Origin of the sequence: Flavobacterium beibuense F44-8 (assembly GCF_000769915.1) — a bacterium.
In the GTDB taxonomy this organism is placed as follows: domain Bacteria; phylum Bacteroidota; class Bacteroidia; order Flavobacteriales; family Flavobacteriaceae; genus Flavobacterium; species Flavobacterium beibuense.
Window position 1 is genome coordinate 1 of record NZ_JRLV01000011.1, and the last position, 57671, is coordinate 57671.

Sequence of the window (57671 nt, forward strand, 5' to 3'; positions counted from 1 at the left end):
CATAACGGTTAAAGATGCTTATTTTGGTTACTCCAAATCCGGTAAGGTCGAAGCTGTCGTTCATTGTATCGCCGTTTGGAGAGATACCACGAGGAATAAGACATGCTGTAGCATTAACTTCAACAGTTTGTGTTAAAACACATCCCTGAGCAGTAATTACTTCAACCGTGTAAGTTCCTTCTGCTATAATTTCTACAGAAGCATCAAAGGCAACGAATCCTTCCGGACCTGTCCAGTTTATCTCTGAATCAGCTATGTCAAAAGAGCCATTAACATCACTAATACTTAATACATAAACATTATTATCACAGCCTTGTTGTACATCTGCAACTACAGCTGGCAGGATTGATACCTCTGTCTCACTGGTTCCAAGTTCGCAGGTATCAGGGTTCACATACTCATAAGTAACAGTATAAGTTCCTGACTGTGTAGCCTCAACATCTATTGAACCGTTTTCAGGATCAAGAGCCAGGCCAGCTTCTGAAGTAAATAATCCTCCCTGAGCAAATCCTTCTGAAAGTAATGGTAAAATTTCACCATTATCTGCACAATACGGACTTTCATATTCAAATCCAATTTGTGGAGCAATAAGATCTGTAATTATAATTTGAGTAGTATAACTTCCTTCTGCAATACAGTCAGTAGTGTTCGCATTTACAGTATATTCAACATTATAAATACCTGGAGCTACATTTTCAAGAGATACCTCACCTGTTTGGGCATCTACAGTAAGTTCATTAGAGCTAAAAATACCACCTGTAGTAAATCCTTCTGCTAAAACAGGAAGGATATTTTCAGAGAAAACACATGCATCAGCATAATTAAATTCTGTTACTGGTGTATCAGGTGCATAAATAACAACCGTTACTGTATAAGTTCCACCTGCTGTACAGTCAAAAGAAGCCAGCGTATAACTCACTTCGTAACTTCCTGCCTGAGAGTTTGTAACATCAATAGTACCATTTTCAGCATCAATTACCAGTCCGGCATCATTTGATATAAATGAACCTCCTGTTTGGAATCCTTCAGCTAATGCAGGAAATACTTCAGCATCGCCTATAGCACAAATAGTATCTGCATACGAGAATTCAATTACAGCAGTTACATTTGGTAATACGGTAAGTTCAAAAGGATATACCATTACACATCCCGTAACAGTATTATAAGCACGCACATAAACTGTAGTAGCTATAGATGTATAGTTTACAGCATCCTGAATAGCTGTTAAGTCGTCTCCAGTATTGGCATCTTCCTCTGTAGTATAGTAGCTAATTTCATAATCTGCGACATCAGCATTTTCAAGTACTATCTCATCATTTTGAGTTAGATCGAAAACTCCCTCATTTGTTAACGAACAAGCTTGGATATCCTGAGGTGCATTAACCTCATTATTATAATATTCTACCGTTATAGCTGCTGAAGTAGTACATCCTGAAGCTGTGTATATAGCCGTAACGCTATAATCACCGGATTCTGTTACTGTATAACTAGCTCCTGTTGCACCATCAATAACATCACCATCTTTACTCCATTCAAAATCAAAATATTCTTCATCCAAATGAGTGTCAAGTACTGTAGTTGTATCATAACAAAGGGCATTGTTAGTGCTTACCAATAAATCGTCACCCAGGCTTAATGCTCCGGTATCAAAACTACTACCATCAAGGAAAATAGCTGAATCAAAATTACCGTCATTCTTTTCGGCAATAACCATTTTAATATGATACTGATGCCCCGGCTCTACAGTTGCATTTACTGATAACGGTACTGTATTACCATAGAAATTATTATTACTACCATATCTTGAATCACCTCTAAAACCATCATAAACCCTTTCAAAATATTCAGGATTTTGAGAATCACAATCTACATTATACTGCTGATCCCTTACTGTTACTACAGATATTGGAGTAGTTGTATTAGGAACTACCGCAAGATTTGTTGTATTTCCATCCTCATCTGTAAGAAGGAATGCAAAGGCATCTGCCCATTCACACTGGAATCTACCATAATCTTCTGAAGCAAAAAGGAAGTTGAAGTTTAATTCATTACCAAATGGCATAAAATCAAATTCAATTAAAGTAGCATCATAATAGTTAACAATGTTATCATCAACCCCAGAAGCAATCATGTAATCCAGTAAATCCTGGTCTCCTAACCAAGCCTCGGTATTATTTACCTGATCATAAAAATTATACGATTGTGTAGTTACTTTTGGTCCTGTTGCAGTTTCTGCCTTACCTGTAGAAAGGATAATTCCTCCTTCAAAAGGGAAGTTTGATGAACCTTGAGTAAAGTAACCTATACCATTGTGAGGCGCACCATAGTTTGTACCTGTAGAGGTATTTACATTGGTTATTTGTGCACAGTTATCACTCGCAAAAACATTGGTAACAAGTTCTTCGGCCGTATAAGTGTCCTGATCTATTAAAATAGGATTGACCGGAGTGGCTATACAAATATCAAACCTTGTATTACTTGCTGTAGCAGCGTTTGAGAATACTCTTATTTTATAAGTCTCCCCTACTGTTAGACCTTCCAAAAGGATATCGTTATTATTAATACCAACATTAAAGTTAAATAACGGATCTGTACTTGGCTCTCCAATTATACATTCAACCTCCTGAAGATCACTACAATCACCCGAATATACTACCTTGGTAAGGTTTAGGTTATTCCCTTCCCTGTTACTGATATACATAATTTGTGATGCTGATGTAGCAGTAAACTCAAACCATACATCATCGTTTGCAAACGATGCATCACTACATGTACTTCCCTGAGATGAAGCTGTTGCCAGGTTTAATGTGGCATGATAGGGTGAATCACAATATCCTGATTCACTTACCGGTAACACTATAGCGGTATCGCAGTTGTCATTAGATATTAGTGTAGAATATACCTGTTCGGCTGCCCAGGTACTATTACCGTTCTCTCCTCCACAAACCGATCTTACATAGACAGAATATAGTGTCCCCGGATTTAAATCTTCAACAGTATATGGGTGTTCATCAACTATAATACCTTCACTGTCTTCGGTTGGAGCATCCTCCCCTTCTTCAACAACATATATTTCCCACTGAGTAGCATCTGCAAGTTCAAGCCAATCTATAGTTAAAGTTGTTTGTTGCTGATCTGTAAGCTGAACCAATTGCGGTTTCGGACAAAGTTCCAAAGTACATACAGGGAAGCCTTCAAAGAAAGGGGTATCAATAGGAGTAACATCTTTCACCCAGTTGTAAACTACTTCATCAAACGGATTTGTTATAGTAACCTCCTGAGTATAAATGTTCCAGTAAGTAGTACTCCATGTTACTGTAAAAGGAACATCCGGACACAAAGCAACAGTACCGGTATTATTCAAGCCAAATGCGTTAATCGTACCTACTAATATATTGTTTTGATGTACATATATTTTTGAGAAAGTACCTGATCCTGATGTAGCCAAAATATCAAATGTGTAATTACACATATTAACCGGATTACAAACCATTGTGTTGAAAACAAAGGGTCCTACCCAGTTACTATCATCAGTATCAGAACAATGGGCTCTTACATAATATTCGTAATAAGTAGCTGCAACAAGATCTTCTGCCAGATATGTACTATCATCAATTAAAATTCCATCTCCTGTTGGTTCTCCTCCATCCTGTTCCTGTACTACAATTTCCCATTGAGTTTCCTGATAACCCGGTGTCCAGCTTAAAGAAGCTGTGGTATCAGTTATATCCGAAGCTGATAAATCAACAGGATCAGGGCAAGCCGGTATATCCTCTATTACAATACTATCAAGAAACAGGGTCCATGAACTTGTATCTACGTTAGGAACGTGAAAAGCAATATTTACAGCTCCGGTATAATCATCAAGATATATTATTTTTTCCTGATAAACATTGTTAGCTATTGTTTGTTGTGGCAATAATTCTGTAGTAAAAGAAGGTAAAGCAGTTCCTGATGAGGAGAGGAGTATCTCCATTTCTGTAGGATAAGTTGCCGAAACTACTCTGGACTGATAGCGTAGCCTTTGATTCCCGTTAAGCTCTACACTAGGACTAATTAACCAGTCGTCATTATTAACCGAATTCCATTGTTTTTGCAGTGAAGCGGCCTGATTACCTTCGTACATGAAGTAGGTAGTATTAAGGTTCCATGTAAGATTATCACCATTGGCATTTACCACTGTCCAGCAGGACTCCGATGCTGAATCAGAATTAAACCCTTCAAAGAACGGAACATTAAAACTAACGCATGCGGTATTAAAGTTTACAGGTCCAAGCCAACTACTGTATACCCCGGAACCGGCACCACATTCAGACCTTACATAAATCTCATACGTTGTGTTAGGGGTTAATCCTCCCTGACTGCCGTTGGTAACCGATGAATCTTCTATATTACCTGAAGGAAAACCTGAACCACTCGGCTGAACTGCAAATTGCCATCCGGTCGCTGTACCTGCCTCTTGCCAGGAAAATGCAACAGAATCTGTAGTAATACTGTCAAGCTGTAAACCTTGAGGTTTAGGACAGTTTTCTTCCTGAATATTCATAGTATAGCCTACCGACTGACCATACGCCCTACCAATTAAAATAAAATAAGTATTACCACCTGTAAGGCTTAAATCTGTTATATTCAGATCAGTCATTGGTGCTGCATTATATGCTCCTGCATAACATTCAACACCAATATCATCACAGGATTCATATACGAATAATCCTGCATAACTAATATTAATATTAGTCAAATTAATTGATATTACCTGATCCTCATCCGGAGTATAGGAATATATCGTTTCATAACCGTTAAGATATACAACTGTAGTACCACAACTGGAACCGGGTGTTCCTGTAAAGTTACCATTCGCATTATTGATAGTATTTCCTGATATAGAATAAGGAAGATCTGAAGGTGTAATAGCTATAGGGTCCTCACAAGTAGAACCATATGAAACTGAATTAAAATTAAATGGACCGGCCCAATCACTTTCGTTAGCACCTGAATCACAAACAGATTTTACAAAAAACTTATATGCAGTTCCCGGATTAAGAGTAGGTGAATATTGCGATGTACCAGTTACCGTAACTCCGTTACCTGTTGCAGTCTGACTTACTTCAACAACTTCAACTTCCCATTCAGAAACACCCGCTGCGTCCCATGTTAAAAGAGCAGAAGTGGCTGTTATATCACTAACCATAAGATTTTGAGGAACTAAACACTGCTGAAAGACACTTACATTATCAATTAGCCAGCGATCTGTACCTCCTGATCTTACAAATGCTATATATACGTCCTGTCCAATTGTCGTACTAGGTAATTCTACCGATACTTCGGCATAATCACTGTTTGGATTAATTTCATTATCAGCCCAATCTTCCAGAAGTGTATAACTAGTAAGGTCAGACGGATCGGCCGCTGTAGAAATCATTACCTTCACTGTAGTTCCTGAAGGTCCTGTTTGCAGCATTTTTGAATAAAAAAGTAATAATGGGTTTAATGGTACATTGAACTGAGGGGTAATTAACCAGTCTTCAGGTGTACCATCACTTACATTTTGCGAAACCATATAGGCTGCATAATCTCCTTCATATGGAGGTTGAATGGTACTTCCATACGGACTTTGCTCCCACGAGAATTCAGTACCAATCTCATTGTCTGTTATTGTCCATCCTACGGGCGGCCATGTTCCCTCAAATCCTTCCTGAGGTAATTGACCAAACATGTAAAACGACAATAATGACATTAAAGACATTAAAGTAATTTTTTTCATAGTTTAAGTTTTTAGATAGTTAAACGTCATAACGACAATTCCAAAAATAAACTTAAACTATAAAAAAAGAGTTAACTATGCCCTAGACAAATACTGAACAATTAAATATTAAACTTTACACAAGTAATTGATAATTAATTATTTAAAAAATATATAACAAATTAATACTCATAGACAACATTTTTATAACTCAAAATTAAGAATAAAGTCATCAAGATTTATATCAGTATCTAATTTTAGTTTCTTTCTTATCCTGTAACGCGAAGTGTGTAAGCTTTGAAGTGAAATATTCATTAATCCAGCTACTTCATTTAAAGACATTCGTATACGTATGTAAGCACAAATTCTACAATCTGTAGCTGTAAGTTGAGGATATTTTTCCTTAAGTTTTTCATAAAAACCGGGATGGATATTCTCAAAAACCTCTTTAAATTGTTCCCAGTCTTTTTCCTGGTTTTGATTTTGAAAAAGTATCGATTTGAGTTCTGCCTCTATCTCTGCGGTAGATTTCTTCTTCTTATCAATCACTTTAGATATTTGTGACATAATTTTGTTTTTTGCCAGTAATTGAAGACTCATAGAAGTTATTTCCCTGTTCTTAGATTCCAGTTCAAGTAACTGTCTGTCGGCTTTAACTTTTAACAAATCATTTTCAGCTTTCTCTTTTTCTGTTTTAATACGTTCAAGCTCTATTTTTTCATGTAGGCGTTCGTTATCAATTTCAATTAGCTTAAGGCTTTTCTTCTTATTACGATATAAAAGCCACCCAAGACTAATAACCAAAACAGAAGTAAAAATAACCAGTAAAGAAAGAAAAAATAACGATGTACTACGCTCCTTCTCTATATCATATTTACTTTTTAAAAGTTCACTTTCCATTTTAGACTTTTCAAACTCGTTACTCCATTTGAGCTCCTCAATACGTTGCTTTACTTCATATCCGTAAATACTGTCTTTTAGTTTGTAGTAACGTTTTAAGTAAGCAGCTGAGTTTTTAAAGTCTGCTTTTTTATCTAAAATTAACGCTAATTGTCCATAGCCATCCATAATACCCTTGGGATAGTCCGATTCTTTTGCATAAGCTATATGCCTGTTAACATAATCAGATGCTTTTACTAAATCTCCCTTTGAAGTATAAATAATTGAATAATTCAGTAAAATCCTCTCCTTTAATCTGCTGTTATCACCTTTTTCTGCTATATCCAACGCTTTATTAAGCACTACTAAAGCTTTCTCATAGTTTTTTTGGTTTGTTTCAATATTACTGATATTGATCATACAGCTTGCCATGCTGACAGAATCTTTAATTTTTTCAAAATTCTTTAAAGCACGTTCCTGATATTCCAAAGCTTTTGAGTAATCTTCGGTTATCATATATATATTACCTACATTGGCATAATAAAGCCCTTTACCCCTTACATTTCCTATTTGATTATATACAGAATAGGTTTTATCAAAATAATTACGGGAATTTTGTAAGTCTCCTGTTTCAAAATAAAAAATCCCCATCGCATTATATAGAGCACTGAGATTTTCAATATCATTTTTTTGCTCAAAATAGTTTTGAGCTTTTAAATAAACAGTAGCTGCCTTTGAATATTCATTTTTTTGCACGTAATAGTTACCCAGTACTATATACAACTGATTAACCAGTTGTTCCTCATTAAGCTTTTTAGCAATATCAAGTGCTTGTTGGGCATAAGTACCTGTTTGTTCAATATTACCTTCAATGATTTCAATACGGGTTTTGTAGTAATATGCTTTTAATAATAAAATGTTACTTGTATCTCTTTTTATTTCATCAAAAGCCTTATCAGAAATAAAATTAGCCTTCGCTCTATCAGTAGCTGCTATTGAATCAAATGATTTTATCTGATTATATAAATCCGATTCCTTATGCAGGGAAACATTCTTTTTACAGCTAAAAAATAAAGTAAACAGAAAAAAAGTTAAAAAGAAGTGTAATTTCATAAATAATTCATTCCGAAAAGCAAAGTAAACAAATTCTCATTGTTAAAGCCCAATTAATCATAAAAACAATTACTTACTATGCTTATAGTACAATCATTCAAAAATTAGCAAATTTGCCCTTTCTCATTGAAATAATATCTTACATTTGTAATATAACGATCCTCTTTGTTCCTACACATCTCTGATATAAAACAAATGGTTTGTTTGTGATGTTTATTGATATTTGGATAGAAGTTGTACCTCTATTGTACCTCGAAAGCCAGAAATTTAATAATATAAAGGTTTGCTAATTTTTGCATCGGAAAATAGCAGGCGCAAAACATCACAAGACAATACAAACAAAACCAGTTAAATTGTTATAAAACAGTATTTAACTGGTTTTTCATTTTTAGCCACTTTATCTTTATTTGGTGATGTTTGGCTCAAATTTGTACCCCATTTGTACCTCGCTCTAAAAGTTGTCCTCCGGAATCTTTTTTTGGCGAAATAATGGCACACAGAGACACACTTAGGCACAGGGAGGCACTATAAGTAAAGAATTTATACAACCTGGGAGGTAGCATTGATGTAAATAGTGAATTAGGAGAAGGGAGTGAGTTTATAATCTCTTTGATTATCTTGTAATCATTTCCACACTTAAATCTAAACTATTAAAATAAAGATTTACTTTACATAAAGGACGCCATTTTTTTCAAACCCCATATAAAATAGTTTAAAACTTGATCAATCTAAGTCCGGCAACGTACTATATCCTATTTAATCTTTAATACAAATTAAAGCGTTTTCAATAAATCTTCCATACTCTTCGTTTTTTCGTTATTTTCTTTACCTACTCTTATGGCTAATTCTGCTATTTCTTTTGCTTTCTGCTTGTCTCCTGATTTCGCACATAGATAGGCATAGGTATCCAAATAGGTATAGTTTACATCTTTTTGGGTCAATTCTTCCATCCAACTGATACAATTACTTAAAACTTTTCTGTTATCACACTTTTCGTAAACTTCCCAACAAAACTGATTGATAACATAGTTACTTAACTTCCCCTTTTCTTTTAGATCATTATAAAAATTATACACTTCAACCCACTTGTTTTGCGCTTTTAAAAATTTCACTTCATAATTAGGAATAATATCATCTGTCCATTCTTTGGTCAAAGTTTGATAAGCGTATTTTTTTGCCTCATTAAATTCTTTTTGACTATTATGCAAAATAGCGTTATTAAATTTTCCGGCAGACAAAAAATAAAATAGAATTTCAGTATCTAACTTTCCATAAAGTTCGAGATATTTCTGCTTATGCTTCAAAGCTAAATTTGATATAGAAGGAGGGGTATCTCCGGCAAAATATAACATCGTTGAGAAAAATTCTTCAGAAAGAGGTTTTTCCACCGCTTCCCAATAATTATTGAAAGCCTGTGTATTAATCACCTTTGTGTTATCTCTATTGATGTAATCAATATAAAATTGTGGATAGCCTGACAAATCAATTTGGTTTGAATATCCTTTAATTATACTATTTTCTGAATTTAATACTGTTGTTTCATTCGTGAATTTTAAAACACTTGTACTTAAACTGAGAAAATCGTCTCCCGAAAATCCATATTTACGATTAACTATATACCCGTTACGATTGAGTACGACGGCAGTAGGATAGCTTGATACATGATGTTTTTTGGAGAGATGATATATTTTATCCTCTTCGGCATTATAGCGTAATAAAACAAACTCTTTCGACAATATAGCCTGAATGGAATCATTTTGAAAGACCAGTTTATCCAACTTTTTGCAGGGAGCACACCATGTGGTATAAAAATCAATAAAGATCATTTTATTTTTCTCCTTGGCAATTGCTATGGCTTTTAAATAATCCTGTTCAATAACATCTAAATTTTGAGCGTTAACAAAATAAAACAGTAGTAGAGATACAATTGTAAAATTTTTTCTCATAATATAATCTTTATTTTAAAAGACTGCTTTAAATTGAATCTGTTACACTCAATTAGAATTGGTATGCTAAATTTACTACCGAAGTGTGTATCTAAAAACCTTGAGTTCATACCAAAAAGTGGACTTCTAACGAGACGATGATAGGTTTGAGAAAAAATAAAAGAATAAAATGAAATTAGATAATGCTAAGATTAAAGTACAAAATGAACTAAAGTTAAATTGGAATGAGATATTTTAATAAAGTGTAGTCATTATTTATCAGCACCAAAGAAGGTCAAATTTGAATTTATAAAACATAATGTAGCTGGTTTTAAGGTAAAAGATATGTGCAGGGTTTTATGCGTTAGCGAAAGTGGGTATTACAAATGACTGGTGAGAACCCCGTCAAAAAGATAAAAACATAATCAGATTATCCTTAAAGAGATAACAAAAATACATTTTAAGAAAAACAAAAGATATTACAGTCCCAATGCTTTGTACAGTTCAAATAATGAGTTTGACTCTAAGTTGTCTGTTATTTACAAATTAATTTCCTGTTATGATGATGCAATAAATTTACATGTTTTAATTAAAAAAATTTAAACAGCTTTAAAATCCCATAGGACATCTAAACCGCTAAAACAAAAACTTATCTTACGGAAAATTGGCTAATCTCTTCAAATATTCCATGAAATGGTTTGAAATTTGTCCTGTTTGGTTCACTCTACAGAACAAATCTCTACCTTAATATAATAGTTTTTAAAACACCATAAAATCATCTTAAAATCCGAATAAGGTTACTCTGAAAGCCATGCCAGTACTAACAAATATTCAATAAAGGTATTCGAAAATTTTCCGGACAAATCCACAAAATATAAAGTTAATTTACCCCTGATTGGCAGACAACCTTGCCTGATTTTATTTATAATTAATAAGTTTGTAAAAACTTACAGTCACATGAATATCCTCCTGATAGAAGATGATAAAAGAATTAGCGATTTTGTATTAAAAGGCCTGCAGGAAAATGGTTTTAATGTACATTTAAGCGATAATGGCGTAAACGCCCGCGAACATATTTTATCTTCGGAATGGGATATTATACTAATGGATATAATGTTACCCGATATTGACGGTGTCGAATTGGTAAAACTAATACGCTATAAAAAGAAAAACACCCCTATTATAATGCTTAGCGCTTTAGGCGATCCTGAAGATAAAGTCAATGCGCTCGACTCGGGAGCTGATGACTACCTGGTTAAACCCTTCCATTTTAAGGAACTTATCTCAAGGATAAATGCACTGGTAAGGCGCACTAAACTTAACTATGATAAGGAACAGAACATACACCAATGCGGAGATATAACCATAAATACAGATGAGCATAAAGTACTGGTAAATAACAAAACCATAGATCTTTCCCCCCGAGAATACAAACTACTGCTGTTTTTGGTAGAAAACAAAAATAAGGTAATGCCACGCACACAAATACTAAATAACGTTTGGGGTATTAACTATGATAATAATACCAACGTAGTTGATGTATATATATCGTACCTTAGAAATAAAATGAATCTTACCTCTGCAACACTCCAAACTATAGTGGGTACAGGTTATATGCTTAAAGACAGTTAAATGAAAATAAGAAACAGGCTTACCTTAATCTCTTCATTAACGTTTGGGGTAGTATTTGTTACCGCCGCCTTTATTATATATATCGCTTTTTATCAAAGTTCCGAAAAAAGGATCTTTAATGATTTACAACGTATATGCCTGCTTTCTGCAATTTACTATCTGGAAAAGGATGAGCTACCTATAGACCAGCACAAACAGATAAAAGAACAATATAACGAAAATATACAGGATGTAGAGGTTGGTGTTTACAATAAAGAAAACAATGTTGCCTATGGTGATAATTTAAGTGCCAACAGCATAACTCCCCAAATACTTAACAAAGCACGGGAAAACCGAAAGGTTATGTTCAAATCAAAGGACCATTTCTATTTCGGGATTTTTTATCAGGATAATCAGGGAGACTTTGTCGTTTTTGTAAAAGCAAACGACAAGGATTTTAAAGCCCAGACGCATGAACTTATGATTATCATGATGATTGTTCTTTTGGCAGGTTTATTGGTTATCTACATATTAAGCCGATTCCTATCCAAAATTGCCTATAAACCCATTAATACAGTTATAAAACAGGTTAATGAAATTGAAGCTTCTTCATTGGATGAAACTATAGTGAATGTTAATACACATGATGAAGTACAAAAACTGATAGAAACCTATAACAACCTGTTACAACGACTATCAAACACTTTTAAAACGCAAAAAAACTTTATCAATTATATTTCTCACGAGTTTAAAACACCTCTTGCATCCATATCAGGTCATTTGGAAGTATTTGCCCAAAAGGATAGGTCTCCCGAAGAGTATCAGGAAATGACAGATAAAGTACTTAATAATGTCTATGAAATAGAACAGATATTAAATACCCTCATGATTCTTTCCGGTCTTAAAGCTGAAACAGTAGGCAAAGAAACCTTTAGGGCAGATGAAATGCTGTGGGATATTAGTGATAAAATTTCCAATGTGAAAGAATTTGCTAATGCCAAATTGCGTATAACCTTAAAAGTAGAAGACGAAAAACTGTTAAAGGTAAAAGGTAACGAATCGGAAATAGGTATGGCTGCATACAACATTATCGAAAATGCAGTGAAATACTCAGAAAATGAACCTGTAGAGATTACATTACTAAACAGTGACAACCAACTACAACTAACAATAAAAGACTCCGGAAGAGGGATTAATGCAAACGACCTTAACCATATTAGGGAAACTTTTTACAGGGGCAGTAATGTAGGCAACGTACAGGGAAGCGGTATAGGCTTATCCCTTGCTTCCATATTATTTGCAAAAAACAATGTTTCATTTAAAATTAACTCTAAAGAGCATGAGGGCACAGAGGCCGTAATTACCTTCCCTAAACTCTAATCGTTTTCTAATACCATTCTCATAGCTTTCTAACAAGACACAAATACTGTTTTAATATGGGCACAATAGTTTTGTCCCATATTAAAACATAAGCCTTGAAACGATTTTTTTTATCCTTTGTTTTGTTTAGTACTATAATAGCATCGGCACAAAATAGTGTAAACGATACTATAGTACTTACACGCGTTGATGCCGAAACGATTTTTTTACAAAGCAACCTTAGCCTACTGGCAGAGAAACTTAATATTGATATAGCCGAAGCGCAGGTTATACAGGCTAAAGTATGGCCTAACCCTACCCTGTCTGTAAGTGAAGTTAATCTTTGGAGCAACTCAACTTCAGAAGAGCTTCCTGTGCTATGGGGCAACTACGGCCGTAATCAGGAAATAGGACTTAGTCTTGAACAACTGGTATATACTGCCGGTAAAAGAAAAAAACTTATTGCTATTGAAAAGGTAGGTGCACAAATGGCTGCCCAATACTACAAAGAGATACTGCGAAGCCTAAAAACCGAATTCAGAAACAATCTTACCGCGTTACAGTTTAACCAGCAGCAAAAAAGTGTTTATGAGAAACAATTACTATCGGTAAGGAAACTGATTAATGCTTATGCATCACAGGTAAAAAAAGGTAATATCAGTCAGGCAGAATATGTAAGGTTAAAAGCATCTGAACTGGAATTTCTAAACGAATTAAACGAACTGAACACTGAGGGTAATGCACTGCAAAAGGAAATGAAAATCCTTATGAACTTACCTGCCAAAAGCTATATAAAACTGGAAAACGAAGGGTTTGTCCCTAACCTTAATCCTCTTGACGAATTAAACCTGGCAGATATTATTAACGAAGCCGAAAATAACCGTCCTGATTTACAGTTTGCCAAACTGGCTCAACAATACAGTGACAACAAATATGCCTACGAAAAAGCTTTACGAACTCCTGATATTACATTACAGGCATCTTATGACAGAGGCGGTAATATCATGAATAACTTTTTTGGTGTTGGTTTCGCTATAGACCTTCCTTTTTTTAACCGAAACCAAGGGAATATTAAAGCGGCAAAATACGCTATTGAGAAAAGCATCCTTATTAAAGAACAGACCTTTAAAAGCGCTCAGGCAGAAATAGTACAGGCTTACGGCAACTTTACTAATGCGCGTCAACTTTATGAAAGTATTGACACCGGTTATGATAAAGATCTTGATATGATACTGGAAAGCCATCTTAAAAACTTTAGTGACCGCAATATCAGCCTGCTTGTATACCTTGATTATGTAGAGGCTTACATTAAAAATAAAGAAATAATACTTACTTCAAAAAAACAGCTTAACGAACGTTTGGAAGAGCTACGCTATGCAAGCGGACAGGAATTAAACTAATCATTATGAAACATACATTTTTAATCGCTGCAACAACCTTGGTATTGGCTTGCGGTTGTTCAGAAAAACAGGAAACTGCACAACGTAATACCGAAAACTTTTGCCTTAATACACAGCTTAAAGGAAAAATAGAAATACAGACAGTAAAAAATCAAACTGTAGCCGAAAACCTTTCGCTAACGGGTAATATAACTTATAACACAGACGATGTGGTTCAGTTTTCAAGTCTTGTAAGCGGACTTATTACCAATACTTACTTTTCGCTTGGCGACTATGTAAAAAAAGGAGATGTACTGGCCGAAATTAAAAGTACCGAACTTAACAGCCTTCAGGCAGAACGCAAATCGTTAGAGGCACAACTACAGGTAGCTAACAGGCAACTACAGTCTGTACAATCTATGTTTAACGATGGTATAGCTTCACAAAGCGAATTGGTACAGGCTAACAGCGAAGTGAATGTATTAAAATCTTCATTGGAAAATGTAGAACAAAACCTTTCGTTATACAGTGCGAGTAACGAAAAATCAGTATTCCAAATAAAGGCTCCGGTAACAGGATATATCGTTTCTAAAAATGTGAGTCCGGGTATGCAGATTGCTGCAAACGATGCTCCACTTTTTACCATATCAAACCTTTCAAAAGTATGGGTTATGGTCAATATATATCCTGCAAACCTTAAAGATATACATGAAGGCATGGATGTAACTATAACTACACCCGCCTACCCTAAACAAACCTTCAACGGAAAAATAACCGTGATTTCTCAGGTTTTTGATGCCGAAGAACATGTACTGAAAGCAAGGATTGTAATGGATAATACTGATTTAAAACTTAAGCCGGGACTTACTGCCGATATACTTATAAATAAAAAAAACAACGATACCAAAATGGCTGCTGTTAGTGCCAAAGCCCTGATTTTTGACAACAACCAAAACTACATCATGGTATATAAAGACGATTGCCATATAGAAAGAAGACAAATAAATCCTACGGTAAAAAACAGAGACTTTCTATACTTTGAAAGCGGAGTTAGTGAGGGAGAAAAAGTTATTATTAAAAACCACCTTCTTATTTATGAACAGCTAAAAGCAACTAACTAATACAAGGTTAACACTAAATTACACATGCAAAAATTAGTTCAGCAAATAGTAGCGTTTTCCCTTAAAAACTCTGTTATCGTATTTTTTATGACAGCAGTGCTTTTAGGTGCAGGGATTATAAGCTATATACATACCCCTATCGAAGCATTTCCTGATGTAACCAATACAAGGGCACGTATCATTACACAATGGCCGGGGCGTAGTGCCGAAGAGGTTGAAAAATTTATTACACTGCCTATTACAAAGGCAATGAATACTGTGCCTAAAAAGGCCGAAGTACGTTCCATATCACTTTTCGGGCTTTCGGTTGTAACCGTATTGTTTAATGAGGATGTAGATGATTTTTATGCACAGCAATATGCTTCAAATAGATTGAACAACATCGATTTACCCCAGGGCAGTGAGGCAGAGATCGATCCGCCTTCCGGGGCAACGGGAGAAATTTTCAGGTATGTAATTAAAAGTGACCTCCCTATAAAAGAGGTAACTGCCTTACAGGACTGGGTTATTGAACGCGAACTGGTTTCGGTGCCCGGTGTGGCAAACGTAGTAAGTTTTGGTGGTGAGGAAAAAACCTTCGAGATCAAAATAAACCCTACTGAACTTAATAATTATGACTTATCAGCACTAGATGTGTTTGAAGCTGTTTCAAACAGTAACATTAATGTAGGCGGAGATGTTATACAGCGTGGTGACCAAGCCTATGTGGTGCGTGGTGTTGGGCTTATAGATAAGGTTGAAGATATAGGAAACATTCTTATTAAAACCGTTGGTAATACACCAGTGCTGGTAAAACATGTGGCCGATGTTTCTATTTCGGCAAAACCAAGATTAGGACAGGCGGGACTTGATGAAAATCCCGATGTGGTTGAAGGCATAGTTATTATGCTTAGAGGTGAAAACCCTGCCGATGTAATTGAAAGTTTAAGAGATCGTATAGACGAACTTAATAGCAGGGTACTACCGTCTAACGTACAAATAGTACCATTTATAGACCGTACAGAACTGGTTAGCCATACCGTACATACAGTTAGCAAGAATCTTATAGAGGGCGTATTATTAGTTTCACTTATAGTTTTTATTTTCCTGTATAACTGGCGTACAACATTAATTGTAGCTTCGGTAATACCGTTATCATTTCTCTTCGCTATTATAATGTTGCGTATACAGGGGCTACCGGCTAACCTTATTTCCATGGGCGCCTTAGACTTTGGTCTTTTGCTCGAAGGTACTTTGGTTATTGTGGAACAGGTATTTGTTACCCTCGAGAAAAAAGCACATAAAGTAGGCATGGACCGTTTTAATAAAATGTCTAAAATGGGACTTATTAAAAAGAGCGTTGGTAGCGTTGCCACATACATATTTTTTGCACTTATTATTCTTATTGTTGCCCTTATGCCTATTTTCTCTTTTCAGAAGGTGGAAGGGAAAATGTTCTCCCCACTGGCATTTACACTGGGTTATGCACTCGTAGGTTCGCTTATATTAAGTCTTACCTATGTACCGGCCATGTGTAAAGTGCTCCTCACAAAAAACATAGTGGAAAAGGAGAACAAAATATCGCGCTTTTTTAGGGAAAAACTGTTTGGTTTATTTCAGTTGAGCAGCAGGTATCGTAAAGTGACCATTTACAGTTTCATAGCACTTTCTACTGTTTGCTTTGTACGTTTTATGTTTTACGGTTCTGAGTTTATCCCTAAACTTAACGAAGGTGCGATTTACATAAGGGCAACTTTACCTAATAGCATTAACCTGGAAGAATCGGTTAGACTAACGGGAGAAATGAAAAAAAGACTGGCAAAATTTGAGGAGGTGAAATTTATACTCTCCCAAACGGGAAGACCTAATGATGGTACCGACCCTACCGGTTTCTTTAACATTGAATTCCACATGGAGCTGAAACCTGAAGGCGAATGGAACAGGAAAATAACTAAAAGTGAACTTATTGCCGAAATTAAGGAAGAACTCGAAGTGTATCCGGGAATCAATTTTGGTTTTAGCCAGCCTATTCAGGATAATGTAGAAGAGTATGTAGCGGGAGTTAAAAGTCCGCTGGTAATAAAAATATTTGGAGACGACCTTTTTGAACTGGAAAAAATGGCCGAAGAGGTAGCCTTATCAATTAAAGATGTAAGAGGTATAGAAGATATTAATGTTTATAAAAACATTGGGCTGCCGGAACTCCGCATCCAACTCCATGATGAGAAGATGGCTCGTTATGCCATCACGACCGCCGATGCACAGGCAGTAATAGCTATGGCTATTGGCGGTCAGGCAGCCTCTACTTTTTACGATGACGAGAAGATGTTTGATATCAGGATCCGTTTTCAGAAAGAATACAGGGATACCAAAGAGAAAATAGAAAACATACTTATTCCTGCTACCGATGGTAAGCGTGTACCATTAAAGGAAATTGCGACCATTGACTACAAAACCGGACCTACATTTATTTATCGCGAAGGTAACAGCAGATACATAGCAATAGGCTTTAATATTGAAGGAAGGGATTTAGGCAGTACAATTACCGAAGCACAAAAGAAAGTTGCAGAAGAGGTAAAACTGCCTAAGGAAAATACAATTAAGTGGGCAGGTGAGTTTGAGAGTAAAGAAAGAGCCTCTAAGCAATTAGCGGTAATTGTACCAATAGTGTTACTGTTTATTTTGTTTTTACTGTATTTCAACTTTGGCAATCTTAAGGATACTCTTATTGCCACAAGTACAATACCGTTTGCATTTATTGGAGGTTTCCTTTCCTTATGGATTACCGGTACTGTGTTTGGAATCTCGGCGGGTATTGGCTTTATAATACTCTTTGGGGTAAACACCATAAACAGTATTATACTTATAGCCGTAATGAAAGAAAACATGAGGAAAAAAATGCATTTAAACGATGCGGTTAGTGAAGGTGTTTATGACAGAATTAGGCCTATTGTAATGATTGCACTAATGGGGTCGCTTGGGCTACTGCCCGCAGCCATGTCTACAGGAATGGGGTCTGAAATACAAAAACCGTTAGCCATTATGATTGTGGGCGGACTACTGTTTTGTATGATACTTTCCCTTACTGTACTACCACAGGTATTTTATTTAAGTTATAAGAAAAAACCATTGTAGTTAGGTTAATTTGTTTTTGAAGAACTGCCACAATTTTATTGTGGCATTCTTTTTTATATTAACACTCTTAACACACCATAAAATTCTCACAATATATTGTTATATTTCAAAAATATTTTTCTCCTTTATTCTTTAATTGAGATTTCATTTTTCTAATACTTTTGAACATTCCGCTCTGAACTGTCTTTTTTCTTTGTTCATATTGCTGAGTACAGTGACTTAAATCATTTAAAAGTGAGTGGAATTTAAAGTACAAATTACGAAGTTCTTCTATTCCCTTTCTCGTTTTGTTATCCTCATCTTGTGGTAATTTATTTTCAACAATTTTCACTAATTCTTCAAATTTCCTGTAGGCCTCTATGACATTCTGATGTTCTTTTGCGTTTATTCCCTGCATTTTAATTATCGAGTTATTAGTATAATTTAATTGTAAACTATTTGTTGTTTGAAATATTAGGTATTATTACAAAACTGTCGGTATTATGTGTTTTTTGTAATCCTGAGGTCGTCCCCCTTTCTTTCCTTCCGGAGCTGCCTGTTATGTTATTTATAGCCTCATTAAAAAGTAATTCAATTTGATCTCCTAACGGAAATAATTCAATTTGAGAAAGTTCATCCAGTTCAATATCTACTGAAATTCCGTCATTGTAATCCCCCTGTCCTAATGCATTATAAAGCTTATATATTACGGGATAAATAGTCCAACCGGGGCTATCAGGCAGTCTGTTATCCTGAATAGGGAATCCTGCCATATCTTTCCCTCTTGTAGTCTCTCCTATTGTTATGACATTCATGTATGGGTTAAGGTTGTTTATGATAATCTCTGATGCTGATGCCGTATTCTTACCACATAAAACAAAAACTCTGTTTAAAAGTATATTGGATTGCCTTAACTGATTAAAATCAACATTAAATTCATTCATTTCCAAAGCTTGTTTAAAAGACTGATTTATCTCTCCGCCATTTTGGTTTCCCTTAAAAATAATGAACAAATCATCCTGATCTATATTTGGAGCCAAAAGGATACTCAATGCCGTAGCCGACGAAACATCTCCTCCTCCGTTATACCTTAAATCTAAAACTACCTCATTAACATTTTGAGATTTAAACTCATTGAAAATATTCCGCAATGATTGAGCTAATCCTACGTCAAAATGACTTATTTGTAAATAGCCAATATTTTTATCACCTATTGAAATAATATTATATAACGGAGCCTGTAAAAAAGTATAATAACTCGTAAGCTCTTTGGCTACAGGTTGAGAAAAACCGGTTTCTTCGGTAAATTCAACAATTGTAAAACTAACATTATCAGCATTACCCATAGCTTCATATAATGTATTGTAATTGGCTTGGGAAACTGGAATATTATTTATAGTAGTAATTAACTGACCTCTTTTTAGCCCATTATTCTGCGCCGGAGAACCGGATAGTACATACAAGACCACTCCATAAACATTTCCTTCATATAAAATAAAGCTAATATCCATTCCAAAAGAGGAACGCAATGTAGAAGGAATACTTTCGGGTATTGATGGATGATAGACATAGGAAAACCTATCCTGATGGAACAACAATGAAGAAAAATAATCTTTTGGAAACTGAGACAAATCTGTATTATTAGGAATTTCATTATTCCAATAATAATATCTTTTCATCTGTTCATATATCCACTGATTGTTATACTCATTAGTTCCTGCACTATAAACAACAGGAGCATCATCTTTTTGACAGGAAACATAAAATAAAGCTAAAATTAAAACTGCTAATACCTTATTTATATAATGATTTATCACTCTTTTTTAGTCTTAATTATTATTCTGTTTCAAATTCAAAATAATCATTTAAGTCAACTATACCATCAACTCCTGAAAAGCTTCCTGATTCATCTTGCTTTTCTTCTAAAACAATCATTCTTGACTTATTTGCCTGCATAACCATTGTCACCAAAATCTGCCTGCCCGCTATATATGATTCGGTTGTACCATGTTTAACCAGTTCCATCTTAATTATAGGTGGAGATGAAAATGAAAACTCACTAAAAGAACTAAAATTATCTGATGTAATATTTTCTACTGTTCCAAGTACAGTACCACTTGTGTTTCGTATTATACCGTCTAATGGACCGGTATAATTTGTGTTGGAATAACGGTTTAGGGAAGGGAATATAAACTTATAGCCTGTAGTCCCCTGCTCGTTTAAAACACTTTTTTTAAACCTTAGCACATTATCGATATATGTTCCGTTACTATAAAAAAAGGAAAGTGTATCAAATGGTTTGTTGTTTGTAAAACTGTAAGATTTAAGAATCTCCCAGGTTTCATTAATTACAATATCAACATTTTTTGCCTTATCGTTATAATAAACAAACTCATAGTCGCTATCCATATATTTAAGGAAAACCGATTTTTCGTTAATAATAATGGGGGCTTCATCGACAATTACCTGCAATGAATCTGAAACCGAATATCCTCTAATCACTATTTCACCCGGCTGCTGAGTATCATAATAAGGGAGCAAATTATCATCGCATGATAACAATAACAATAATAAAGAAATGATAAGGAAAAATCTCTTCAATAAATTAAACATATTAAATTTAAATTAAAAATACTACCGGTAAACAACTTACCGGCAGCATTTTAGTTAGATGCTAAAAGAAAATCAATAATTTATTTTTTAATGAATTTAAGCTTTTCGGTAGTTGATCCATCTGTAACAACCATAAAGTATACACCCGAAGGTACATCTCCTACATACATTCCTTCTGTAACAAAGCCAGATTGCTTAATTAATGATCCTGTAGTATTATATATTAAAACTGAAGTGTTTGCAATATCTAATTGATTTCCGGCAGATAAAAGAAGATAGTCTTCTGCTGGGTTTTGTTTTAAACTAAACCTGGTTATATTAACATCTTTAGTATCAAGAATATTTTGTGCTGTAACGGTTACTTTATCTATCTCTACACCTGTTCCCATATTACTTGGAGTTGCAAAAACAATATATACTTCTTCAAGTCCTATATACTCAGAGATGTCAATGGTATGGTCCTCAAAAAAATCACCTTCATTATTACCTCTTACCAAGTTAACAATTACGGGCTCTCCCTCCATAATTTCTTCAATATCTGAAGATTCAGAAATATAAACGGGTAAAGAGAAATTTGTTCCACCATAAATAGCCGATTGTGCATTAATTATAAGTTCACCGCTTCCTTCGTAAAAGGAAAGGTCTATAGCAGGGCTGATAGCCCAATTATTTTCCTCGGGAGTAAGTTCTCCTCCTGTAGACATATCAATATTATACGTACCAAAAATATCCTTCTCCCCGTCAGCAGGCAGCCCTTCATTACTGATTTGCAAATTTTTTCTTGCCATCCAGTTACTGGAATTTTCATCTACGTCAATAAGTGTCCAGTCTGAAACATCGGCATCATTAAAATCGTCTTCCCAAACTGTAATTTGTGCCGATGCACCAAAAGTGATAAAAGTAAAAATTGCCAGAAGTAAATTTTTTTTCATTGTATTTGTGTTTAAAAAGGCATGGGTAGAAAACTACCCATGCCGGGTTGGTTACTATGTATTAATTAACAAAAACTATAAACTATTAAAAGCCGCTGAACTTTGTCCATCCAGTTGTCCATCCAGACTCAGTAGCAAAAGCACCTGTATTACCAGAAAGGCTAAAGCCTGAATTATTAAAGAATGGCTGAGTAAGCCCCCAAGCCTGCGCAGGGTTTGATGTTGAAGTTGCATTACCAAAACCTAATGAAGAAGTAGCCGGAGTTACAAAAGCATGAGCATCAAAGTCAGACCAAGATGAATTAGAAGATACTGAAGGGCTTTCCCATCTTATACCAGTATTATAACCTGTTACAGTTACATTAGTTAGGTCAATTTCTCCCAATCTGCGTACGTGTATAGCATTTTCATAAAGACCTCCGTCTGAAGAAGAGCTTACACCAACAATAGAAAGATCAGAAATTACCGGTCTTGTTATGATTGTTGTAGAAGTACCTCCTGCATTGTTATCAAGCTCAATACCATTAGAATCCGGATTACCGCCACTTTGGCTGTGTGTAGAATTTTTATCGGCAATAGCGATCGCTTTTGTAAGTGATCCTGTATAACCTAAATCAAAATCAAAGTTATCATCATCAGCAGCAAAAGATACAAGGTGAGTTGGGCTTACAGTACCTCCAAAGAATTCGTAAGAATCGTCTCTACCATAAGAAACCTGTATGTGGTTGATGTTTGTACCATTACCAACACCACCAAATGTTAAACCATTAATTTCAATACCTGCATCAGCATCAAGAATACGTCCTGCAAATTCAATGCGAACATAAGCCATGTCTCCTGCATCGTGTGAATTGTTTGTGCCTCCAAAATAAAAATCTGAAACTGTAGGCTGATCTCCTAATCCTTCCACAATATTTGTTGTAGAACCGTTATTTACCTGAGCATCACCAAGAAGTACTACACCACCAAAATCACCAGGAGAAGCTACAGTAGAAGCAACACCATCAAGAAGATTGTAACTTGTAAAAATAATTGGGCTTTCAGCTGTACCCTGAGCATTTATCTTACCGTTTTTAGTAACAACAAGTACACCAGTTGCAACTCCTGCTCCAAGAGGTTTAGCTTTTATAAATGTACCAGCCTGGATAGTTAAAGTAGCACCGTTTTTTACACGAACAACTCCTTCTACTTCCCAAACTTTATCATTTGTCCAGGTAGTATTAGTTGTTATGCTACCACTTACAGTTTGAACTGTTGCCGGATAGCCGCTATAATCTGCCCCTGCAGACTGTAAGGTGAATGAAGAATCTGCAACGTCATCATTTTGACAAGAGAACAGCAGTAAGGTTGAAGCTGCCAGCATTAAAAATTTTTTCATAATAATATAATTAGTTGGTATATTTGCTGCTACACTATTTCCCAGGCCTTTGGAAAGGCAGCAAATTTACTTTCCTCAGGCCTTTTTTTATTAAGGCATTCTGCATCCATGCCTTATTGTATTACCTTCCGTCTTTCACTATAGGTTTTGTTTTGTGAAAGGTTATCCGGTCACAGGCTGTAATATCTTTTAGGCTATTGCTTCAGTTGGCAGCAATTATTTATTAGTTATTACTAATTTTAAATCCTGATTTTCTCTGCCCTTCCGGAATAGTTTTTAAACACATTACAATTAAACCTAAATCGTTATCGTATTTATTCATATTAGACCATAAGCTCTTAGATTATCACGGTCTGTTTTACAAATTAATGGTTTGTTAATCATAGATGTAAAGCAGTTACATTAAAGTAACATTCCCCTAAAAATTGTAGGTTAAAGAAAGTTTTATAGTTCTTCCCGTATACGACCTGAAAAGTACACGGTCTATATCTTCATCATAATTTTTAGTAGCTCCCATACCTAACTGATACTGATCTCGTGGGTTTTTTCCTGCCTGTTCTCCCGATAATGAAGAATAGCTGTTTTGATTGTTATAGGTTTCCAAAACCCTGTCAAAAATGTTTTGAGCACTGCATTTTACCTCAAAGTTTTTTTCTTTAAAAAACCTATAGCTTATTTGGGCATCTGTAACGGCATACGGTCTGCGTATCTCTTCATCCTTATAATCAAAACCAACCAAAAGGTATTGATCTCCGCTACCGTTATACCTTATATTAAATGATAGTCTGTCGCCTATATAGTCTAATCCTAAATTATAACTATATGGAGATTGTCCGTACAAAGGTCTGTTTGCTTCATATAAACCTCCCGTACCGTCTGTATTAACATAAGAGGTAACTGTGGTTTCATTAATTGTCCCGTTAGCATACAAATAAATATTTTCAAGAGCTTTGCCTTCCCCTAAAAAGGAAAGATTCTTTAAAATCTCTGCTTCAACCCCCCAAAGCTCTGCTTTATCAGAGTTAGTAGTATAAATAAACCTAGTTGCGCTATCGTATGGCGAACTCGAAATTTTCTCTATAGGATCATCAATTTTTTTATAGTAAACCCCGGCAGACAGTATTTGCCCAAGAGAAGGGAACCACTCCAACTTAAAATCATAATTATTTGCAACAGAAGAAAGTATACCACCCCTTGCAGTGAAATTGATGATATTAGCCTCATAAAGAGGGTCATAATATGGTATTTGTAACCTTTCGGAAAACTGGGGTCTTAATACTGATTTGTAATATCCCAGTCTAATATTAATTTTTTCTGCAGGGCTATATGTTATGTTTACTGAAGGAAGATATTGCCACAGTTTGTCTGGCGACTCTGTTAAAGCAAAATCTTCCGCTTCACTTTGGTTAGAAATCTCATTATAATCATAACTCTCCGCCCTTAAACCCCAAACTATTCTTAAAAAATCACCTATTCTGTTGTCCAGCATTATAAATGGAGAATGTGTTATTACTTCACCTTCATAACGATTTCCGTACGTACCCGTTTTTAACCAACCGAAGCCGCCATAGTAATAATAGGATCCTGACAGAGTTTCATGAAGATTATATACTCTTACCCTGTCTGAGTTCTGCCCTATCACCTGTAAGTTCGCACTTTCCTGTTTATTTGTAGCTGTTTTAAAAGTACCGAAATAGCCTATTTTAACATTGTTCTTTATATTATTAAAATTAAACGACTTATTAATATTTAATGCTATATTATAATCGATTTCATCATTATTAAAATTCCTCCTTTTAACATTATTTGCTGAATTATAAACTTCTGTATAAACCAAAACATCATCTCCTAACCTTTCTCTTTGATTCGTTAAAAAAGTAGCATCTTTAGTTTTCTTTGTTGTGGAATTTACTGCACCAAACCAGTTAAACTCATACCCATTAAAGCGATGATTGCCTTCAACCTTTGTTTGAAAGAAATCAGTATATACAGGATAATCCGTTTCTTTTGTTATAGGCTGGGTACTGCCATCCAATATTTCATTATATGAAATACCATAGCCGTCCCACCCTGTTATTTGAGTTAACTGGTTATCATAGATATGGATAAGAGTGTTTCTTATGGTAATTTTATTATTCCCAAATTGTATACCTCCATTAAGCATCCCAGCAAGTGTGGAATTATAGGTATAAATTGCTCCCGAATTCCTATAGCCATACTTTTTTAAAACAGGATATTCAAGCGGTGCCTGATAATCACCAAAATCGTAGTCTATTCCTTCAGGGAAAAATTCAGCATTAGGTTTAAATACCCCTCTTGAGGTATGATCTATAACCTGTTTGCTTTGTGTATTTCTAAACAATAATGAACCTGAAAATCCCCATTTACTGTCTTCATTAAGGTTATATACCCGTCCCAATGCAAGCTGAAAAGAGGTATTAGGCATTGCCTTATCCTTATAAGTTGTAAAATTATCCTGAGTAAATTTTTTAGATTCTTCAAAAAACGGACCTGATTCTGCTTCATTTACAGGAACAGGGTAGCTCTGAAAATCAGGATAATCTCTTGTACCGTCATCAAAACCAAAATAATCGTACTCTCCCCTTTGCTTAGTCAGGAAATCTTTAAAAGTACTTCTATTATTATAGGAGTTACTTATCGATATACTTGTGAAGTTTTCTTTAGGTATGTCTTTCGTTTTTACCTCTATATTACCTCCGGCAAAATTAGCATACATATCAGGAGTTGCCGTTTTGTTAACCACAATACTTTGTACCATAGCAGTGGGTATAATATCAAATGAAAAGCTTTGTTGAGTAACCTCAGTACTCGGCAAACTAATTCCGTCCATCATGGCCTGATTCCATCGCTCGCCCATAGAGCGCACCACTACATACCTGTCATCTATTGTTGTCACTCCCGTTATTCGCTTAAGAGTACTCCCTACATTATTATCCGGAGTTCTGGCTATTTGTTCGGCAGATATACCGTCAGACATCTGGGCAGCCCTTTTTTGCTGAAGCAACAGTCCTTCTGTAGACTCTGTCGATTTGTATTGTTGTCCTGTAATGGTAACTTCCTCCAGTGTGATGTTTTGATTAAGTTCCAATGCTAAATTCAATGGTGTTAAACTTCCTGCATCTACAGGTATGTTCTGAATAAATCTTGAGGCAAAACCCTGAGCTGTTATTTCCACATCATAAAACCCTGGTTCGAGTTCAAGGATAAAATCACCGTTAACATCTGTAAAAACTGTAACATTTCCGGGAGAGGGAGTAACTATAGCGTCAAAAACAGCGATTCCGTAATTATCTACTATCTTTCCTGATATTCCCTGTAATCTTTTTTTTTTAGCCTCAGTATCAGGTTTGTTAATGGCAATATTATTCTCATTTCTCCTGAAATTTAAGCCGGTAAGTTCCTGTAACTCCTCCAGTAAATCATCTATTGAAACATTGTCCTTTTTTAAAGTAACTTTAGGAGAATCAAGATTAATATTATCCTGATAAATAAATCGATAAGGAGTTCTTGATTCAAGATTATCTATAATATCTTTAGGTGATGCATTTTTAAACTCTACCGATACTGTACCTGTTTGTGCTGTCGCAGTAGTTATATTAAAAAATAAGCCGATAAATAAAATCCAAAAGGCAAAAAAATATTGCCCTGAATGTGGGTTGTTCATAATCTTAATAATTTGTGTTGGGTGTTGGTTATTATATTAAAGTATTACTTACTCAGCATATACCTGTGGTTTGCAGTCTCTGTAACTTTTAGATTTAAGGCAAAAGCAAGTGTGTTAAGCATCTCTGTAATGCCCTGCTTTGTTCCTAATGTTCCTTTTATCTTAAGCTTTTTTAAATCCTTTGTGCTATATTCTACAGAAAAATCATAATCTTTTTGAAGAAGAGTAACAACATCTTCAAGGGTTAAACCGTCTACATCAAGAAGTTCCTTTTTATAATCAGGCTCTAATTTTTCAGCTTTTTTCCTAACTAAAGTTTCGCTTGTAGGCATATATACTGCTGCATCACCTCTTACTAAAAATATAGAACCATTTTTGTTTTCAACCTTTACTTTACCTGTTCTAACCTCCACAAGAGGTACAGTTCCGTTATAAGCCTTAACATTAAAGGAAGTACCTAAAACAGTAGTTTTAATTAAACCTGAAGATATTATAAAGGGTTTTGAGGAATCTTTCTCCACTTCAAAAAAAGCTTCGCCGGTAAGAACAATATTTCTTGTACTTCCGTCAAAATTTTCCGGATATTCAATCTTTGTGCCTTCATTTAACCACACACGGCTTCCGTCAGGTAACCTTACAAGACGAATATCATTATCAAATGTTTGCATAACTACTATATGCTGCATATTAACAGTCCTATTAAAGAATTGATAACCTATAGCTGTCATTACCAATATTACTGACGCAGCAGTCATCCATCTGTAAACATTTTTGGTTTTAGCGATTGTTACCTTTCGAATGTTCTTCCACATTCGTAATTTAAGGTCCTGAGGCAGCATTCCTTTTAAAGGAATATCATCCCACTGTTTTTTCATTTCCGACTTCATTTCCTATAAGGAATTTTTGGGGTTTATACTATTATAAGAGCATTAGCTAATACAGAAATGAAATGTCACGGGTAAAAAGTATACTTAAAGATTTATTAATAAAACATTAGAGACTAAAAATGAAAAAAACATCATAAACAACATAAAAACAAGACACTAATCATATTTTACATGTAAATACACTAAAAAATACTGATTACAATTAATTAACATTACAACTGGTCAATAAAAAATAATATGAACCAATAAAGCTCGTTGCTGTTTATAGAATTTTTTTTTAGGTATTGTAAGGTTTTTGATATTTGATTTGCTACTGCGCTGGTAGTCATATTCATTTGAAGGGCTATTTCCTTATAGCTTAATTCTTCAAATTTATGCAGTACAAAAATTTTTTTTCTCCTTTCCGGAATCTGATTAAGCAGATACTCTATTTTCTGCATTTTCTCAGCTATCTCATCTTCATCATAGGATTCATCCAATTCGGCAATTATTTCTTTCTCGTTTAAAGTAAAAATCCTGTTTTGTTTTTTATACCATTTGGAAATTTCCTGTTTAGAACTTTTAAACAAAACAGACTCAAGAGGAATTTCCGGATTAAGTCTCTCCCTATACTTCCATAAATGAATAAAAACGTTTTGGGTTACATCTTCGGCATCAGCATTCTGTTTTGTATATTTCTTTACGAAGCAATACACTTTAAAGGAATACAGCTCATAAATTTCCTGAAAACAAGATTCGTCGCTATTGTTCAATCTTATTATCAAATCAGTATCCATAATATAGTGGGTGAGGTTTATAACAAAATTAAAAGAATAGACACTACACAATTAAGCTATAAGGACATTTAAAGATTTAATAATGTTTAGGGAAGTCAAGTATATATAAGTAAATGAATTATTAGTTGAGTAGTTTTGAGAAATATACAAAATGATATTTCAGCTTATTTGTGCAAAGCCCTTGTACAATAGTTACTATACAAGGGCTTCTATATTTAAGTATTTAACTACTAAAAAATTAATTCATTAGTCCCGGCCACGTACTGTTATTTACAGGCTTAGGATAACCCGAAACAGCCGAATCAGAATACTTATCATACTTTATATAAGTATTATTATCTAAAAATATATAGAAGTACTGTGCACTCCAGTCTACTGCAGAAGTTATATTGTTAGCATAGTTACCAACTCCCGGCCATGTACTGTTATTTATTTGCTTAGGATATCCGGCATCCATACTGTCGTTTGTAATACTGTAACGTATATAAGTACCGTTATTAAGGAAGAAATAAACTCTTGACTGATTCCATTTAACCGCTGCAATTATCTTGTCGCCATATCCTTCTAACCCTGGCCAAGTGCTATTGCTTATCGGTTTTGGGTAACCTCCATCTACCGCATCGTTATTCATATCATATCTTAAAAAAGTTCCATCGTTTAAAAAGAAAAAGCCTTTATCGTTGCTCCATTTAAAAGCAGCATTGATTTTATCTTTATAGCTGTCAAGACCAGACCATGTACTGTTGTCTACTGGTTTAGGATAACCGCTATAGGCAGCGTCAGATAATTTATTATATTTTACATAGCTCATATCACTCCTAAAGAAATAAGCTACATTATCAAGCGCATCATTCCAGTCAAGACCAGCTATGATTTTTGAATTGTTTTTTTGAACAGAGCCTGTTTGACCATCAACAACTACAGTATAATTTACTTTTCCGAAAGAAGCTCCCGAATCTGAATAACTTCCCTGTGTTGCAGGGACAGTAGCTATAAGTTCATTGTTTCTGTAAATCTGGGCATCTGCCGGACTTTGTGAATACCAGAACAAATCATTGTTCGTATTAAACATTACTTTTCTAGGACCTACGCTTCCTACTAATGAAGTAGATTCCAGTTGCCAGTTAGCATCAATATCAATTCCTAAATACGATAAAACAGTTGGAGTAACAGATGTTTGTGAAGGATAACCATATATACCGTTAAAAGCCTGATTTGGCAACTGATTTACAGTTGATGTAAACTCTTCATTCCCTACTTTATTCATACCGATGAAAATAGTTTTTTCACTTTCAGTCTGTGAGCCGTGAGAATAACCACCTGAAGGCTCTCTTCCGTGATCAGTAACAAGGATAATTAACCAGTCTTCATTGTTTTGTTGTGCATGTTGATTAACGGCATTCATAAGCTGACCCAACCTGTTATCCATATCCTTAATACTGTTGTTATAAGAAGTTGAAAAGCCTGAAGCATGCCCCACGTGGTCAACATTATCAAAATGGACAAAAAGAAAATCAGGACTATTGGTGTTCACTTCATAAATCGCCCTGTTTAAAGCATCATCGTCATCTCCTCCATCATACCTATGATCCACAAAGCTCATCTGATCCTGTAAAAACTCATGAATTGGTGACCATGTTGCTATACTTGATATGGTTAGTGACGGGTTAGCCTCTTTTATGTATTGATACACACTTTTTGCCTGCGACTTATAAGTACCCGAACTGTTATTTGGCACCCCATGTTTGTTTACCCATACTCCGGTAAGTATACTCATCCAACCCGGACCACTTGAAGTAGCCTGCTCTGACGATGTACCTGTAATACCTCCTGCAAATGCTTTTGTCATATTAAAAGCATCCATGTTAGGTGTATCTACATTACTTATTTTTTCATACTGGCATCCGTCTATACCCACTACAAGCACTTTTTTTACAGCGGTAGATTTAAGGTTTACGTCTGTTTCATTTGTGGTCATATCAGGTTCATAACATGCAGTTAAAAGGAGAAATATCCCCAGTAAACTAAAAATAATTGGTGTTGATTTCATAATTAAATTTTTAATATTAGTAATTTTTATACCTTAAAATTATACTAATATTAAAAATCATATTACTCTGAATCACTTTTTTAAACTATTATTAATATCCTTAACATTAACTAAACCGTTTAAAAACAAATCATTTATTTTTTCTTAATAATCAACAGTATTACAGCATTTTAAACCTAAAACAAAATTTAATTTTGAAGTTAATAAAGGTTTTAAGACATTTGACGTTTATTACCAATAAACCGCATCAATGGAAGATTATCTCATAGGGTTAGGAAAACGCATTAAAGAAATCCGAAAAAAAAACGGACTTACTATTAATACCGTAGCCGGTAATGCTGATGTAAGTAACGGACTAATATCGCGTATTGAAAACGGAAGAACCATCCCTTCCCTACCAGTTTTACTTAATATTATACAGGCACTGGGTATAGAGGTATCTGACTTCTTTAACGGACTGCCTAAATCGGACAAAAACAACTTTATAGTTTCCAGAAAGGAAGAGAATACTGTTATTGAAAAAGAAGATGAAGCTAAGGGATTTGAATACCGTTTCCTTTTTGGCAAACAGCTTTCATCTGTTGGTTTTGAGGCTGTATTGCTTGAGGTAATGCCTAACTCAGAACGCGGTAAGGTTGAAACCGATGCCTATGAGTTTAAATATATTTTAACGGGCGAATGTTCGTACATTATTGGTGAGGAAGAAGTATTGTTAAAAGAGGGAGATTCCATATTTTTTGACGGACGTATACCACACGTACCTGTAAACAGAAGCAATGCTCCTTCTAAAATGCTGGTGCTTTATTTCTTTTTCCATAAAAATGAATAACCCACCTCTTTAAAAAGGCGGGTTAAGTAACGAATTGAAACTCACTATTTAAACAGTATTGCTTTTAGTCCTGTAAGGCTATCCAGTATATAATCGGGCTGAGCCAGTTCAAGCTGTTCACGTGTTTGTGCCCCGCTTAGTACGCCTATTGTAAGTCCGCAACCAGAGTTTCTTCCTTCAATAATATCAATTTCAGAATCACCTGCTTTTAGTACCTGAGCCGCATTCTCAATACCAAAAAGCTCCATTGCCATATTAATCATTTCAGGGTGAGGCCGTCCGTTTACCACATCATCCGATGTGATTAGCGCGTCCACCTGCTTCCCTACTCTCCATTCCAGCCTGTTCATTAATTTGGTCGCTGTTTTAAAATCATAACCGGTATTAAGAACAATCTTAATTCCGTTATCATGTAGCTCGGTAAAAAAGTCTTCCATACCGTCAAAAGCTTTAATCTCACCTTCATTGTAAGCCTTCTCAAGCATTATTTTAAAATTAGCAAAAGCTTTATTCGCGACTTCAGCTATATTGTAAATACCCGTACATGCTGTTAAAACATCTGTTATGGCTTTGTGTTTTTCTTTACCTGCACCATGTTCAAGAACCTGCTCTAAAGTAACATTAAACCCTTCGTCATTAATCGCTTTCTGTACTGTTTTATAAACCAAATTATCCTCATTAACGGTAGTTCCTGCCATATCAAAAACCACCAGTTTAATATCTGTCATGTTTTAATTTTTATTGAAAATTTTTAAAATATTCTCTTTTGAAAATCCGGCACTTCCAGTCATTCCCTTTCCGCCTATACCTGTAACGATATGAATATTATTATCAATGGTATGCTGAAAAATATCATGGTTTTTACACTGAGAGTATATTCCAAACCATCTGTTTTGTATTTCAAACGTAGGCAGGTTAAATATTTTTTTTGCCTCTGCAAGCATAAACTCATCAATATCCATATTCAGGTAAAAGCCAAGGTCATCAATATTAGCCGCATCGGCATACTCATGGGAGTCCCCTATGATTACAGAACCATCTGTGGCCTGTTTGAAAAGAATATGCACTCCCCATTTCTTTTCTAACGAATCAGGATTCTCGTTTTTCTTTATTTCATTGAAAGACGGACACTCATAAAAAGCCTCATATCTGCGTATGGACAACCCTGTAAGTATAGATCCGTTTAGTTTGTAATTCCCCTGTGGTTTTGTTTGCATCATTTGAAGTTTAGTAACCTCAATATCACTTTTCTCAAAAACTTCAGGGTATAATGTTTTAAATTCAGATCCGCAGCATATAATAACCTTCGAGGCTTCAAACACCTTATTTTTAGCTGTTACAACAGTAACTTTATCTCCTTTAGATTCGCAGCTCACTACTTTAGTTTCGTTATAAAACTCAAGCCATTTATTGTTAATCAGGTATTCCAGTAATCTGTTAATCATTACACGCGGTTCAACAGTTACTTCCTGCGGAAAGAACAAGCCTGCTTTTACGTAGTCATCTTTAAGTCCCTCATACTTTTCAAGGCACTGTTGTTTAGTAAGTAAAACCGACTCATAATCGTTCCCTTTATTGATTTGATGAAGCTCTTCTATAAGCCTTACTTCATCGTTATTTGATGCCAGATAAACCGAACCGTTATTACGTATTGAAATATCAAAGGTGCTTTGTATCTCATTATAAATTTTAAGACTCTCCCTTCCGTAATTTTGCCATTTGGTATCCATCCCTGATGGTACAACCTGACCAAAATTTCGTACTGTAGCGCTTATTGGGGCTTTATCTTTTTCAAGCAAAGCAACTTTTAGTCCGTTTTGCATTGCATGATAGGCATGGAAAGTACCTAAAGCCCCTGCGCCCACAATTATTAAATCATATTTTGTATTCATTACACTAAGTAGTTAAATGGATTTTTCTTTTTCAGATAAGTTATGCGGTAGCACTCTGGATTTTTACAACCGTAATCTTCCGGTTAAAGTAAAGCATGGTTAGTAATGATATTATTAGCACCAGTACTGCCGTTTTAATATTAAGCCCTGTAAAAAAGGCTACCCAGCTTTGTTTAAAACCTGTTACCTCTTTTAAAATAAGCACTACTACACTTCCAAGATACCCCAAGGCATCTGCCAGATAAAACAGAAAGCCTACATTACCCCTGTAGCTCAACAGTGCAATAAGCCTTTCAAACAACAGGCAGTGAAACAGTATATAAGGCAGATAAATCCCTATACCGCTTATTATGGTCCAAAATACAGGTGATAAATAACCTTTTTCAAAAAGCATGGTAGAAACAAGTATAACAACAGCCCCCGAAATTGTAAGCCACATACCCGTATTAAAGGCTTTACTGTTATTTCGTATAAGTATACCCATAGCTGTAATAACAAGCACTATGACAGCTACAGGTATTTCGGTTAGGGTTATTACCTGCGGAGCTTGAGAATACCCCTGTTCTGCCCAAAATTCAACTATAAAATTATCCCTAAAGTCTCTAACTACAGTAAGCAGTATATAGATAGCCACAAGCCCAAAATAACCCCATCCGTTTTGTTTTAAAAAGTCTTTGCGTTCACGGGCATACATAGGCACCCTTTCGCTTCTTTCCTCAACATCCATACTGCATGGGTCTTTAGCCCTTTTAAGCATCCATACGGCTATTATAAATAACGGCATAAAAAACAAGCCTGTAAAAAACGGCATATTGTATTCGCTAATACTATAATCCTGCATTAGCACAACCCCTACTGTTTTTACCAATCCTGTAGAAAATATAAAGGTAGCACTTAGTGCCGCGGCAAGCATTTCGCTATTCCTCCTGCCTTCTATGTAAGATATAACCACCCCAAAAACCATCCCTAACGGCAGGCCGTTTAAAAACAAAGCCAAAGGTTTTAGTACGTTTGGCAGTATAGAAAATAATCCAAGCATGGAAAGCCCAAACAGTACAAAACCAATTAGCCAGTTTGCTCTTTTATGTTTAGGCATTTCTGATATTAGTTTTATACCTAAAAACTTTGACAGCATATACCCCATAACCTGGCTTATAACCAAAATAGTCTTTGCATCCAGTCCGTACCCAAAATCAAGATCCTGGTATTGCCCCGCCAAAAATGATTTTCTTACAGCATACATACCGGTATAACAAAGAAAAGCCGATAGCATAATCCACACTGTGGACATGTCTTTTATTTTTTTACTATTAGTTAATTTATATACTGTTTTCAAAATTACTTCGATTAATTCTACATCAACAAAAATAGAATTAGAAAGCTATACATATATTAACTTAAAGTAAATTAATAGTTAATATTTTTACAAATAGTAAAACTTTAAAAAAAAGTCAAACAATCACAATAACCACTGAAAAACAAGGATTTAAATAAAAATAAATATGAAAAAACCGTACCTATCTATATTAAATTTAGTACATTAGGAATTAAATGCTTTATAAAATATGTTTATTTGTAAACTTATTAAACATAGTATTAAAAGGTTTTAAATACAAAATCAAAAAAATTACAAATAGTAAACAAAAAGACTATGAAAAACACCACTGCAAAAGCTATGGTTTTTAGCGAACCTAATAAAGAGTTTGATGAAAAATCTATAGTAATACCTAAGGCAAATGAAGGGGAAATTGTTGTACGAATTACCTATACAACCATATGCACAAGCGACCTGCATACTTATACCGGAAGAAGGCAATCTCCTGCTCCCTGTATTTTAGGTCATGAAATAATAGGTACAATAATTAGTATTGACGATACTATAACGACCGATTACCTTGGCAACAGCCTTAAAGAGGGTGATTTAATAACATGGGCAGTATATGCTTTTGATAAAAACAACCCGATGGCAGAAAAAGGGATACCACAAAAATCACCAAATCTCTATAAATATGGGCATCATACACTTAGTGATACCGATACATTAAACGGTGGTTTTGCTACCCATTGCGTACTTAGAAAAGGTACAGCCATTTTTAAATTACCCGAAAATTTAAACGTTAAAAGTTTAGCTCCGTTAAACTGTACTCATGCTACCATTGCCGGAGCCATGCGACTGGCAGGAAACCTAAGCGATAAAAACGTACTGGTAACAGGTGCCGGAATGTTGGGACTGTCTGCCTGTGCAATGGCTAAAAATAACGGAGCCAAAAATGTGTATTGTATGGATATTAATGAAAACCGACTTGAGCTTTCTAAAAGTTTTGGTGTAAATAGAACACTTACTTCAAACCAGGCTGAGGAATATTTTACAGATAATGACAAAATTGATGTTGTGATTGATACTACCGGAGTACCATCGGCAATGGAAACAGGATTATCAGTATTAAATATAGGTGGTACGGCTGTTTGGGTTGGTGCAGTTTACAATCAAAAACCAACACAGGTAAATGCCGAAATGATTGTAAGAAACCTTATCACTATAAAGGGGTTACATAATTACACTCCCGAAGACCTTAAAACAGCTATTTTGTTCTTAATTGAAAATCACAATACGTATCCTTTTGAATCTTTAGTTAGTGATGAATATAATTTAAATGAACTAACAACAGCATTTAAAGCAGCTAATAATGGTGAACATTACCGCGTAGGTATAAAACAATAATAAAATTAAAAAAGCCTCTGTTTTTCAGAGGCTTTTTTAATAAGGTAAGCCGGTTCTTAACAGAACCGGCTTTTGATTAAACCTAAACACGCATATTAAAACAAGAATCTATAAACTCCATTTTACCCCTGCCTGACCTCTCACGCCATAATACTCCACCTGCTTAGGTCTGCTTGGGTCTCCATAATAATATTCCAGCTTCTGATTTAAAAGATTATTAACCTCTGCAAACAAAGTAATATGCTTACTTACCTTTAAAGAAACGTTTGCATCCAGTGCCGAATAATCTCCATAATACACATCGTCCCTACTTAGTCCGCTTGTACCATGATCTGTAATATATTTAGACTTAAAGTTATAAGCTGCCCTTATATTAAATCCACCTTTTTCGTAGTAAAGCTGTGCATTTACTAAATGATCACCCTGTCTTGGTAAAGATGTTTTACCCTCTCTACCCGGTATTTTCATTTCAGATTTTGTGTAAGTATAATTAGCCTGTACACCAAAACCACTTAAAAAGCCCGGTAGGAAATCAAACTTTTTATTACCGCTGAATTCAGCACCAAACAACCATGCATTATCTCCATTTAAAGGCTGAGAAATCTCTACACCTGTATGTCCGTTAATATTACCCTGTCTTGTATCAAGGAATATAGGGTCTGTAATAAGTTTGTAGAATACTCCTGCCGATACCACATCAAGCTTACCGAAATAATGTTCTCCCATTAAATCAAAGTTGTAAGAGTATGTTGGGTTCACATCTGGATTTCCTCCTTCATACTCATTATCTGCCGATACATAAGTACCTCCCGGTACCAGATAACCGAAATCAGGCCTTGAGAATGTTCTTGTAGCAGCTAATCTTAAGTTAGTGTTTTCATTAGCAGCATATTTTAAATGTACCATAGGTAATATTGAAAGATAGTTTTTAGTTTTAGTTACTTTAGACACTACCCCGTCAGGATTTTCATCAGTAACATCAAACTGATAACCACTTACTTTTGTGTGGGTGTTAGTAGCTCTAATACCTCCTAAAAATGTAAACTTCTCATTTATTTTATAAGTCGCCATACCATAGGCAGATGCATGAGTCTCATCAACATCAAAGTTTCTACCTAAACCTCCACCGTTTGCCAGTATTTCAGAACTTCCTTCTGATAACGTTAGATTACCATTCCCAAAGTGGTCGTAGTAAAACTGGTTCATACCCTGTTCAGAAAGTACCGGCCCGAAACTGTTACCAATATTAGTATTCAGTTCGTTTAAATAATCAGTTCTTCCCGGTTGATTGATTGTGTATTGTGAATAATCTGCCAGTGTTGGTGCAGCACCGTTACCGCTCCAGTTATAAAACTCATCAGCAAAAGTTGCTCTTCTGTCCTTATCTCTGAATTTACCACCAAACTTAAGTTTTAAATCATCATTAGCATCAAACTCATAGTTTATCATTGCAACAATATTATCGCGCTCTTTTACACCTACCTTGTAGAGTTCAAGTGTAGAGAACTTCATTTGATCGGGGCTATCCTTAAAGTTAGGATCAGATAAATAATCAAACATATTACCTGTACTCATATACCCACCGTCTGTATCCCAGTAAGCACGCGGACCGTTACCTCTGTCTTCAATATAAGCCGGATTAAACCCTACACCATCCTGATTAAAGAAAATAGTATAGTAACTGTTGTTTTGTGAATCAGGAATATTTCCGTAAAAAAATTCTGTACTGTAATGTCCTACACTCCAGTCAAGCACACCGTTATTACCTACGTGCTTACCACCCAGCTCGCCTGCATAAAATTCAAAGTTCAGGTCGTTTCGTATATTTTGAAGTTCAATACGTCCTGTACCGCTGTCTTCTTTAAATTTATCAAAGCGGATACGGTGCTTATAATGTGTTTCCTCATCAAGAAGTTTACCGTAGTTTAATTTAGCAAAAAGCTTATTTTTTTGGTTAGGATTAAATTCAAAACCACCGTTAAATCCGGTTGTTTTTCTTACCCCTACATAGTCCCTTAACTCCAGCCTGTATACACCCTCATCTCCCGATCTTCTTGCTTCAAAGTTATCTGAAGCCCAGTTACGGTTCCATTGCGCTATATTCATAATATACCCAAATTTACCGTCTTTGCTTTTATCTCCTACCAATACAGACGCACTATAAATACCTTTGTCTGATTTTTGGTTATAACCCGCACCAATTGTAGCATCTACAGTAAATTTAGAAGGGGCTGTTTTAGTAATAAAGTTTACACTACCACCTAAAGCATCAGAATCGATATCCGGAGTAAGAGCTTTAGCCACCTGTACATAACCAATCATCTCTGTTGGGAAAAAGTCGAATGCAGTAGCACGACTTGCACCTTCATCGGCTGCTGTTGGTAACCTGTTACCATTCATGGTCGTAGAACTCCATTCGGCAGGTAAACCACGTACGGCAACATAACGGCCTTCACCCTGATCACGTTCAATAGACACCCCAGGTATACGCTGTACAGCTTCGGCAGCATTCCTATCCGGTAATTTACCAATACCATCAGCAGCAATTACATTTACTATGCTTAATGAGTTTTTCTGAATATTCAATGCTTTTGCCTCACTTAACCTTCTTGAAGATGATACTACCACCTCATCAAGTTCTGAGGTTTTTGGTACAAGACTTATTGCAGTAATCTTGTTTATTTTATCGGCTTCAACAGTTACCTGTCCGGTGTAAGTTTCATAACCTATATAAGTTACAGTAATTTCGTAGTTGGAAGCAGGAAGGTTAGTAATAGTAAAATTCCCATCATAATCAGTAGTCGTAGACTTTTGAATTCCTTTGATCGAAACTGTTGCCCCGGGCAAGGGGAAATCACCATCTAAAACCCTTCCTTCAACCCCTCCCTTTTGGGCGAAAGAAGCAAACGACAGCAATAAAAGCATACCGTTTATAAGCATTGTAATTTTTCTCATTGTGTTTGAATTATTAGTATTAGTAAAATTTTCGAAGCAAAATTGTACTATTTTTTAATAATTGTAAACTTTTTGATTTTAAGAAATCCTTAACAAGACATTAATGTTAGGTAAGAAAAATGTTAAGAAAGGTTGCCGATTTATTACAAATACTAATAATGACAAACTATATTTGAATAAACATAAAAAAACAGTAGAAATTTTCTAAAACATTTTTATTTACATATAGTAAACAATATTTATAGTAATAAAGACTTTAAAGGGAGATAGAAAATATTTATAAATTATTTATTATAACGAGCCTTTTTGTCACAGTATATTTCTATATCGGTAAATAATGTTTTTTATTAATAAAAAACACATAAACAAAAACTAAATGAAATTGAAAATCTGTATATTTTTTCTATCTTGATATACCAACAATCAGGATACTTATGAATATTAAAAACAAATTCAGAATACTTTACACAAGAATCATTAACAGTATTGCTTTTTTACCGGGTATAATTGCTGTGTGTTTTTTAATATTATCGATCATTATGCTGGAGGTTGATTTATCATCTTTTGGCACTAAACTTAAATCAGGCAACAGCTGGCTACAATTAAAAGATGCCAGCACAGCAAGGTCAATCGCTTCTACAATAGCAGCTGCACTACTTTCTCTTACTGTTTTTAGTTTTACAATGGTAATGGTGGTGCTTAATCAGGCTGCATCGCAAATGAGTAACAGGGTATTAACCAGTATGATTCAAAATCGTTTTCAACAGGTTGTACTGGGTTATTATATTGGTACCATAGTGTATGCTCTTGCTATATTATCAACAATACGGGATACAAGTGATTCTATTACAATTCCATCCCTAAGTATTTACTTGCTTATTATTCTTACGGTGATAGCTGTTTTCCTTTTCATTTACTTTTTGGATTATGTTACCAAGACAGTAAAGTATGAAACAGTTATAGAAAGAATAGAACGCAAAACACTTACAGCAATATCTAATACGTTTAAAACCGAAGTTGCAGAATATGAACAATACCAGTTAGCAGGTATAAATATAGCAATGCCGCAGTCAGGTTATTTTCAGGGATTTGACACCGAAAATCTTCTTAAAATAGCTATGGAGAACAATTTAGTGATTCATTTTCGCTGTAAACGCAGTAGTTTTTTGTTAAAGGATATTGCGGTAATGGAAGTATTTACCGAAAGTCACATAACTAAGGAAATGACAGAAAAGATAATAGCAACTGTAGACTTATATAATGGCCAGCCTATTGAACTAAATGCCGATTATGGTTGCCTGCAACTTAGCGAAGTAGCTATTAAAGCTTTGAGCCCGGGAATAAACGACCCTGCAACTGCTGTATTGAGCCTCAATGCTCTTGTTAATGTATTAGCCAGTCGCTTATATAGTAAATTGCCTGAAGTTTATACCGATAAAGAAGATATGCCCCGTATATACTGCCCGTCATCCGGTTTTAGAGAAATGTTTGAAACATGTATCATTCCGATATGGAATTATGGTAAAAATGATCAGTTTATACAGGAAGCAATGTTAAACGCTATGATACTATTAAAGCAAAGAGATATTAAAAATAGCTATCAGGATCTTTTTGATAATTTTCAGTTTAAGATAATAGAATTGAAAGAAAAGAATAAACTCTAAACAGCTCACACCAAATTATTAAAGATAATACCATGAACTAGAATTTTACTTCTGCTGAAAAATTCAAAATTAATTCAAAATCTATTTGTTTAAATTGCAGTATGAAAATCCTGATTATAGAAGATGAGCCTGCAATTGCTAACAGTATTATTGAATACATGACTCCTAATGCTATTATATGCGAGTCGGCAGCAACAGCAAAAGAAGCTATGGAAAAGATTGAGTTATACAACTACGACTGTATACTACTGGACCTAATGTTGCCCGATGGTGATGGCTTTGAGATACTTCGTGAATTAAGGATGCTTCAAAAAACAGATGGTGTAATAATTATTTCTGCCAAAGAAACACTTGATACCCGCATTGAAGGTTTACAACTTGGCGCTGATGATTACTTAACCAAACCTTTTCATTTATCAGAATTACTGGTAAGAATACAGGCCCTTATACGCCGCAAGAACTTTAGTGGTAACAACATTATCTCCTTTCATGAAATATCAGTAGATATTTTATCTAAGTCGGTATCTGTAAATAATACTAAATTAGAGGTGACCAAAAAAGAAATAGACTTACTGCTGTTTCTAATAGGAAATCAGGGAAAAGTACTCTCTAAAGGTGCAATTGCCGAACACCTTTCGGGTGATATGGCAGATATGCTGGATAATCACGATTTTGTTTATGCCCATATCAAAAACCTTAAAAAGAAACTGGCAAAAGCAGGCAGTGCAGATTATATAAAAACCGTATACGGACTAGGCTACAAATGGAGCGATGAATAAAAAACTACTCAACATAACAACCCGCAGTTTTCTACGCTATTCAGTAATTATATTAATAGTATGTGCTCCGTTATTCTACTTTATGAGCCATTGGCTGTATGTATATGAAACCGACGAAATACTTTCCTTTCATAAAAAAGCCTTTGTAGAAAATGAACTTCATAATGGGAGCTTCTCTGAAAAGGACATAGAAATATGGAACAAATACAACAGAGATGTTGAAATTGTCCCTGATACCGGAGTACAAAAAGACTCAATTTTCGGCACCATATACTTTGACCCGTTTGCTAATGAGTCAGAACCTTTCAGGGAACTTTGGGCTCCTATAGAAATAAATGGCAAACACTACACTTATATAGAGAAAAACAATCTGGTTGAAATGGAAGATATGGTATATACCGTAGCTTTTATGTTCCTATTGATTATTTTGATTTTAATGCTTGGGATTATATACCTTTCAAACAGGCTGGCTAAAAACCTGTGGGGTCCTTTTTATGATACCCTTTCTCAAATACGCAGTTTTGAAATTGATAAGGACACTAAACCTCATTTCCAAAATACGGGTATTGAAGAGTTCAACCAGTTAAATACAAGCCTTGACCGCCTTATAGAAAAGAATACGGCCATTTATAAAAACCAAAGGGAGTTTGTGGAAAATGCTGCACACGAACTACAAACACCTTTAGCGCTTTTCCAAACCAAACTGGACAACTTATCACAGGCTGAAAACCTTACTAAAGACCAGTTTGAAATATTGGAGTCACTAAATAACGATGTGTCCAGACTGAACCGACTAAACAAAAACCTGTTACTTTTATCAAAAATTGATAATGAAGCTTACTTTGAAAAAGAATCGGTTTCTGTAAATAATTATATAAATAAACACCTTGACTTTTTCATTGAGCAGGCAAACTCAAAACATATTACCGTAAATACTCAGCTCTCTCATGAGCTTACCTTAACAGCAAACCCAATACTTACTGAGGTATTGATTAATAACCTTTTCCTTAACACCATAAGGCATAATGTAAAAAATGGTAGCATTACCATAACTACAGGTACAAACAGCCTTACTTTTAGTAATACAGGAAACGGTATAGCTCTGGATGAGGAAAAACTATTTAACCGATTCTCTAAAACAGATCCTTCCTCTCCCGGAAACGGACTGGGGTTAGCTATTATTAAAAGGATTACCGAGGTAAATAACTGGCAAATTGAATACCTGTTTAATAATAACAAACACAGTTTTATCATAAAGTTTTAAAATTCAGATTTCCTTCTAAATCACTGTATAGTTTTACCCAAAAATCAAACTATAATACCGTGAAAAAAGAAAACACATATCTGCCTTTAAAACACATTTTACTACTGGTAATTTCCTTAATAAGCATTACTGGCTTTGCTCAGGATAAAAAAGTAACCCTATCAGGTACGGTTAGGGATACACAAGGTGCTCTTCCTTTTGTAAATGTTATAATCGCTACACAAAAGGATAATAAGGTTATTGCTGGTACTCTTACTACAGAAACAGGAGTATATACCTTAAAAGATATTCCTTCGGGCAAATACAATATAGAGATAAGTGGTTTGGGCTATGCAAAATCTATTATCCCAGTATTTGTAGGTTCGTTAAGCGATTATCAGGATTTAGGAGAAACTACATTACAGGAAGAAAGTACTGCCCTTAATGAAGTTGTGATAAACAAACAGCAGGATGCCGTATCAGACAAAATGGATAAAAAGGTATTCTCTGTATCCGATAATATTACGCAAAGCGGTGGCTCTGTATTGCAGGCTATGCAAAACTTACCGGGAGTTACGGTTAATGACGGAAAACTGGAACTTAGAAGTAACAACAAGGTAATGGTATTGATTGACGGAAAACAAACAGCCCTTACCGGATTTAATACTCAATACGGACTCGATAATATTCCGGCTTCAGCTATTGATAAGATAGAGATTATTGAAAACCCGTCAGCTAAATATGATGCTAACGGCAATGCGGGAATAATCAATATAGTCTACAAAAAGGAAAAAAGTGATGGATTAACAGGTAAGACTGGTCTTGCAGGTGGCTATGGCGCATTATGGGAACGAAAGGCAAATCTGCCGGGTATGAGTCCGCAATACAACTTCACTCCAAAAATAAACCCTTCCCTATCACTAAATTACAGGAAAAACAAAGTTAACTTCTATGTACAGGGAGATTACCTGTATACCGAAGCTCTAAACAAAAATGAGTTTGTTACCCGTACCTACGACAATGGTACTATTATTAATCAACAGACAAAACGCAACAGGGATACCCGATTCACAACTTTTAAAAGCGGACTTGACTGGGAATACAATCCTAATAACACCCTATCACTATCTGTAATGTATGGACGTGAAAAAATACTCGATCATGGTGAAGAACCCTTTTTTAACGGAGACTACAGTGAACATTTACGTTTTTGGAAATTTCTTGAAGATGAGGTCAAAACCACGGTGATGGGTTCTGCCAGTTACCAGCATAGGTTCAGCCAGCCGGGACATGTATTAAATGCCGGACTGAATTATACCTTCCACAGGGAAGACGAAAAGTACAATTTCAATAACATTATACCTGATTATACAGGTACCGATGCTTTCAAACTACTGTCAGACGAAAATGTGGTTGACCTGAATATCGATTATATAAAACCCTTAAAACAGGGACGCCTTGAAACCGGATTCAAATTCAGGAACAGAGTAATCCCTACAGACATGCAGTTTTATCCGGGCACTAATTCTGTTATTGATGCTGATGCCGGTGGTAAAGCCGACTATGAAGAAACCATTCCTGCCGTGTACGGTAACTATGTATATGAAAGTGATAAGATCGAGGCCGAAGCAGGTGTAAGAATGGAATATCTGGATTTGGAATATGAGGTAAACCCTAACCATCCTGTTTATAAAAGTGACGGCTACCATTATTTCCAGCCTTTCCCTTCCTTAAGGTTTGGTTATAAAATAAATGACAACCACAAACTATCCCTTTTCTATAACCGAAGAGTTGACAGGCCTAATGAGGTTGATATTAGGATATTCCCGAAATACGATGATGCCGAAATTATTAAAGTAGGTAACCCGGGCTTACGTCCGCAGTACACCAATTCGGTAGAATTAGGCTATAAGGCCTATATTAACGGCGGATACTTTTTTGCATCATTATACAGCAAGTTTATAGACGGTACTATAACACGTATAGCCACTACTGTACCCGGTAATACAATTATTTACAATGTGTTTGAAAATGCAGGTAAAAGCCGTGCTATGGGTACACAACTTATATTTTCAAAGAAAGTATCATCATGGTATACCTTCAACATTAATGGTAACCTGTATCAAAACACTATAGATCCTTTTACTGTAAATATAGTATACCCAGTACCTACAACATACACAGGTACAAAACAACAAATTACATCAGGTAATGTAAAATGGAACAGTAACCTTAAGTTTAGTAATAACCTTAGTGCACAGGTAAATATGGTTTATCTGGCGCCTGATATTGTACCTCAGGGACGTACAGGTTCACGATTTTCGGTAGATGCAGGAGTTAAAAAAGTAATCCAAAAAGGTAAAGGTGAAATTTACGCCAACGCAACAGATCTTTTCGGTACGCTTGTAATAAGGCAAAAAGTGCAGGCAAACGGGTTTAACTATACCAGCAACAACTATTATGAAACACAGGTAATACGTGTGGGCTATAACTACAAATTCTAACCGCCTGAGTAAAAATTCTAATTTTCTTCAAAATTGGTCCCGAACATTGTATCAAAAAACACACTAACATGTTCAAGATATTTCGTAATACCGGACGATTTACGCTACTTGCTAATTTTGTACTTTGGTTTGTAACTGTTTCATTACTGCTTCGTTTTACCTTTTTTATATGGGAAAACAGCGAAGTATCATGGAATATTGTTAACCTGTTACGTACTCTTATTACCGGATTATTTTTTGATATAGGTGCAGCGGCATTTATATGCCTGTTACCTGCCCTGTATTTTGTTTTAATGCCTAACAGATGGGTTGGCAGCTTTGTGGATAAGATTATAATTTGGATTTTCACCGCTCTTAATGTATTTATATTTACGTTTTCCTTTTTTGCAGAAATTACCTTTTGGGAAGAATTCTCAAGGCGCTTTAACTTCATCGCGGTAGATTATCTTATCTATACACATGAGGTAGTGGCTAATATAAATGAGTCATACCCCCTTCCCTTTCTTATTAGCGGGATTGTTTTAATTACAGCCCTTATATTATTAATATTTTACAAAAGGAAAGCCTTTAATCTTACTTTTAAAAGTACAGCCACTACTAAACAGCGTATTGCTGTAATATCAACCGTAACAGCCACAGCGCTTTTATTCGGCTTTTTTATAAACAATGCTTCTGCAGAATGGTCTGTAAACCGATATAATTCTGAAATTTCCAAAAACGGAGTGTATTCGTTTTTCGCTGCCTTTAGAAACAACCAAATGAAGTATAATGATTTTTACACTTCAATTGACCAGAATAAAGCATTACAAATAGTAGAAAACAAACTTAAAAGCAGTAATTCAACATTTACAGATAAAAGCAATTCTATTCACCGTACTATTACAGATACGCTTGATTCATCTGTCAAAAAAAATCTGGTATTTATAATGGTGGAAAGCCTTAGTGGCAGTTTTATGAAAGAGTTTGGTAACGACGAGAACCTTACGCCGTTTCTTGACAGCCTGGCACAGCAAAGTATATTTTTTGAAAACCTGTATGCTACAGGTACTAGAACCGTGAGGGGTATGGAAGCAGTAACACTATGTATCCCCCCAACACCGGGAAGAAGCATTGTTAAACGTCCTGAAAATGCTAATCTCTATACCATAAGAAACGTGTTTGGTGATAAGGGTTACGACTGTAATTTCTTTTATGGCGGTGACGGATATTTTGATAACATGAACGCTTACTTTGGTGGAAACGGTTTCTCTATCTATGATCGTGGCAGAGGGAGTGTATTGAGTGACAAGATACAAACCGTTCGTCATAACATAACAGATGATGAGGTTACCTTTGAAAATGCATGGGGAATTTGTGATGAGGATATTTTTAATAAAATGCTATCGGTTGCAGATGAGCAGTACAAAAACAACAAACCGTTTTTCAATTACATAATGACGACCTCAAACCACAGGCCATATAGCTATCCTGAAGGAAAAGTTGATATCCCGTCGGGAACGGGAAGAGCGGGCGCGGTTAAATATACCGACTATGCATTGCGCGAGTTATTTAAAAAAGCTTCAACAAAGCCGTGGTTTAAAAATACTGTATTTGTAATTGTGGCAGACCATTGCGCCAGTAGTGCCGGTAAAGACGCTATTGATGTGGCCAACTACCATATCCCGGCATTTATTGTAAACTTTGACAGAGAACCTAACAGAAAAATAGAACAACAATGTTCTCAAATAGACCTTTTCCCTACCCTGTTCTCCCTTTTTCACTGGAGTTATGAGTCAGACTTCTTCGGTAAGGATGTACTTTCTAATGATTTTGAAGAACGTTCATTACTGGGTACCTACAGGAAACTTGTACTTATGAAACAGGATAAGGTAATGATATTATCAGATCAAAAAGGACAGGATTTCTACAAGTGGCAAAAAGATAAGAATGAGTTAACACTAAAACCTATGGATAAGAGTTTTCTTGACGAAACAATTTCCTGGTATGAAACCGCTGATTATCTTTATAATAACAAATTATTACAGTAACCCATGAAGTACCTGCATTTTATTGTTAACCCTATTTCGGGCAAAGGAAACCATGTAATAGACAAAGAGCTACTGGTTTCTATATTTCCTGAAAATGAATACAGGATTGAAATAAGCCATACCGAAGGTAAAGACCATGCTAAAACATTAGCGGTAAAGGCGGTAAAAAACGGTGCCGACTGTGTAATTGCCTGCGGAGGTGACGGAACAGTTAACGAAGTGGCTTCTGCCCTTATCGGTAGTCAGGTGCCTTTGGGTATAGTCCCGGTAGGTTCGGGTAACGGACTGGCGTCTAATTTAGGAATTAAGGGAAGTCTGCAAGAAGTAATTACTACCATCAAAAAACAAAACATTACCGTTATAGACAGTGGTTGTGTTAATGATAATTATTTCTTTAGTAATGCAGGACTGGGTATTGACGCCGAAGTCATAAAAAAATATGAGCAAAAAGGAAAAAGAAAACTATGGGCATACATCGTAGCCTCACTGGAAGCAAGTTTATCCTTTAAGCATTACAATACAACTATTAAGTTTGGGGATAAAGAACTGGATATTAATCCGTTTTTACTGTTTATATCAAACAGTAACCAAATGGGGTATGATATGAGCCTAACGCCACAGGCAAAGCTTAATGACGGATACCTTAACCTGGTAACGGCTCCTAAAATGTCTTTCCTTCAAAAAATGAAAATGGGTTTCCTTGTTCTTAACCGTAATTTTTTAAAGTTTAAAGCAGCTCAGCATAACCTGGCACAATCACTTACCATATATCAGCCGGAAAGAATTTATACTGATATACAAATTGACGGAGAATACCATAGCCTAAAAACCAATTATATACATATTGAAATAATTCCTGCATCCCTAAAAGTAATTTGCTAAACAATTTTATCATGAAAAATATAATTCGTTTTCTTTTTATATTATTTCTATTAAATGTTTCGTGTGTTAAAAAAACAGAATGTCATTCATTTATTACATACCCTAAACTCACCAAAAGCTTTACTATGGGAGTATGGCATTTTGAAATAATAGACAGTAAACTTCATGACGATTATACCGATTATACCTTTCATTTCAATAAAGACTTATCGTTCACAGTAGATGATAATGAAAAAAGCTACAAAGGAAAATGGAATGTAATTAGTGATAACGGTACAGACGACTCCCCGGCTACAGATATAGATCTTGATTTACTGTTTACAGCCTATGCCCCGCATAAACTGGAACAACTGGGACATAACTACCATATTTTAAACCGTACCCAAGAAAAGATTGAACTTATAAATGAAGACACAGACCATCCGTCAAGAGTAATATTATTTAGAATCTAGTTCGCTTTAATATACATTTGAAAGTTTAAAAAATCACCAAATCACAAGTTTTACAAGCTATTATATAAAATAAATAGTTCCGTATTAGGGTAGCATATTGAGCTCAATACTACCCCTTTACAGAACCTGCGTCAACCAAACGACTCTAACTAAATTTTTATATTATGCTTATTTTAAGGTAAACCTAACATCTCCCTTTATATCCTGAGAAGAAGCACCTATTATTGCCTTAAAACTACCGGGCTCTGCAACCCATTGGTGTTTTTTATCATCAAAATAGCTAAGATCCTCTTTAGCAATGCTAAATGTTACTGTCTTCTCTTCCCCTGCCTTTAGGTAGATTTTTTCAAACCCTTTAAGCTCCTTAATAGGTCTTGGAAGGGACGATTCGGTATCTGATATATAAAGCTGTACAACCTCTGCCCCGTCACGCTTACCTGTGTTTTTTACTTTTACAGATACTCTAAGGGTTTCATCCTGACTTACAGTGGCTTTATCAGCCTTAATATCACTATACTTAAATGTGGTATAGCTTAATCCGTGTCCGAAAGGAAACAATGGTTTTATGTTTTGTTTTTCATGCCATCTGTACCCTACAAAAATACTTTCCTTATAGGTTACCTCATCATCACCAGGAAATGCATTTAAAGCATGTGCTGCATTATCCTTAAGCTGAACCGGAAAAGTAAACGTTAGTTTCCCTGACGGGTTTACATCACCAAACAGTACCGAAGCTATAGCATTACCTGCTTCTGTGCCTAAAAACCATCCCTGTACAATTGCAGGCACTTCTTTTTCCCAGGGCATAGCCACAGCGTTACCCGAAATATTTACATATACAAACTTACTGTTAGCTTTTGCTAAGTCACGAATTAATTCATTTTGTCCGTAAGGTAACTCAAGCTCTTTACGGTCATTACCTTCACTATCCTGAAAATCACTTTTATTAAGTCCGCCCACAAACACAACAATGTCAGCCTCTTTAGCAACACGTAAAGCCTCTTCTCTAAGTTCTGCTTCACTACGGTCATCTTTCAGGTTTTGACCTGAAACTACCCCATTATAATCTCCACTGGCATCTCCTACATAACCTCTGGCATAAACTACCTCAAAATCATTCCCTGCCCTGTTTTTTATTCCGTCAAGCGGAGAAACTTCATATCGCACTTTAAGTGAAGAGCTACCTCCTCCTACGGTCATCATCTTAACAGCATTTTCCCCTATTACGGCAATTTTTTTATGTTTTTTTATATCCAGTGGTAACAGTGAGTTTTTATTTTTTAGGAGTACAATACTTTCTTCTGCTATAATACGGCTTGCTTTTGCATGTGCATCTGTACCGAAAGAACCAAATGGCCTGTTCCTGTCCATTGTTGTTCTGAATGAAAGGCGTAATATGTTCCTTACCTTATCGTCCAGTTCTTTTGTTCCTACCTCACCCGACTCAATTAACTCAAGGTATGGTGCTGCCATATAATAATTATCATAAGCATTACTTCTGCCCCAAGTAAGTCCGTCAGTCCAGGTACCAAACTCAATATCAAGTCCGTTATAAATAGCTTCTTTGGTATCGTGAACGCCACCCCAGTCGGCCACAACAACACCGTCAAATTCCCATTCGTCACGTAAAATATCCTGAAGCAGGTAACTGTTATGGCAGGCCTGCTGACCCTTATACTTATTGTAAGCCCCCATAATAGCCCATGTACCACCCTCTTGCACAGCAGCTTTAAAAGCCGGAAGGTAAATTTCATAAAGGGCACGGTCGTCTACAATTACATTAACACCATGCCTGTTGGTTTCCTGATTATTAAGGGCAAAATGCTTTACACAGGTTGCCACACCGTTAGACTGAACCCCTTTTATATAGGGCACAACCATTTCTCCGGCAAGGAAAGGATCTTCTCCCATGTACTCAAAGTTTCTTCCGTTTAGCGGACTACGGTAAATATTTACTCCGGGGCCTAATAGTACATTCTTATTGCGGTAACGGGCTTCTTCTCCAAGGTTTTTACCGTAAAGAAGCGCCATATCCCTATTCCATGTTGCAGAAAGCGCTGTAAGAGCCGGAAACGCAATGCAGGAGTCATTGGTCCAGCTGGCCTGTTCCCATTCATCCCAAAGTACTTCCGGACGAATACCGTGAGGTCCGTCGGTCATCCAGTTTTCAGGAATACCAAGCCTTGGCACACCTGGTGAACTGAATTTAGACTGCGCATGTATCATGGCAATTTTTTCCTTAGTAGTCATTTTGGAAAGTGCATCTTCAACACGCTCTTCCATAGGTTTTGTATCATCCAGATAGATTGGTAGTGCCTGTTGTGCATTGGCATTAAAAGCCAAAAGGAATAAACAGGCTAAGGTGATTTTACGTATCATATACTGTTTGTTTATTATTTAAGATTGAATGAAGCTGTTTTAACGGCATCGCTACTACCTCCTATCATAACACGGAAAGCACCCGGTTCGCTGGCGTAGTGTAGCTCGCTATTGTAGAACTTCAGAAGGTCTTCTGTAATCGTAAAAGTGATTGTTTTTGATTCGCCCGCTTTAAGGCTTACTTTCTCAAATCCTTTTAGCTCTTTAACAGGTCTTGAAATACTCGCTTCCATATCTCTTATGTATAACTGTACCGTTTCTTTACCTGCTCTGTTACCTGTGTTTGTAACTGTAACACTAGCCTGAATACTACCATTTGCAGTCATATCTGTACTGTTAAGTGTAATATCAGTGTACTCAAACGTAGTATAGCTTAACCCGTAACCAAAAGGATATAAAGGCGCATTTTTCTCATCCATGTAGTTACTCCTGAACTTCTCAAATCCTTTATCTGAAGCCGGTCTTCCTGTCATTAGGTGATTATAATACAACGGAATTTGAGCAACACTCCTTGGGAAAGTAGAAACCAGTTTACCGCTAGGATTAACATCACCAAATACCACATCGCCAATAGCCTGTGCTGCTTCACTTCCGCCAAACCACACATTAAGGATTGCAGGTACATTTTCCTGTTCCCAAACCAATGTCATAGGTCGTCCTGCAAACAATACCAATACCACTGGCTTACCTGTTGCTACCAGCTTTTCCAATAATCGCTTTTGTACCGCCGGAATACCTATATCAGTACGGCTGCTTGACTCTCCGCTCATTTCTGATGCTTCACCCATAGCTGCAATAATTACATCAGACTTTGCTGCTATAGCGAGTGCTTCTGCAGTTAGCTCTTCTTCAGTTCTGTTATCACGGGGAATGTCCCTACCAAACATAGTAGCTGCCTGCTGCATTTTAGGATCACTCAAAAGGTTTGAGCCTACTGCATAAAGTATATTGGGTTTTTTCCCTGCCACTTCTTTTAAACCTTCTAAAAGTGTTAGTGGTTTATCAAGCTTTGCAGCCACACTCCATGTACCAACCATATTAGATGCCGTATTTGCCAAAGGACCTATAACTGCAATGGTTTTAGACTTGTCTAACGGTAAAACATTACCTTCGTTTTTTAATAGCACAAAACTCTCAGATGCCGTTTTTCTTGCTATCGCTCTGTTCTCTTTAGTATAAATATCCTTTTTGGCTCTTTTACTGTCACAAAACTTGTATGGATCTTTAAACAGTCCCAGTTTATATTTAGCTTCCAGTATACGGCGACATGCCTTATCAACCTGTTCTAAATCTACTTTGCCTTCTTTAACCAATGCTGAAAGGTTATTTAAGTATCCTTCAGATACCATATCCATATCCAAACCGGCATCAAGAGCCAGTTTGCTGGCATTCTTCATATCACCTAAACCATGACTCGGAATTTCTCCTACTCCATTATAATCGGCAACAGTAAAACCTGTAAAATTCCATTGGTTACGTAATACGTCTGTAAGCAACCATTTGTTAGCGTGAGCCGGAACCATATCAACAACGTTAAATGATGCCATAACACTACCCACTCCCTGCTCTACAGCTGCTTTGAATGGGTAGAAGTAATCATTATACATACGGATGTGGCTCATATCTGCCGTATTGTAATCCCTTCCTGCCTCTCCTGCTCCATAAAGTGCAAAGTGTTTTACACATGCCAGTATATTTGAGTTTTCAGAAAATGAATTGTCTTTTCCCTGATAACCCCTCACCATTGCTTTAGCAATAGCACCGCCTAAAAAGGGATCTTCTCCGCTTCCTTCAGATACACGTCCCCATCTTGGATCTCTGGCAATATCAACCATAGGGCTAAAAGTCCAGTTAATTCCGTTTGCACTGGCTTCGTTTGCACCAATTCTTGCCGACTGCTCTATGGCATCCATATCCCAGGTACAGGCAAGTCCAAGCGGTATAGGGAAAACCGTTTCATAACCATGTATAACATCCATCCCGAAAAGCATAGGGATTTTCATCCTGCTTTCTTCAACCGCTATTTTTTGTATTTCACGTATCTTATCTGCTCCTTTAATATTGAACATTCCTCCCACCTGTCCTTTACGGATTTTCTCTGCTATATTACTATTACTACCTAGTCCGGTAATAATATCTCCTTCACTTGGAAGGTTTAACTGACCTATCTTTTCCTCTAAGGTCATTTTGCCCATAAGGTTATCTATGAAATTATCCATTTCAGTATTCCTGTCCTGAGCTACTGATGGTAGTCCTGCGAGTAGAGCAAGTACTACTGTCATAATTTTTTTCATTGTATTTCGTATTAGCGCCGTTAATTACCGACAGATGTTATTGAGGGTAAAACTAAAACGTTATAGTAGCAATACGAAATACTATAAGTTATAATGTAGAAGGTAAAAAAACATTAACACCTAATAATCAACAAAATACACAAAATAGTTAATTAGAAATTGTAGCTGTTTTACAGTGTTTATGTAGAAGAAAAAGAGATGATTATTAACTCATCATTACCACAGCATGCAACAAAACCCGAAAATTTAACAATTGGCTAGCCTATAGTTTTAAGCCTTTCATCAAATTCTTCACGTGATACTGCAACTTTATTTCGCACTTTGGTACGGTAATTATAAATAGTACTTAAAGAGTATCGTAAAAAGGAAGCTATCTTCACGGCATCACTAATACCGAGTCTTTCCAGTGCAAAAATTCGTAATTCGGCATTCAGTAATTCACCGGGCTTGAGTTCAATTTTTTCATGGGGTAATAACATATCGTTAAACTCACTTACGAAATTAGGATACAGGTTTATGAAAATGGTATCAAATCGTTCATACAACTCATGAAGTTCTTCATTGGTCACACTACTTGACTTTAATATTTTAGACAGTTCATCAAACTGTTTGTTCATAGCCTTTTTGTTGAGCTTTTTTCTATAATCATCAAGTTTAGCTATATAGGAAGAACAGATATCAAAAAATTGCGCTATATACTCCTCTTTCACTCTGTTGGACTCATGAAGCTGTGAGTTAAATACCTGAAGCTGTTGATTAGCGGTTTTGAGCTCTATGTTAAGATCCTTTTGCTTTTCTCCCGATATAAGAAGTTCTTCCTTTACTTTTGAAATCCGCCTCATTTGACTATAAACATAAACCACTGCTATAATCAAAAAGAAGCTAAGAATACTTATTAAGATAAGATAAGTTCGTAAGGTACTTTTTGAAGCATTTTCCTTCTCCTGATAGGAAGCATTTATAATCGAATAAAACTCAGACATCATAAGGGTTCTGAATTTCACATTACAAGCCACAGCATCTGCCAATGCTGATTGTGCATATTTATAGGCCAAATCAATTTTACCCTGATAGTAATAGTAAATTGCTAAGTTTTGTATAGCCCCATGATCCCTAATGCCATTCTCAATATCAGTAACTGCTGCCAGGCAATAATACCTTACACCTTCCTCCTGCTTATCCTCACGCATATAAATATCCCCTAAAAGGTAAACATACATGGCATAGTCGGCGTCTTTTACCGTACTGCTGTTTTCAATTTTTTCAAGCAGTTCACGAGCTTTTAAATAATCCTTTTTGTACATTAATTGCTGAGCCAAATTAATTTTGTACTTATTGGAATCAGGATTAAGCACCTGCAACAGAGAGTCTCTATATACCTCTATTTGTTTTGCATAATGCTCACTTGGATTATTAGTTGTATAGTGCTCGTAAAACTGACTGTAAAACTCATAATACAAAGCTTTAAGATCATTAGGCTGTTTTGCAATAGTAACACCATCCAGTAATGACTGTGATTCCAGAAAATTTCCTTTTGAAGAATATAGGTTTGCCAACTGTATTGACGAGTGGTCTCTGTAGTATCCGTTATTAAGCGTATTGCCAATAGAGATGTTTCTGTTTATGTAGTAAATAGCACTATCAAGATAAAACTTCCGGTACTGTTCATAGAGTTTTTCATTAATCCCGTACTCCTCTTTTAAATCTAAACCGGGAGTAATTTCTTTTTTGTAAGCGGCAATCTTTTTTCTTTTTATATCTGCAAAATGCTCTTTTTGCAATAAGGCATTATCCAATTCCTGCCTTGCAGAAGATAAGTCCTGCCCCCTTAACCCAAGAGATGATAATATGGTAACAAAAAAGATAATAAGTGATTTCAAAAAGAAAGGTGTTTAATGAATTAAGGCAAATATATGGAAATCGGTAAAATTTTATCTCCTCTATTTCCTAATTTAAAAACCCGTTCTTTTCTTTTACAATCGTGGAAATATTTTTTTGATACTATTTTAAAAGATATGTTTCTACTATAGTTTTCACCCTGTCTAAAATAATAGGCTTGGAAAGATAATCATCCATTCCATACTCAATACAGGTTTCGCGCTCTCCGTTTAAAACTCTTGCTGTTAACGCTATAATTGGTATATGCTTATCTTGCTGGCTTTCAATCTCCCTGATTTTTTTAGTGGCATCTAACCCACTCATTTCAGGCATTTGAATATCCATAAAAACAATATCAGGATTTTCGGTTTGATACATCTCTACGGCTTCTTTCCCGTTTTCGGCTATAATCAAATTAGCATCAGGAACAATTTTCATTAAAATTTCACGAGCCAGTAATTGATTAACAGGGTTGTCTTCTGCTACCAAGATAGTTGTATTTTTTCCTGAGAAAGAAACAGCATCATCTTGTGAAGAAATAGCTTTACTATTAACCGTAGCCGCTGTAGCTTTAGAATAATTAGCTAATCGGTCTAATACAGTTTTTAACTTACCGGAATGTATTGGTTTTGTATAATTGAAATTAATATTGTAATCTTTAATTGCTTTAAAAATAATATCGTCATCGGCCGTACTGTGCAAAAGCATTATAGGAAGGTCATCGGCAGAGAGGTTGAGTGTGTTTCTTATTTGCGAAATCAGGTCGGTTCCCGGCATGTAAGGCATATTATAATCTACAATCGCAAAATCAAAATCCTTATGCTTTTCCAGTAATTCCATTGCCTCAATACCATTATTAGCAAGCAGGCTTTCAATATTCATTTCGGCAAGCATTACTTCTAAAATACGCCTGTTGCTTTCATTGTCATCAACAACAAGTACTTTTTTTACATTACGGAACAGCACTGTCTTATCAGTTAATTTTCCATCAGGGATTTCAAACTGTACTTCAAAAGAGAACTCACTACCTTTATTTAATTCACTCTCCACATTAAGCTTACTGCCCATTAAAGCCAATAGCTTATTGCTTATGGTAAGTCCTAAACCTGTACCACCGTACTTACGTGTGGTCGAACTGTCTTCCTGATCAAAGGCTCCAAAAATTTTACTTAACTTATCTGAAGCTATCCCTACACCTGTATCCCTAACTAAAAACCGGAAGTATGTTTTATTCTCATCCTCCTCGGCTATTCGTGACTCTAAATGTAACTCTATCTCTCCTGCATGTGTAAACTTAATAGCGTTTGACAACAGATTGGTTAATATTTGCCTTAACCTTACCGGATCAGCATACACATATCGCTGAATATCCGGCGGGATATTTAATAAAACCTCCAGCTTCTTTTGTTCTGCCTGATGGCGAATAACATCAATGGTTTGTTCGCACAGTTCATAAACATCTACCTCCTCATAATGCAGTTCCAGTTTACCGGCTTCAATTTTTGAGAAGTCTAATATATCATTGATAACATCCAGCAGTAGATTAGCCGAATTATTGACATTTTTAAGATATTCTGACTGGCTCTCGTTTAAAGGTGTTTTAATTAAAAGATCTGTAAAACCAATAATCCCGTTAAGAGGTGTACGTATTTCATGGCTCATATTAGCCAGGAACTCTGATTTTGATTTACTTGCCGACTCAGCTGCTTTTTTAGCTTCAATAAGAGACGCTTCAAGTGTTTTTTGCCCTGTTATATCCCAGTTTGTACCCAGCATACGGACAGGCTTTTTATTTTCATCCCTGTAAACAGTACCTTTTGCCCTTATATGGCGTATAGTACCATCTGGAAGTACTATCCTGAAATCAGTATCATAAACCGAATGTCCGGCTATTGAATCGTTTAAAAGGGTTTCAATTTTGTTTTTATCGTCAGGATGTACTCTTTTTGTCCATAATTCATAAATAGACTCTTTAATATTATTACTGGTTCCATAAAGCTTATACATGGTTTCATCCCAATACACTTCGCCCTGTAAAATATCGTAATCCCAAATCCCTATAATAGAAGCTTCCAGTGCTGCCTGTAGCTTATTCTCGGCATTAACTCTTCGGGTAACATCCCTAAAGGCAGCTACAGTAATGAATCCTCTGGGAGACCATGTTGAGTTTAGGGTCATTTCTACGGGAAACTCTTCACCATTTCTCTTATTGGCATAAATCTCTATTACTGAAGAGCTGTAATGTTCCTTTTCTTTTTTCTCTACAGTATTTATATACTCAAAGTAATATTCTAAATGTTTTTTGTATTCGGAATGATACCTTACAGGAATAAGGGAGTCCATTGTTTTGCCTTTCAGTTCATCCTCAGTATATCCAAAAACTTCAGACATCAGGCTATTGGTTAGTTCAATAGTACCCTGTTTATTAACCACAATTAAGGGATCGGGTGTAGTATTAAGGTACATATGGATTATATTTAGTTCTTCCTCTGCAGCCCTTTTTTCCCTGTCAATACTATTCATACTACGGGAAACTACAACAAGCAGTACAAGTGTGGCAAAAATTACAATTACTGCTACCATAGCAATAGAGAAATCGGCAGCAAAATAGCCTACCCTGTAGCAAT

At 35.6% G+C, this 57671-nt stretch carries 34 protein-coding genes (1 of these 34 running past the window's edge); 14 read left to right on the plus strand and 20 right to left on the minus strand.

Going from position 1 to position 57671, the window contains the following annotated elements; all coding sequences use genetic code 11:
- The 3 genes from Q763_RS10855 to Q763_RS10865 all read right to left on the minus strand — a co-directional run.
- Positions 1-5764 (minus strand): choice-of-anchor J domain-containing protein (locus tag Q763_RS10855; protein WP_198133463.1); only part of this gene is annotated, 5764 nt, incomplete at its 3' end.
- Between the two features lie 183 nt (positions 5765-5947).
- Positions 5948-7735, minus strand: a complete 1788-nt coding sequence (locus Q763_RS10860) for a tetratricopeptide repeat protein (RefSeq protein ID WP_035134155.1) — start codon at positions 7733-7735, stop codon at positions 5948-5950.
- A 773-nt stretch (positions 7736-8508) separates the two neighbouring features.
- Positions 8509-9681, minus strand: a complete 1173-nt coding sequence (locus tag Q763_RS10865; protein WP_035134156.1) for a thioredoxin family protein — start codon at positions 9679-9681, stop codon at positions 8509-8511.
- Between the two features lie 936 nt (positions 9682-10617).
- Between Q763_RS10865 and Q763_RS10870 the strand changes: the two genes are divergently transcribed.
- From Q763_RS10870 to Q763_RS10890, 5 genes are all read left to right on the plus strand, one after another.
- Entirely contained in the window at positions 10618-11292 is a 675-nt protein-coding gene (locus Q763_RS10870) for a response regulator transcription factor (RefSeq protein WP_035134157.1), read from the plus strand.
- Complete coding sequence (locus Q763_RS10875; protein ID WP_035134158.1) at positions 11293-12651, plus strand: HAMP domain-containing sensor histidine kinase; 1359 nt, start codon at positions 11293-11295, stop codon at positions 12649-12651. It begins immediately after the preceding gene.
- A gap of 95 nt (positions 12652-12746) precedes the next feature.
- Positions 12747-14030: a TolC family protein gene (locus Q763_RS10880; protein ID WP_084596057.1), complete on the plus strand. Its 1284-nt coding sequence runs from the start codon at positions 12747-12749 to the stop codon at positions 14028-14030.
- Positions 14031-14035: 5 nt separating this feature from the next.
- Entirely contained in the window at positions 14036-15130 is a 1095-nt protein-coding gene (locus tag Q763_RS10885) for an efflux RND transporter periplasmic adaptor subunit (RefSeq protein ID WP_052123391.1), read from the plus strand.
- A gap of 24 nt (positions 15131-15154) precedes the next feature.
- Complete coding sequence (locus tag Q763_RS10890; protein WP_035134161.1) at positions 15155-18244, plus strand: efflux RND transporter permease subunit; 3090 nt, start codon at positions 15155-15157, stop codon at positions 18242-18244.
- Between the two features lie 106 nt (positions 18245-18350).
- On the opposite strand, the gene Q763_RS10895 is transcribed toward Q763_RS10890, so the two are convergent.
- The 9 genes from Q763_RS10895 to Q763_RS10935 all read right to left on the minus strand — a co-directional run bounded on the left by Q763_RS10895 (position 18351) and on the right by Q763_RS10935 (position 30544).
- Complete coding sequence (locus Q763_RS10895) at positions 18351-18641, minus strand: hypothetical protein (protein ID WP_035134164.1); 291 nt, start codon at positions 18639-18641, stop codon at positions 18351-18353.
- A 37-nt stretch (positions 18642-18678) separates the two neighbouring features.
- A complete protein-coding gene (locus Q763_RS10900) occupies positions 18679-20040 on the minus strand; it encodes a S41 family peptidase (RefSeq protein ID WP_052123393.1) in 1362 nt (453 codons plus the stop codon).
- A gap of 19 nt (positions 20041-20059) precedes the next feature.
- Complete coding sequence (locus tag Q763_RS10905) at positions 20060-20824, minus strand: hypothetical protein (RefSeq protein ID WP_232297521.1); 765 nt, start codon at positions 20822-20824, stop codon at positions 20060-20062.
- A 92-nt stretch (positions 20825-20916) separates the two neighbouring features.
- Positions 20917-21768 carry a T9SS type A sorting domain-containing protein gene (locus Q763_RS10910; protein WP_035134167.1) on the minus strand — a complete coding sequence of 284 codons (852 nt, stop codon included), beginning with the start codon at positions 21766-21768 and terminating at the stop codon, positions 20917-20919.
- An 85-nt stretch (positions 21769-21853) separates the two neighbouring features.
- Positions 21854-23146: a hypothetical protein gene (locus Q763_RS10915; protein WP_035134168.1), complete on the minus strand. Its 1293-nt coding sequence runs from the start codon at positions 23144-23146 to the stop codon at positions 21854-21856.
- 418 nt (positions 23147-23564) lie between these two features.
- A complete protein-coding gene (locus Q763_RS10920; protein WP_035134170.1) occupies positions 23565-26831 on the minus strand; it encodes a carboxypeptidase regulatory-like domain-containing protein in 3267 nt (1088 codons plus the stop codon).
- Positions 26832-26875: 44 nt separating this feature from the next.
- Positions 26876-27706, minus strand: a complete 831-nt coding sequence (locus Q763_RS10925) for a FecR family protein (protein ID WP_232297522.1) — start codon at positions 27704-27706, stop codon at positions 26876-26878.
- A 224-nt stretch (positions 27707-27930) separates the two neighbouring features.
- Positions 27931-28494, minus strand: a complete 564-nt coding sequence (locus tag Q763_RS10930; RefSeq protein WP_035134172.1) for an RNA polymerase sigma factor — start codon at positions 28492-28494, stop codon at positions 27931-27933.
- 238 nt (positions 28495-28732) lie between these two features.
- The gene (locus Q763_RS10935) at positions 28733-30544 is read right to left on the minus strand and encodes an alkaline phosphatase family protein (protein ID WP_052123395.1); all 1812 of its coding nucleotides are present in this window, start codon (positions 30542-30544) and stop codon (positions 28733-28735) included.
- Between the two features lie 250 nt (positions 30545-30794).
- On the opposite strand from Q763_RS10935, the gene Q763_RS10940 reads away from it, so the two are divergent.
- Positions 30795-31373, plus strand: a complete 579-nt coding sequence (locus Q763_RS10940) for a helix-turn-helix domain-containing protein (protein ID WP_035134173.1) — start codon at positions 30795-30797, stop codon at positions 31371-31373.
- A 44-nt stretch (positions 31374-31417) separates the two neighbouring features.
- Here the strand turns inward: Q763_RS10940 and Q763_RS10945 are convergent, their stop codons facing one another.
- Genes Q763_RS10945 through Q763_RS10955 form a run of 3 tightly spaced genes read right to left on the minus strand, consistent with a single transcriptional unit; the run spans position 31418 to position 34556 of the window.
- A complete protein-coding gene (locus Q763_RS10945) occupies positions 31418-32101 on the minus strand; it encodes a phosphonatase-like hydrolase (protein ID WP_035134175.1) in 684 nt (227 codons plus the stop codon).
- A gap of 3 nt (positions 32102-32104) precedes the next feature.
- Positions 32105-33265 (minus strand): TIGR03364 family FAD-dependent oxidoreductase, encoded by a 1161-nt coding sequence (locus Q763_RS10950; protein WP_035134176.1) that lies wholly within the window; start codon positions 33263-33265, stop codon positions 32105-32107.
- A 40-nt stretch (positions 33266-33305) separates the two neighbouring features.
- Positions 33306-34556, minus strand: a complete 1251-nt coding sequence (locus tag Q763_RS10955; protein ID WP_052123412.1) for a DUF5690 family protein — start codon at positions 34554-34556, stop codon at positions 33306-33308.
- Positions 34557-34916: 360 nt separating this feature from the next.
- Here Q763_RS10955 and Q763_RS10960 point away from each other — a divergent pair, with 360 nt between their 5' ends.
- On the plus strand, positions 34917-35987 hold the full coding sequence (locus Q763_RS10960; protein ID WP_035134178.1) for a zinc-binding dehydrogenase: 1071 nt from the start codon (positions 34917-34919) through the stop codon (positions 35985-35987).
- A 108-nt stretch (positions 35988-36095) separates the two neighbouring features.
- On the opposite strand, the gene Q763_RS10965 is transcribed toward Q763_RS10960, so the two are convergent.
- Positions 36096-38942: a TonB-dependent receptor gene (locus Q763_RS10965; RefSeq protein WP_035134180.1), complete on the minus strand. Its 2847-nt coding sequence runs from the start codon at positions 38940-38942 to the stop codon at positions 36096-36098.
- Between the two features lie 434 nt (positions 38943-39376).
- Between Q763_RS10965 and Q763_RS10970 the strand changes: the two genes are divergently transcribed.
- The 7 genes from Q763_RS10970 to Q763_RS11000 all read left to right on the plus strand — a co-directional run bounded on the left by Q763_RS10970 (position 39377) and on the right by Q763_RS11000 (position 48493).
- Positions 39377-40606: a DUF2254 domain-containing protein gene (locus tag Q763_RS10970; protein WP_035134182.1), complete on the plus strand. Its 1230-nt coding sequence runs from the start codon at positions 39377-39379 to the stop codon at positions 40604-40606.
- Positions 40607-40707: 101 nt separating this feature from the next.
- Complete coding sequence (locus Q763_RS10975; RefSeq protein ID WP_035134184.1) at positions 40708-41385, plus strand: response regulator transcription factor; 678 nt, start codon at positions 40708-40710, stop codon at positions 41383-41385.
- Positions 41378-42649 carry a sensor histidine kinase gene (locus Q763_RS10980; protein WP_035134187.1) on the plus strand — a complete coding sequence of 424 codons (1272 nt, stop codon included), beginning with the start codon at positions 41378-41380 and terminating at the stop codon, positions 42647-42649. Before Q763_RS10975 ends, Q763_RS10980 begins: the two co-directional genes overlap by 8 nt.
- Positions 42650-42708: 59 nt before the next feature.
- Entirely contained in the window at positions 42709-45132 is a 2424-nt protein-coding gene (locus tag Q763_RS10985) for a TonB-dependent receptor domain-containing protein (protein ID WP_232297523.1), read from the plus strand.
- Positions 45133-45200: 68 nt separating this feature from the next.
- Positions 45201-47159 carry an LTA synthase family protein gene (locus Q763_RS10990; RefSeq protein WP_035134189.1) on the plus strand — a complete coding sequence of 653 codons (1959 nt, stop codon included), beginning with the start codon at positions 45201-45203 and terminating at the stop codon, positions 47157-47159.
- Between the two features lie 3 nt (positions 47160-47162).
- Complete coding sequence (locus tag Q763_RS10995) at positions 47163-48041, plus strand: diacylglycerol/lipid kinase family protein (protein ID WP_035134191.1); 879 nt, start codon at positions 47163-47165, stop codon at positions 48039-48041.
- Between the two features lie 11 nt (positions 48042-48052).
- Positions 48053-48493, plus strand: coding sequence for a hypothetical protein (locus Q763_RS11000; RefSeq protein ID WP_035134193.1), 441 nt, complete (start codon positions 48053-48055; stop codon positions 48491-48493).
- Between the two features lie 168 nt (positions 48494-48661).
- Here Q763_RS11000 and Q763_RS11005 read toward each other — a convergent pair whose 3' ends face one another.
- The 4 genes from Q763_RS11005 to Q763_RS17495 all read right to left on the minus strand — a co-directional run.
- Positions 48662-50872: a glycoside hydrolase family 3 C-terminal domain-containing protein gene (locus Q763_RS11005; RefSeq protein ID WP_035134195.1), complete on the minus strand. Its 2211-nt coding sequence runs from the start codon at positions 50870-50872 to the stop codon at positions 48662-48664.
- A gap of 14 nt (positions 50873-50886) precedes the next feature.
- Entirely contained in the window at positions 50887-53166 is a 2280-nt protein-coding gene (gene bglX / locus Q763_RS11010; protein WP_035134197.1) for a beta-glucosidase BglX, read from the minus strand.
- A 257-nt stretch (positions 53167-53423) separates the two neighbouring features.
- On the minus strand, positions 53424-55046 hold the full coding sequence (locus Q763_RS11015) for a DUF6377 domain-containing protein (RefSeq protein ID WP_035134199.1): 1623 nt from the start codon (positions 55044-55046) through the stop codon (positions 53424-53426).
- A gap of 121 nt (positions 55047-55167) precedes the next feature.
- Positions 55168-57671, minus strand: the 3' portion of a protein-coding gene (locus tag Q763_RS17495) for a response regulator (RefSeq protein ID WP_198133464.1). The gene runs 502 nt beyond the window's last position; 2504 of the gene's 3006 nt are visible here — the last part of the coding sequence; the start codon falls outside the window, past its right edge; the stop codon is at positions 55168-55170.

Excerpts from the sequence above, each read along its gene's own strand:
- Q763_RS11005 (WP_035134195.1), bottom strand. The coding sequence starts at position 50,872 with ATGATACGTAAAATCACCTTAGCCTGTTTATTCCTTTTGGCTTTTAAT.
- Q763_RS11000 (WP_035134193.1), top strand. The coding sequence starts at position 48,053 with ATGAAAAATATAATTCGTTTTCTTTTTATATTATTTCTATTAAATGTT.
- Q763_RS10895 (WP_035134164.1), bottom strand. The coding sequence starts at position 18,641 with ATGCAGGGAATAAACGCAAAAGAACATCAGAATGTCATAGAGGCCTAC.
- Q763_RS10995 (WP_035134191.1), top strand. The coding sequence starts at position 47,163 with ATGAAGTACCTGCATTTTATTGTTAACCCTATTTCGGGCAAAGGAAAC.
- bglX (WP_035134197.1), bottom strand. The coding sequence starts at position 53,166 with ATGAAAAAAATTATGACAGTAGTACTTGCTCTACTCGCAGGACTACCA.
- Q763_RS10940 (WP_035134173.1), top strand. The coding sequence starts at position 30,795 with ATGGAAGATTATCTCATAGGGTTAGGAAAACGCATTAAAGAAATCCGA.
- Q763_RS10945 (WP_035134175.1), bottom strand. The coding sequence starts at position 32,101 with ATGACAGATATTAAACTGGTGGTTTTTGATATGGCAGGAACTACCGTT.
- Q763_RS10875 (WP_035134158.1), top strand. The coding sequence starts at position 11,293 with ATGAAAATAAGAAACAGGCTTACCTTAATCTCTTCATTAACGTTTGGG.
- Q763_RS10860 (WP_035134155.1), bottom strand. The coding sequence starts at position 7,735 with ATGAAATTACACTTCTTTTTAACTTTTTTTCTGTTTACTTTATTTTTT.
- Q763_RS10890 (WP_035134161.1), top strand. The coding sequence starts at position 15,155 with ATGCAAAAATTAGTTCAGCAAATAGTAGCGTTTTCCCTTAAAAACTCT.
- Q763_RS10955 (WP_052123412.1), bottom strand. The coding sequence starts at position 34,556 with ATGTCCACAGTGTGGATTATGCTATCGGCTTTTCTTTGTTATACCGGT.
- Q763_RS10990 (WP_035134189.1), top strand. The coding sequence starts at position 45,201 with ATGTTCAAGATATTTCGTAATACCGGACGATTTACGCTACTTGCTAAT.
- Q763_RS10920 (WP_035134170.1), bottom strand. The coding sequence starts at position 26,831 with ATGAACAACCCACATTCAGGGCAATATTTTTTTGCCTTTTGGATTTTA.
- Q763_RS10975 (WP_035134184.1), top strand. The coding sequence starts at position 40,708 with ATGAAAATCCTGATTATAGAAGATGAGCCTGCAATTGCTAACAGTATT.
- Q763_RS10885 (WP_052123391.1), top strand. The coding sequence starts at position 14,036 with ATGAAACATACATTTTTAATCGCTGCAACAACCTTGGTATTGGCTTGC.
- Q763_RS10870 (WP_035134157.1), top strand. The coding sequence starts at position 10,618 with ATGAATATCCTCCTGATAGAAGATGATAAAAGAATTAGCGATTTTGTA.
- Q763_RS10965 (WP_035134180.1), bottom strand. The coding sequence starts at position 38,942 with ATGAGAAAAATTACAATGCTTATAAACGGTATGCTTTTATTGCTGTCG.
- Q763_RS10935 (WP_052123395.1), bottom strand. The coding sequence starts at position 30,544 with ATGAAATCAACACCAATTATTTTTAGTTTACTGGGGATATTTCTCCTT.
- Q763_RS10960 (WP_035134178.1), top strand. The coding sequence starts at position 34,917 with ATGAAAAACACCACTGCAAAAGCTATGGTTTTTAGCGAACCTAATAAA.
- Q763_RS10970 (WP_035134182.1), top strand. The coding sequence starts at position 39,377 with ATGAATATTAAAAACAAATTCAGAATACTTTACACAAGAATCATTAAC.
- Q763_RS10865 (WP_035134156.1), bottom strand. The coding sequence starts at position 9,681 with ATGAGAAAAAATTTTACAATTGTATCTCTACTACTGTTTTATTTTGTT.
- Q763_RS10980 (WP_035134187.1), top strand. The coding sequence starts at position 41,378 with ATGAATAAAAAACTACTCAACATAACAACCCGCAGTTTTCTACGCTAT.
- Q763_RS10930 (WP_035134172.1), bottom strand. The coding sequence starts at position 28,494 with ATGGATACTGATTTGATAATAAGATTGAACAATAGCGACGAATCTTGT.
- Q763_RS10910 (WP_035134167.1), bottom strand. The coding sequence starts at position 21,768 with ATGAAAAAAAATTTACTTCTGGCAATTTTTACTTTTATCACTTTTGGT.
- Q763_RS10915 (WP_035134168.1), bottom strand. The coding sequence starts at position 23,146 with ATGAAAAAATTTTTAATGCTGGCAGCTTCAACCTTACTGCTGTTCTCT.
- Q763_RS10950 (WP_035134176.1), bottom strand. The coding sequence starts at position 33,265 with ATGAATACAAAATATGATTTAATAATTGTGGGCGCAGGGGCTTTAGGT.
- Q763_RS10925 (WP_232297522.1), bottom strand. The coding sequence starts at position 27,706 with ATGAAAAAACAGTGGGATGATATTCCTTTAAAAGGAATGCTGCCTCAG.